Annotated in this window: 44 protein-coding genes, 1 tRNA gene and 13 pseudogenes (1 of these 58 running past the window's edge); 32 read left to right on the top strand and 26 right to left on the bottom strand. The window is 39.3% G+C overall.

Annotation, left to right across the window (positions count from 1 at the left end):
• Nucleotides 1-229 precede the first annotated feature (229 nt).
• On the bottom strand, nucleotides 230-469 hold the full coding sequence (locus WG932_RS16395; protein WP_014019116.1) for a hypothetical protein: 240 nt from the start codon (nucleotides 467-469) through the stop codon (nucleotides 230-232).
• 365 nt (nucleotides 470-834) lie between these two features.
• Entirely contained in the window at nucleotides 835-2067 is a 1233-nt protein-coding gene (lysA, locus tag WG932_RS16390; RefSeq protein WP_014019115.1) for a diaminopimelate decarboxylase, read from the bottom strand.
• Nucleotides 2068-2262: 195 nt separating this feature from the next.
• Between lysA and WG932_RS16385 the strand changes: the two genes are divergently transcribed.
• From WG932_RS16385 to fumC, 5 genes are all read left to right on the top strand, one after another.
• Nucleotides 2263-3978, top strand: coding sequence for a sensor histidine kinase (locus WG932_RS16385; RefSeq protein ID WP_014019114.1), 1716 nt, complete (start codon nucleotides 2263-2265; stop codon nucleotides 3976-3978).
• Complete coding sequence (locus WG932_RS16380; protein WP_149392021.1) at nucleotides 3975-4664, top strand: response regulator transcription factor; 690 nt, start codon at nucleotides 3975-3977, stop codon at nucleotides 4662-4664. The genes WG932_RS16385 and WG932_RS16380 overlap by 4 nt, the downstream gene beginning before the upstream one ends.
• 75 nt (nucleotides 4665-4739) lie before the next feature.
• A complete protein-coding gene (locus WG932_RS16375) occupies nucleotides 4740-5120 on the top strand; it encodes a RidA family protein (RefSeq protein ID WP_014019112.1) in 381 nt (126 codons plus the stop codon).
• A 28-nt stretch (nucleotides 5121-5148) separates the two neighbouring features.
• Nucleotides 5149-5484 carry a hypothetical protein gene (locus WG932_RS16370; protein ID WP_483084716.1) on the top strand — a complete coding sequence of 112 codons (336 nt, stop codon included), beginning with the start codon at nucleotides 5149-5151 and terminating at the stop codon, nucleotides 5482-5484.
• Nucleotides 5485-5754: 270 nt separating this feature from the next.
• A complete protein-coding gene (gene fumC / locus WG932_RS16365) occupies nucleotides 5755-7155 on the top strand; it encodes a class II fumarate hydratase (protein WP_014019110.1) in 1401 nt (466 codons plus the stop codon).
• A gap of 186 nt (nucleotides 7156-7341) precedes the next feature.
• On the opposite strand, the gene gcvP is transcribed toward fumC, so the two are convergent.
• Nucleotides 7342-10224 (bottom strand): aminomethyl-transferring glycine dehydrogenase, encoded by a 2883-nt coding sequence (gene gcvP, locus WG932_RS16360; RefSeq protein WP_041934567.1) that lies wholly within the window; start codon nucleotides 10222-10224, stop codon nucleotides 7342-7344.
• Between the two features lie 175 nt (nucleotides 10225-10399).
• On the opposite strand from gcvP, the gene WG932_RS16355 reads away from it, so the two are divergent.
• The 3 genes from WG932_RS16355 to WG932_RS16345 all read left to right on the top strand — a co-directional run bounded on the left by WG932_RS16355 (nucleotide 10400) and on the right by WG932_RS16345 (nucleotide 13247).
• Nucleotides 10400-11899, top strand: coding sequence for a M28 family peptidase (locus WG932_RS16355; protein WP_014019108.1), 1500 nt, complete (start codon nucleotides 10400-10402; stop codon nucleotides 11897-11899).
• Nucleotides 11900-12066: 167 nt separating this feature from the next.
• Nucleotides 12067-12654: a hypothetical protein gene (locus WG932_RS16350; RefSeq protein WP_014019107.1), complete on the top strand. Its 588-nt coding sequence runs from the start codon at nucleotides 12067-12069 to the stop codon at nucleotides 12652-12654.
• Nucleotides 12655-12791: 137 nt separating this feature from the next.
• Nucleotides 12792-13247, top strand: coding sequence for a DinB family protein (locus WG932_RS16345; RefSeq protein ID WP_014019106.1), 456 nt, complete (start codon nucleotides 12792-12794; stop codon nucleotides 13245-13247).
• Nucleotides 13248-13338: 91 nt separating this feature from the next.
• Here WG932_RS16345 and WG932_RS16340 read toward each other — a convergent pair whose 3' ends face one another.
• Complete coding sequence (locus WG932_RS16340; protein WP_483084715.1) at nucleotides 13339-14079, bottom strand: sugar phosphate isomerase/epimerase family protein; 741 nt, start codon at nucleotides 14077-14079, stop codon at nucleotides 13339-13341.
• Nucleotides 14080-14087: 8 nt separating this feature from the next.
• The gene (locus tag WG932_RS16335; RefSeq protein WP_483084714.1) at nucleotides 14088-14294 is read right to left on the bottom strand and encodes a hypothetical protein; all 207 of its coding nucleotides are present in this window, start codon (nucleotides 14292-14294) and stop codon (nucleotides 14088-14090) included.
• Nucleotides 14295-14471: 177 nt separating this feature from the next.
• Here WG932_RS16335 and WG932_RS16330 point away from each other — a divergent pair.
• Nucleotides 14472-15327, top strand: a pseudogene (locus WG932_RS16330) (alpha/beta hydrolase).
• A 50-nt stretch (nucleotides 15328-15377) separates the two neighbouring features.
• Here the strand turns inward: WG932_RS16330 and WG932_RS16325 are convergent.
• Nucleotides 15378-16732: pseudogene (locus WG932_RS16325) on the bottom strand (DEAD/DEAH box helicase).
• Nucleotides 16733-16801: 69 nt separating this feature from the next.
• On the opposite strand from WG932_RS16325, the pseudogene WG932_RS16320 reads away from it, so the two are divergent.
• The 5 genes and pseudogenes from WG932_RS16320 to WG932_RS16300 all read left to right on the top strand — a co-directional run bounded on the left by WG932_RS16320 (nucleotide 16802) and on the right by WG932_RS16300 (nucleotide 23270).
• Nucleotides 16802-18143, top strand: a pseudogene (locus WG932_RS16320) (dihydroorotase).
• A gap of 78 nt (nucleotides 18144-18221) precedes the next feature.
• Nucleotides 18222-18297, top strand: a tRNA-His gene (locus tag WG932_RS16315).
• A 560-nt stretch (nucleotides 18298-18857) separates the two neighbouring features.
• Nucleotides 18858-20773, top strand: a pseudogene (locus tag WG932_RS16310) (amylo-alpha-1,6-glucosidase).
• An 11-nt stretch (nucleotides 20774-20784) separates the two neighbouring features.
• Nucleotides 20785-22064: pseudogene (locus WG932_RS16305) on the top strand (glycosyltransferase family 4 protein).
• 3 nt (nucleotides 22065-22067) lie between these two features.
• Nucleotides 22068-23270, top strand: a complete 1203-nt coding sequence (locus tag WG932_RS16300; RefSeq protein ID WP_014019098.1) for a glycoside hydrolase family 57 protein — start codon at nucleotides 22068-22070, stop codon at nucleotides 23268-23270.
• 57 nt (nucleotides 23271-23327) lie between these two features.
• On the opposite strand, the gene WG932_RS16295 is transcribed toward WG932_RS16300, so the two are convergent.
• The 6 genes from WG932_RS16295 to WG932_RS16270 form a co-directional block, all read right to left on the bottom strand.
• Entirely contained in the window at nucleotides 23328-23465 is a 138-nt protein-coding gene (locus tag WG932_RS16295) for a hypothetical protein (protein ID WP_483084713.1), read from the bottom strand.
• Between the two features lie 17 nt (nucleotides 23466-23482).
• On the bottom strand, nucleotides 23483-24376 hold the full coding sequence (locus tag WG932_RS16290; protein ID WP_483084712.1) for a hypothetical protein: 894 nt from the start codon (nucleotides 24374-24376) through the stop codon (nucleotides 23483-23485).
• A gap of 131 nt (nucleotides 24377-24507) precedes the next feature.
• Complete coding sequence (locus tag WG932_RS16285; protein ID WP_483084711.1) at nucleotides 24508-25188, bottom strand: hypothetical protein; 681 nt, start codon at nucleotides 25186-25188, stop codon at nucleotides 24508-24510.
• 114 nt (nucleotides 25189-25302) lie between these two features.
• A complete protein-coding gene (locus WG932_RS16280) occupies nucleotides 25303-26082 on the bottom strand; it encodes a hypothetical protein (protein ID WP_483084710.1) in 780 nt (259 codons plus the stop codon).
• Nucleotides 26034-26357: an AAA family ATPase gene (locus WG932_RS16275; RefSeq protein ID WP_483084709.1), complete on the bottom strand. Its 324-nt coding sequence runs from the start codon at nucleotides 26355-26357 to the stop codon at nucleotides 26034-26036. Before WG932_RS16275 ends, WG932_RS16280 begins: the two co-directional genes overlap by 49 nt.
• Entirely contained in the window at nucleotides 26354-27589 is a 1236-nt protein-coding gene (locus tag WG932_RS16270; protein ID WP_483084708.1) for a metallophosphoesterase family protein, read from the bottom strand. The genes WG932_RS16275 and WG932_RS16270 overlap by 4 nt, the downstream gene beginning before the upstream one ends.
• A gap of 493 nt (nucleotides 27590-28082) precedes the next feature.
• Between WG932_RS16270 and WG932_RS16265 the strand changes: the two genes are divergently transcribed.
• The 6 genes and pseudogenes from WG932_RS16265 to WG932_RS16240 all read left to right on the top strand — a co-directional run bounded on the left by WG932_RS16265 (nucleotide 28083) and on the right by WG932_RS16240 (nucleotide 32930).
• Nucleotides 28083-28544 carry a septal ring lytic transglycosylase RlpA family protein gene (locus WG932_RS16265; protein WP_483084707.1) on the top strand — a complete coding sequence of 154 codons (462 nt, stop codon included), beginning with the start codon at nucleotides 28083-28085 and terminating at the stop codon, nucleotides 28542-28544.
• Between the two features lie 234 nt (nucleotides 28545-28778).
• Nucleotides 28779-29559: pseudogene (rsmA, locus tag WG932_RS16260) on the top strand (16S rRNA (adenine(1518)-N(6)/adenine(1519)-N(6))-dimethyltransferase RsmA).
• Nucleotides 29547-30911, top strand: a pseudogene (gene mgtE / locus WG932_RS16255) (magnesium transporter). The pseudogenes rsmA and mgtE overlap by 13 nt, the downstream one beginning before the upstream one ends.
• 7 nt (nucleotides 30912-30918) lie before the next feature.
• Nucleotides 30919-31850, top strand: a pseudogene (locus tag WG932_RS16250) (2-hydroxyacid dehydrogenase).
• 140 nt (nucleotides 31851-31990) lie between these two features.
• Nucleotides 31991-32464 carry a transcription elongation factor GreA gene (gene greA / locus WG932_RS16245; protein ID WP_014019090.1) on the top strand — a complete coding sequence of 158 codons (474 nt, stop codon included), beginning with the start codon at nucleotides 31991-31993 and terminating at the stop codon, nucleotides 32462-32464.
• Between the two features lie 62 nt (nucleotides 32465-32526).
• Nucleotides 32527-32930 (top strand): annotated as a pseudogene (locus WG932_RS16240) (HIT family protein).
• A gap of 261 nt (nucleotides 32931-33191) precedes the next feature.
• Here the strand turns inward: WG932_RS16240 and WG932_RS16235 are convergent.
• Nucleotides 33192-33407, bottom strand: a complete 216-nt coding sequence (locus WG932_RS16235; RefSeq protein ID WP_483084706.1) for a hypothetical protein — start codon at nucleotides 33405-33407, stop codon at nucleotides 33192-33194.
• Between the two features lie 718 nt (nucleotides 33408-34125).
• Between WG932_RS16235 and WG932_RS16230 the strand changes: the two genes are divergently transcribed.
• From WG932_RS16230 to hemL, 4 genes are all read left to right on the top strand, one after another.
• Nucleotides 34126-34596, top strand: a complete 471-nt coding sequence (locus WG932_RS16230; RefSeq protein WP_483084705.1) for a hypothetical protein — start codon at nucleotides 34126-34128, stop codon at nucleotides 34594-34596.
• Nucleotides 34597-35520: 924 nt separating this feature from the next.
• Nucleotides 35521-37050, top strand: coding sequence for a glutamine-hydrolyzing GMP synthase (guaA, locus tag WG932_RS16225; RefSeq protein ID WP_149392006.1), 1530 nt, complete (start codon nucleotides 35521-35523; stop codon nucleotides 37048-37050).
• 150 nt (nucleotides 37051-37200) lie between these two features.
• Entirely contained in the window at nucleotides 37201-38859 is a 1659-nt protein-coding gene (locus WG932_RS16220) for an ABC transporter substrate-binding protein (protein ID WP_483084704.1), read from the top strand.
• A gap of 6 nt (nucleotides 38860-38865) precedes the next feature.
• Nucleotides 38866-40152, top strand: coding sequence for a glutamate-1-semialdehyde 2,1-aminomutase (hemL, locus tag WG932_RS16215; protein ID WP_483084703.1), 1287 nt, complete (start codon nucleotides 38866-38868; stop codon nucleotides 40150-40152).
• Nucleotides 40153-40236: 84 nt separating this feature from the next.
• Here hemL and WG932_RS16210 read toward each other — a convergent pair whose 3' ends face one another.
• The 4 genes and pseudogenes from WG932_RS16210 to WG932_RS16195 all read right to left on the bottom strand — a co-directional run bounded on the left by WG932_RS16210 (nucleotide 40237) and on the right by WG932_RS16195 (nucleotide 43340).
• Complete coding sequence (locus WG932_RS16210) at nucleotides 40237-40989, bottom strand: tetratricopeptide repeat protein (protein WP_483084702.1); 753 nt, start codon at nucleotides 40987-40989, stop codon at nucleotides 40237-40239.
• Nucleotides 40990-41003: 14 nt separating this feature from the next.
• The gene (locus WG932_RS16205; RefSeq protein ID WP_483084701.1) at nucleotides 41004-42227 is read right to left on the bottom strand and encodes a tetratricopeptide repeat protein; all 1224 of its coding nucleotides are present in this window, start codon (nucleotides 42225-42227) and stop codon (nucleotides 41004-41006) included.
• A gap of 47 nt (nucleotides 42228-42274) precedes the next feature.
• Nucleotides 42275-43086: pseudogene (locus tag WG932_RS16200) on the bottom strand (DUF5107 domain-containing protein).
• Between the two features lie 47 nt (nucleotides 43087-43133).
• The gene (locus WG932_RS16195) at nucleotides 43134-43340 is read right to left on the bottom strand and encodes a hypothetical protein (RefSeq protein ID WP_483084700.1); all 207 of its coding nucleotides are present in this window, start codon (nucleotides 43338-43340) and stop codon (nucleotides 43134-43136) included.
• 538 nt (nucleotides 43341-43878) lie between these two features.
• On the opposite strand from WG932_RS16195, the gene WG932_RS16190 reads away from it, so the two are divergent.
• Nucleotides 43879-44229, top strand: coding sequence for a Spx/MgsR family RNA polymerase-binding regulatory protein (locus WG932_RS16190; RefSeq protein ID WP_483084699.1), 351 nt, complete (start codon nucleotides 43879-43881; stop codon nucleotides 44227-44229).
• 32 nt (nucleotides 44230-44261) lie between these two features.
• Here the strand turns inward: WG932_RS16190 and WG932_RS16185 are convergent, their stop codons facing one another.
• The 3 genes from WG932_RS16185 to WG932_RS16175 form a co-directional block, all read right to left on the bottom strand.
• Nucleotides 44262-45290 (bottom strand): metallophosphoesterase family protein, encoded by a 1029-nt coding sequence (locus tag WG932_RS16185; RefSeq protein WP_483084698.1) that lies wholly within the window; start codon nucleotides 45288-45290, stop codon nucleotides 44262-44264.
• A gap of 12 nt (nucleotides 45291-45302) precedes the next feature.
• Entirely contained in the window at nucleotides 45303-46556 is a 1254-nt protein-coding gene (locus WG932_RS16180) for an amidohydrolase/deacetylase family metallohydrolase (RefSeq protein WP_483084697.1), read from the bottom strand.
• 160 nt (nucleotides 46557-46716) lie between these two features.
• Entirely contained in the window at nucleotides 46717-47868 is a 1152-nt protein-coding gene (locus WG932_RS16175; protein ID WP_483084696.1) for a 2-isopropylmalate synthase, read from the bottom strand.
• Between the two features lie 139 nt (nucleotides 47869-48007).
• On the opposite strand from WG932_RS16175, the gene WG932_RS16170 reads away from it, so the two are divergent.
• A complete protein-coding gene (locus WG932_RS16170) occupies nucleotides 48008-49591 on the top strand; it encodes a hypothetical protein (protein WP_014019079.1) in 1584 nt (527 codons plus the stop codon).
• 57 nt (nucleotides 49592-49648) lie between these two features.
• Here the strand turns inward: WG932_RS16170 and rpmF are convergent, their stop codons facing one another.
• From rpmF to WG932_RS16140, 6 genes and pseudogenes are all read right to left on the bottom strand, one after another.
• Complete coding sequence (rpmF, locus tag WG932_RS16165) at nucleotides 49649-49840, bottom strand: 50S ribosomal protein L32 (protein WP_014019078.1); 192 nt, start codon at nucleotides 49838-49840, stop codon at nucleotides 49649-49651.
• Between the two features lie 18 nt (nucleotides 49841-49858).
• Nucleotides 49859-50416 carry a YceD family protein gene (locus WG932_RS16160; RefSeq protein ID WP_149392000.1) on the bottom strand — a complete coding sequence of 186 codons (558 nt, stop codon included), beginning with the start codon at nucleotides 50414-50416 and terminating at the stop codon, nucleotides 49859-49861.
• 69 nt (nucleotides 50417-50485) lie between these two features.
• Nucleotides 50486-51504, bottom strand: a pseudogene (gene pdxA / locus WG932_RS16155) (4-hydroxythreonine-4-phosphate dehydrogenase PdxA).
• Nucleotides 51505-51679: 175 nt separating this feature from the next.
• Entirely contained in the window at nucleotides 51680-52192 is a 513-nt protein-coding gene (locus WG932_RS16150; protein WP_483084695.1) for a LysM peptidoglycan-binding domain-containing protein, read from the bottom strand.
• Nucleotides 52189-52599 (bottom strand): LysM peptidoglycan-binding domain-containing protein, encoded by a 411-nt coding sequence (locus WG932_RS16145; protein ID WP_483084694.1) that lies wholly within the window; start codon nucleotides 52597-52599, stop codon nucleotides 52189-52191. Before WG932_RS16145 ends, WG932_RS16150 begins: the two co-directional genes overlap by 4 nt.
• Nucleotides 52596-52862 (bottom strand): LysM peptidoglycan-binding domain-containing protein, encoded by a 267-nt coding sequence (locus WG932_RS16140; protein WP_483084693.1) that lies wholly within the window; start codon nucleotides 52860-52862, stop codon nucleotides 52596-52598. The genes WG932_RS16145 and WG932_RS16140 overlap by 4 nt, the downstream gene beginning before the upstream one ends.
• Nucleotides 52863-53008: 146 nt before the next feature.
• On the opposite strand from WG932_RS16140, the pseudogene WG932_RS16135 reads away from it, so the two are divergent.
• From WG932_RS16135 to WG932_RS16110, 6 genes and pseudogenes are all read left to right on the top strand, one after another.
• Nucleotides 53009-54375 (top strand): annotated as a pseudogene (locus WG932_RS16135) (NfeD family protein).
• 287 nt (nucleotides 54376-54662) lie between these two features.
• A pseudogene (locus tag WG932_RS16130) lies at nucleotides 54663-55198 on the top strand (lysophospholipid acyltransferase family protein).
• Between the two features lie 17 nt (nucleotides 55199-55215).
• Complete coding sequence (gatC, locus tag WG932_RS16125; protein WP_014019072.1) at nucleotides 55216-55503, top strand: Asp-tRNA(Asn)/Glu-tRNA(Gln) amidotransferase subunit GatC; 288 nt, start codon at nucleotides 55216-55218, stop codon at nucleotides 55501-55503.
• Entirely contained in the window at nucleotides 55503-55982 is a 480-nt protein-coding gene (locus WG932_RS16120) for a hypothetical protein (protein ID WP_483084692.1), read from the top strand. Before gatC ends, WG932_RS16120 begins: the two co-directional genes overlap by 1 nt.
• A gap of 17 nt (nucleotides 55983-55999) precedes the next feature.
• Nucleotides 56000-57397 (top strand): tetratricopeptide repeat protein, encoded by a 1398-nt coding sequence (locus WG932_RS16115; RefSeq protein WP_483084691.1) that lies wholly within the window; start codon nucleotides 56000-56002, stop codon nucleotides 57395-57397.
• A protein-coding gene (locus WG932_RS16110; RefSeq protein WP_483084690.1) for a hypothetical protein crosses the window boundary here: on the top strand, nucleotides 57370-57671 show its start. 598 nt of this gene lie beyond the right edge of the window; only the first 302 of its 900 coding nucleotides appear in the window; the start codon lies at nucleotides 57370-57372; the stop codon falls past the right edge of the window. Before WG932_RS16115 ends, WG932_RS16110 begins: the two co-directional genes overlap by 28 nt.

Here is a 57671-nt window from a genome sequence, read left to right as displayed (position 1 = left end):
TGACTTAACCTTCGCTAAACCAAAAGCTGAATTGTACAGAAATAGATGCTATGGATTTAACCTCACCGATAGTTCATTCTTATAATGTGATCTTGCTGTTTACAGATCTAAGCTACAAAAAGAAGCCTTATTAAATAGATAAATAATTTTGCTGTATTTGCATGAAAAAAAGAAGTTTAAAAATTTCTTTCAGGTTGAAAATTAATTACAATCAACCCTCAACCTTCAATTACAAATCGATCGCCTGATCAGTATCAAGTAATTCGATATAGTCACTGAAATATTTGTTAAAAGTTGCAATCAAATGGCTTAAATCACCATTCTGCATTTCTTGATGGATTTTGACAGTATCCATTCCCAATGCTTCACTTAAGGTTTCCGCATATTCAAGAAGGTCTTCTCCAATTCCTCCATTGTTTCTTTGATCCAAATGGACCTGCATAATTGCCTTTGTTTTGGACGCCATCATCGTATAATAGTTAAATAGTAAAAATTTTTTTTCTGTTAATATTTCACTCGGTAAATAAGTAAAATATTGTTTCAGATAATGTAATTTGCTTTACGGAAGTCATTTTTTGTAATTCAATTTTTGAAATATTATTTTATGTTATTGAAATACAGTTTAATGAAATCCTTAATTGCTGTTATATTTCTATAAATAATAGAATTAAATTGGAATATACAAATCACAATTAAAAATAATTTCTTAGATGAAATTGGGGAATTAACGGAGTTTTATTTGGTGGATTGAAAAATGAATTTTCCATCAGGAATTTTGGAAAAAGTAACAAAAAGGCTAAAATTAAAAAGGGGCAATTTTTTTGCCCCTTTTTATTAAAAATCGATTGAAATTTGATTTTTTAGTATATCCTCCATGCTTTCTCGCTTTCGAATCAAATAATCTTTCTCATTTAGGATCAATACTTCAGCAGGTCTAAACCTTGAATTGTAATTTGAAGACATGCTATATCCATATGCTCCTGCATTTTTAATTGCGATAATGTCTCCTTCTTTAACTTCTTTAATTTTTCTATCTGCAGCTATAGTGTCTGTTTCACAGATATAACCCACTATGGTGTAGACTCTTTCAGGGCCATCAAGTTTGGATATGTTCACCACACTGTGGTAAGCATCGTACATCATTGGCCTCAGTAAATGATTGAGTCCGGAGTTCACACCTACAAAGGTGGTGGCCGGAGTAGGTTTAACGACATTGGCTTTGGTAAGTAAATAGCCGCATTCGCTTACCAAAAACTTACCCGGTTCAAACCATATTTCCAATTCCCTACCATATTCTTTACAGAATTTTTTAAATGCGGCAGAAACTTTCTTTCCTACATCCTGAATGTCTGTGGTGATGTCGCCATTTTTATAGGCAACTTTAAACCCACCTCCAAAGTCCAGAAAAGCCAAATCTTTAAATTCTCTGGCAGCATCAAATAGGATTTCTGCGCCTTGCAAGAACACTTCAGCATCAAGAATATCTGATCCGGTATGGACATGAAGACCTACTACGTTCAAATCATAGGCTTGAACTACCTTAATGACATGTTTTAATTGTAAGATGGAGATACCAAATTTACTATCAATATGGCCCACAGAGATTTTTGCATTTCCACCGGCTAAAATATGAGGATTTAAACGGATACAAATGGGAACATCGTTACCATATTCCGTTCCAAAATGCTCAAGCATAGGAATGCTATCAATGTTTACCATAACTCCATAAGCTACAGCCTCCTTGATTTCCTCAAAATCAACACAATTGGGTGTATACATGATCTCTTCCGGGGAAAAGCCTACGTGCAAGCAAAGCTTTACCTCTTCTATGGAGACGGCATCTACCCCGGTTCCTGCTTTCTTCATCAGCTTTAAAATGTTGATATTAGAAAGCGCCTTGGTAGCATATTTAATTTTCATCTTAACATCAGCAAAAGCTTTTTTTAAAGATTCTACCTGATGAAGGATTTTCTCCCCGTCATAAACATATACAGGGCTACCGTATTTTTCGGCAATATTTAGTAAGGGAATTCCCCCTATGCAATATTGTTGGTTTTTGATTTCCATTGCTTGTGATTTAGCCTGCAAAGATAGATAAAGGATGTTAAAGTTAAAATGTAAAAGAGATAAGTCCTGCTAAAACGGAATCTTGATTGATTAATTTGGGTTATTAAATAATACCAAATTGGATTTTGCTAAGGTTTTACCTGTTAAAAAAGTTAAGGAAGTGATTTAGAGGAGGTAATCATTTAGATTTGTAATATGTCAAAAACGAGTATCAAAATCATTGTTTTCTTGATGTCCCTAGCAAGTTTAGGATTGATAGGGTTTCAGTTCTATTGGGTGGGGAATGTGCTTAAAATCAATGAAGAACGTTTTGAACAAAATGTTTATCAAGCACTCTCTTCAACTTCCGACCGTATAGAAAAAGGGGAAGCAAGTGATATATTGTTGAGTTCTCTCGCCAGAGATACAATTTTTCAAAAGGCTTTACTGCAACCCATTGAGCCAATACAGTTGCAAGTAAGAAGGCGAAAAGTGGCCGTAAACAGGCCTTCTGTACTGGATTCACTTTTTGATCAACCTATACCTCAAATATCCCCTACCTTTAGAAAATTAATTGCCTCAAAAGAGGGGGAGCCCAAAACTTTTAGCCAAATAGAAAAATATTTTTACATGTCCCCTTCGGTGGCATCCAGTCTTTTTACTCCTGATGAATTAGCAATTTTGCTTGCTGAAAAAGAACGCTATCTGCAATTTCTAAGCGAGAGAGACCGGAAAATGAGCAAAAGGCAATATGCCAATAGCAGGCAAAATTTTATCATTGAAGAGTTAAATGTTTCACGAAATGTGGCCGAAAGCATTGTACAGGCCAATATGAAAATAGAATTAGTAGAAGTCGTAATTCATCAATTATTGGCTCAAGGAAATCAACATGTGCTCGATAGACTAGATACCACAATGGTAAGAAAAGAAGTCAGGGATCAATTAATCAATAGGAATATTGATCAACCATTTGAGTTAGGTATCGTTGGTAATAGAAATGAAATCGTTGGTATTGGCCATGTAAGCGATTTGGAATTTTTGAAAAATCAGGGAATTAAAGCGGAATTATTTCCGAGTGACCTATTGGGCGTAGAGAATTATTTGGTCATTCATTTTCCTGAAAAACAAAATTACCTGATGCAACAAGTGTTTTTGCCATTGGGCAGTTCTTTGGTATTTATGTGTATCATCATTATTTGTTTTGTGTATGCCATAAAGGTAATTATCCGACAGAAAAAGGTCTCTGAAATAAAGAATGACTTTATTAATAATATGACACATGAGTTTAAAACACCAATATCCACAGTAAGTTTGGCTGTAGAAGCCCTGCAGGATCCGGATTTATTTGGAGAGCAAGCTTTGCGCAAAAGGTATTTGAACATCATAAAGGATGAAAATATAAGGCTGGGAAAGCAAGTTGAACAAGTATTGCAAGCTGCTGCCTTAGAAAAAAATGATTTTAATCTTAAAATTGAAAAAGTTGATTTAAAAGAATTTATTGAAGCCACCAAAAAGCATTTTGAATTGCTTGTGGAAAATAGAGGAGGAACACTTACAACTGAATATTCCCTCTTGACAGGGCAATTGGAAGTGGATGTTTTTCACCTGAACAATATCTTAAACAATTTGCTTGACAATGCCAATAAATATTCGAAAGATGCTCCCAAAATTAAAATTACTGTTGTTGAGACTGAAACAAACTTTACCTTGTCGATAAGTGACAAAGGAATTGGCATCAGTAAGGAAGCGCAGAAAAAAATATTTGACAAATTTTATCGTGTGCCAACAGGTAATTTGCATGATGTCAAAGGTTTTGGATTAGGGCTTTCTTATGTTAAAACCATGGTAGAAGCACATAAAGGAACGATACGGTTAGATAGCGATCCCGGGATGGGAAGCGTGTTTACTATAAACTTACCCAAAAATAAATGAGCAAGATCAAAATTTTATTGGTAGAAGATGACCCCAACTTGGGAGATATATTGAAGGAATATTTAGGCGTGAAAGGCTTTGAAGTAATTTTATGCAGAGATGGAGAAGAGGGGTGGAATAAATACAAGAAAGATTACTATCAGTTGTGTCTGCTAGATGTAATGATGCCGGTCAAGGACGGTTTCACCTTGGGTAAAGAAATAAGAAAGGTAGAAGAAAATATTCCCATAATATACCTGACAGCAAAAAACATGAAAGAGGATGTTATTAAGGGTTTTAGGATTGGGGCAGACGACTACATCACCAAGCCGTTTAGCATGGAAGAACTCCTGATGAGAATCAATGCCATTTTGAGAAGAACCAATAGTCAGGGCGAAAAGGCAGCCTTGAAATCCTATGTATTTGGCAACTTTACCCTTCATTATGACAAACAACAGCTGGAAGGACCCGAAGGAACAAATAAGCTGACTTCCAAAGAAAATGAGCTGCTTCGTTTATTGGCTTCTTCATTGAATGAAAATGTGAGCCGATCTTTTGCATTAAAGCAAATTTGGGGGGATGACAGTTATTTTAATGCCAGAAGCATGGATGTATACCTTAGTAAGATCAGGAAATTGCTCAAAAATGATGGCTCCGTTCAAATCATTACCCTCCATGGAGAAGGGTTTAAGTTGGTAGTCAATTAGTGGCTTTTTTTAAGTTAATTGATTATTTAAGCGATTAAAGTTTAATTTGTATTCCAATCATTAACTTAAGAAATTATGTCCAAAGAAATTATCAATTCTCCGGATGCTCCTGCTCCGATAGGTCCTTATAGTCAAGCTGTAAAAGCCAATGGTATGCTGTTTGTTTCTGGACAAATTGCCCTTGATGCAGATTCCGGTGAATTGCTTAATGCCAATATTACTGAAGAGACCCATGCAGTTATGAAAAATCTGGATGCCATTCTCAGCGCCTCTGGACTAACCTTCTCCAATGTGGTGAAATGTAGTATTTTTGTCAAAAATATGGCTGATTTTTCCACCATTAATGAAGCCTATGGACAATATTTTAAAACCAATCCACCCGCAAGGGAAACTGTAGAGGTAAGCCGCTTACCAAAAGATGTTCAGGTGGAGATTTCTTGTATAGCGGTTTTGTAAAACTTTTTGGGATTAAGCATTTTAGGGTATGGTGAGACTGGTTCCTACCTATAGTGAGACTTTTGTAAGCACCTTGAGAAGTAAGGAAGTGATGGCGAGGATAGCTTTGATAACCAGACCTGTAGACTTTCTTGATGAAACAAAATACCTACCTCCCGGTAAAACCATATTTTTTAATGGCAATATTGGGGAAAACAGTTTTAGGATTTCAAAAATAATTGATAGAGCAGATAGTTTTTTGCCTTTGATAAAAGGAGAAATTGCTCCACTCCCAAAAGGCTGCTTGGTCTCCTTGAATTATTGCTTTTTTCCGGGAGCTTCTTCTTTTTCTTGGGATTTTGGGCCATTGTTTCCTTTGGTCTAACAGTATTGTTTTTATCCGTAGTTCAGGATTGGAAATTGGCATTGATTTGTTTTTTAGTGGGGCTGGGAAATTACGGCTTTACATGGGTATATTTCAAGAAAAAGTAAAAGAAAGCCAATCCTTATTTCATGAACTAATGAAGCTTTAAATCCTGACCATTTAAATAAGCACCGGCAATCAAGATTTTGTCTCTCCTTTATGGATTGTGGCCGCCCTGTCGTATTTTAGCGGATCAATCAGTCAATTTATAAACTTTCAATAAATATTATAATGGAATACAGGATAGAGAAAGATACCATGGGGCCGGTTGAGGTTCCTGCAGATAAATTTTGGGGCGCACAAACCCAAAGGTCTGTGAATAACTTTAAAATTGGTGGCCCAAAACACCAGATGCCCTTGGAGATTGTGCATGCTTTTGCTATTTTAAAAAAATCTGCCGCACAGGCCAATGCTGAACTTGGTGTGTTGGATCAGGCAAAAGCCGATATTATTAGCCAAACCTGTGATGAAATTCTTGAAGGTAAACTGGACGACCAATTTCCTTTAGTGGTTTGGCAAACCGGATCCGGTACCCAGTCCAATATGAACGTCAATGAGGTGGTTGCCTATCGATCTCACGTACTTTTGGGTGGAAATTTGCAAGATGAGAAAAAGAAAATTCACCCAAATGATGATGTGAATAAATCTCAGTCATCCAATGATACCTTTCCTACTGCGATGCACATTGCGGCTTACAAAATGGTGGTAGGCACAACACTTCCGGGTGTGGAAAAACTTAGAGATACCCTTAAGGCCAAGTCTGAGGCGTTTATGGAGGTGGTCAAAATTGGGAGAACTCACTTTATGGATGCCACTCCACTTACACTCGGACAAGAATTTTCAGGCTATGTTGCTCAGCTAGACCATGCCATAAAAGCTATCAAAAATACCCTGCCACATCTTTCTGAATTGGCTTTGGGAGGTACTGCTGTAGGTACTGGATTGAATACACCTAATGGTTATGCTGAATTGGTGGCAGAGAAAATTGCCCATTATTCAGGCAATCCTTTCGTGACCGCTCCTAATAAATTTGAATCCTTGGCAGCACATGATGCCATTGTAGAGACCCATGGTGCTCTGAAACAATTAGCTGTCAGCCTAATGAAAATCGCCAATGATGTTAGGATGTTGTCTTCCGGTCCTCGATCCGGCATAGGTGAAATCTTGATTCCTGAAAATGAACCCGGCTCTTCTATCATGCCCGGAAAAGTAAACCCTACACAAGTTGAAGCTATGACAATGGTTTGTGCCCAAGTTATTGGCAATGATACAGCGGTGTCTGTGGGCGGAATGAGCGGTCAGTTTGAGCTGAATGTGTTCAAACCAATGATGGTAAATAATTTACTTAACTCAGCAAGACTATTGGGAGATGCTTGTGTTTCATTTACAGATAATTGTGTGGTAGGTGTTGAGCCAAACGTTCCTTTTATCAAAAGACACCTTGAAAATAGCTTGATGTTGGTTACAGCACTTAACCCACATATTGGCTATGAAAATGCAGCAAAAATTGCAAAAAAAGCCCATAAAGAGGGTACAAGCTTGCGGGAAGCCGCCCTTGATCTTGGTTTATTGACCAATGAGCAGTTTGACGAATGGGTACGTCCTGAAGACATGACAGGAAGTTTAAAATAATCCCCTTTGTTTTAAATAGTAAGCCCCAACTTCAATAGTAAGTTGGGGCTTTTTAATTATGCTTGTTTGAACCGAAATATGAAACGGGTAACCGAAAACCTGCTAAATTATTTCAAAAAGAGCTTGGCTTTCTTTTAAGTTACAATATTCAATACGAATCCTATTACATAATCCGGATTTATTGTTTTATTCGTTTTCAAAATCAGAAGTAGGAATACAGCTACACATTAGGTTCCGGTCTCCATAGGCAGCATCTATTCTGCCCACCGCCGGCCAAAATTTATTCTCCTTAACAAAAGGGAGCGGATAAGCAGCTTTTTCCCTGCTGTATGGCATGTCCCAGCTGTCTGAAATAATACTTGAGGCTGTGTGAGGTGCATTTTTCAATACATTTACCAGCTTATCAGCTTTTCCTTCTTCTATTTCTCTGATCTCTTGACGAATAGCAATCATGGCTTCGCAGAATCGATCCAATTCATCCTTGGATTCTGACTCAGTAGGCTCTACCATAAGCGTACCGGGTACCGGGAATGAAACGGTAGGTGCATGAAAACCATAATCCATAAGTCGTTTTGCAATGTCTTCCACTTCCACGCCGTAGGCCTTGAATTCCCTGCAATCCAAAATCATTTCATGAGCGGCACGACCATTGGCTCCGGTATAAAGAATTGGGAAATCTGCACCTAAACGTGTTTTGATATAATTGGCATTTAAAATTGCAATTTTCGTAGCTTTCGATAAGCCTTCCTCCCCCATCATGGCGATGTATGCATAAGGAATAGGTAATATACTTGAGCTACCAAAAGGTGCTGCAGATATTGGCGTAATGGCAGCGGTACCTCCGGTTTTAACATAAGGATTTCCCGGAAGAAAAGGTACCAAATGTTTGGCTACACAAATTGGGCCCATTCCCGGTCCACCTCCTCCATGAGGTATGCAGAAAGTCTTGTGAAGGTTTAGGTGGCAAACATCTGCTCCGATCAAGCCCGGACTGGTCAGTCCCACCTGTGCATTCATATTGGCTCCATCCATATATACTTGTCCACCGTATTCATGTACAAGGTCACAGATTTCTTTAATCGCTTCTTCAAAAACCCCGTGGGTTGAAGGATAAGTGACCATAAGGGCAGACAATTGGTCTTTATAGGTAGCTGCTTTTTCTTTGAAAGCATCCACATCAATATTCCCTTTTTCATCACAAGGCACAATCACCACTTTCATTCCCGCCATAACTGCAGAGGCCGGGTTGGTTCCATGAGCTGAAGAAGGGATAAGTACAACATTTCTAAAGTCTTCATTTCTGCTTTGATGGTATGCGCGGATCACCATTAAACCTGCATACTCACCTTGTGCACCTGAATTGGGTTGCAAGGAGGTGTCAGAAAAGCCGGTGATTTCACTTAGCCAATTCCGAAGATCTTGAAACATTTCATAATAACCTGCCGCTTGATCTTGGGGTGCAAATGGGTGCAACTGACCAATTTCCGGCCAAGTGATGGGAATCATTTCAGTGGTGGCATTGAGTTTCATGGTGCAGGAACCCAATGAAATCATGGAATGAACCAAAGATAAATCCTTGTTTTCAAGTTTTTTCAAGTAGCGTAACATTTCATGTTCAGAGTGGTATTTTTGAAATACCTCATGCTCGAGAAATTTGGATTTTCGCTCTAATTCAGATGGAATGGTCGCATCAATCTGACTTGGAATTTCAGGGACCTCAGGTTGCAGCTTATTGGTGGATTTGGCAAATACTTCAAAGATTTCCACTACATCTTGTCTGGTTTTGGCTTGATCGAAACTTAAAAGAATATGCCCTTCATCGTACCTGAAATTTAACTTTTTAGACACCGCAAATGCACGGATTTTTTCTTTCTGTACTTGATCCACCTTGATCCGGATGGTGTCAAAATAAGCTTTATTAACCTGTTCAAAACCTATTTCACTAAGCCATTTAGCAGTCATGACGGCCAATCCATGCGTCCGTGAAGCAATGGCTTTCAGACCCTTTGGGCCATGATAAACAGCATACATTCCGGCCATGACGGCTAGCAAGACCTGTGCCGTGCATATATTGGAGGTGGCCCTTTCTCTCTTGATATGTTGCTCCCTGGTTTGCAGTGCCATTCGGTAAGCATTTTTTCCTGATTTGTCCACAGACACCCCAATGATTCTTCCGGGGATCTGTCTTTTAAAGGATTCTTTTGTTGCAAAAAACGCGGCGTGAGGGCCTCCAAATCCCATAGGGACACCAAATCGTTGTGTACTGCCTATAACTACATCCGCTCCCATTTCCCCTGGGGGCTTTAGCAAAGTAAGGCTCAATAAATCGGTACTAAAAGCGGTGCTGACATGACCTTCCTTTGCAGCATTAACCAAGGATTCATAATTGATAATTTCTCCATCCGAATTGGGGTATTGTATTAGTATCCCAAATAATTCCGGATCGCTCAGGTCAAGGTCAGATAAAGGGCCGATTTTTAAAGTGATACCAATAGGTGTAGCTCTTGTTTTTAAAATCTCTTTGGTTTGCTCAAAAACCTTTTCGTCTACATAAAATGTGGTGGCTTTTTTCTTGCTTCTTGCTTTGGCTGCATATAGCATGGTCATGGCCTCCGCTGCGGCTGTCCCTTCATCCAATAAAGATGCATTGGCTAACTCCATTCCTGTAAGCTCGCTAACCATGGTTTGAAAATTAATTAAGGCTTCCAATCTTCCTTGCGCTATTTCGGCCTGATAGGGAGTATATGCGGTGTACCAGCCCGGGTTTTCAAGAATATTTCTTTGAATAACTCCGGGGACTAAGGTGTCATAATAACCTAAGCCAATATAAGATTTAAAAATTTGGTTTTTGCCAATGGTAGCTTTGAAAGATTTAAGAAATAGATTTTCAGAAAGTGGTTTCGGCAGTTGTAATGGCTGCTTTAGTCGGATAGTGCTAGGGATGGTTTCGTCAATTAGGGTATCCAAGGAATCTACTCCTATGGTATTTAGCATTTCCTGAAGCTCATTTTCAGAGGGTGAAATATGTCTATTTCTAAATTTTTCGGATGAGGCGAGATTGATTTTCATAAAAAGATAAAATATGATTAATTTTGGCGCGGCCAATAGATCTTAAATCGATCCGTAAAGTTAAAAATATTAGCTGATTTAGGTCTTTTATTTATGCTTAAATTACTTCATATAAACCAGTTAAAATGGGAGATATTGGCAAAATCTACCTTAGCTATAAACTTAATTAACCAATATGAAAAATAAATCAACTTTAGTTGCAATATTTATTTTTGTAGTTTTTTCAAATCCAATTTTTGGACAGGAGGATCTTTCATTAAAATATGCATCAACCATTCAGGCAAGTGATTTAAAAAAGCACTTGACTTATTTAGCTTCGGACGAGCTTAGAGGCCGGGATACGGGGTCTGAAGGACAAAAAATGGCAGCAGATTACCTAATAGATTTTTACAAAACAAATAACCTTAAAGGGCCTGTGAATGGGAGCTATCTACAGCCTTTTCAATTGTCAAGCGTAAGCTGGAAAGAAGTTTCTTTAAAAATAGGTAAAAGCAAGTTGGTGTTAAATGAGGATTTTGTATTTGTAGGAGATGCAGATATGAAGAGAAATAAAAAGACTGATTTGGTGTTTTTAGGTTTAGCCTCAGATGAAAACCTTTCAAAAGTAGAGGTTGAAGGAAAACTGGTTGGATTATGGGCCATCGGAAATAGTGTTGGGCAAGCCGTTGAAAAAGTGATGGATGCAGGTGCCGCAGGTGCCTTGATTGTAACCATGGAAGGGCAAGCCAATTTTGATAGGATGGCCAATCGATACAAAAGCTTGTCTGGTAAAGGCAGGATGGGCTTTGATAAACCAACAGAACAAAAACCGGTATTTATGGTAAGCTCTATCAAAATGGCAGAGCTTTTTGAATCTCCTGTGGATTTGCTCAAAGAAGCGGCCAAGAATGATCCATCAGTAATCTCTTCTCAGAAGGCCGTGTTTAAGGTGGTGAAACAGAAAGATTTTATTGACACAGAAAATGTAATGGCCTTTCTAGAAGGAACAGATAAAAAGGAAGAGGTGTTGGTGATTTCATCTCATTACGATCATATCGGGGTCAGTAGCACAGGTGAAATTAATAATGGTGCAGATGATGATGGATCAGGAACTGTTTCTGTAATGGAAATTGCAGAGGCATTTGCTCAGGCTGCAAGAGATGGATATAATCCAAGACGTAGTATACTTTTCTTAAATGTGACAGGGGAAGAAAAAGGTTTGCTTGGCTCTGAGTATTATTCCGAAAATCCTATTTTCCCTCTTGAGAATACGGTAAACAATATCAATATCGACATGGTGGGAAGGATTGATTATGAATACCAGGATGCAGAGAATCAAGACTATGTTTATGTGATAGGTTCCGAAATGCTGTCTTCCCAATTGAAGGTCATCAATGAATACAATAATATCACCTATACCAATCTAATATTAGATTATAGGTATGATGCAGAGGATGATCCAAATAGGTTTTACTACAGGTCCGATCATTACAATTTTGCCAAGCACAATATACCAGTTATCTTCTTTTTTAACGGAGTTCATGATGATTACCATAAACCTACTGATACGGTGGATAAAATTGAATTTGATTTGATGGAGAAAAGAGCGAAATTGATTTTCCATACAGCTTGGGATTTGGCCAACCGTGAAAATAGAACTCCTGTGGACGGTACAAACAATCGGACCGATAGGTAATTTTACTGTCAAAAGTTAAATATTAAAGGGCTAAGGTAAAACTACTTTAGCCCTTTTTAGCTTATTATAATGTAGCTTCTTTTTAGATTTCTCCGCAATCGCTTATGGGACTCAAAAACTTTGATTATATTCATAAACTCTAAGTGATATCAATCCTAACAATGATCATGAAAAAAATAGTCTTCAGTCTCTTCGTTTTATTTTTCGCAAGTCAGGTAAAAGCTCAAACAATTCCGGATAAAGCCGCGCAGATTAAGGCTGCTGTTCTGGCTGCACCTCAAGATTTCAGGAAAGGAGCAAAGGTTTATGGTTATGATGCGAACGGCGAGTGGACGGTGCTTAGAGAAGGAAGTAATGAAATGATTTGTATTGCGGATAATCCCAATGCTGAAGGGTTTAGTGCTTCTTGTTATCATAAGGACTTGGAGCCATTTATGGAAAGAGGGAGAGCATTGAAAAAGGAAGGTAAAAACTTCAAACAAATATTTGATACTCGCGAGAAGGAGGCCAAAAGTGGCAGTCTAAAAATGCCTAGTGAGCCTGCTTCCCTCTATGTATTGTCCGCAGATAAAGCTGATTTTGATCCCATGAAAGGTAAAGTGGACAATAGCTATCTCCGCTATGTGGTATATATCCCATGGGCCACCATGGAAAGTACGGGTTTGTCCACCAAACCTGATTTTCCCGGTATGCCATGGATAATGGATCCGGGTACACATAGAGCTCATATCATGATTAGTCCTCCCAAAGATTAGTTGACCATTGTCAGTTGATTGGGCCTACCGGGAGGAGTCCTGAGCTAATTCCTTATTCGATAAGTTATGTCAAAATCAGTCTTGTTTTGGGAAGAATAAGCCTTTTGATTGACCGAAAAAAATATTTGATTCTTTGAATGAAAGCTACCTTTAAAACTTGGAAAACAAGTAGAAACCTTTTCCTTACATTGCTTGAAAGTTATAAGCTCGAACAGTTAAACCATATACCTCAAGGGTTTAATAACAACCTGATTTGGAATATAGGACATGTCATTGTAGCCCAGCAAGGGCTTGTATACAAGGGATCAGGATTGCCCGCCCAAATATCGGATGAGATGTTTGGAAAGTATGGCATAGGGACCAAACCTGAAACCCCGGTGTCAGCTGATGAATATAAAGAATTGAAATCGCTTTTAATGGATTTAATCCCACAAACAGAATCCGACTATTTCAATGGGAAGTTTGTTTCTTACCATGAGAGAACCACCAAAACGGGTTTTCACTTAAGCTCTGTGGAAGATGCAATTGTATTCAATAATTTTCATGAAGGACTACATATGGGGTATGTGATGAGTATTCGGAAATTTATTTAGAATAGGCTCAATCTACCCTTATCTTGCTTCTATTCGGGTTATTAAATAGCCGGTCAGGTATCAATTATGTTCAAATTGTAATCAATAAATTTTACAAGTTTACCAAGGCAAGGACCTTGTTGATGGCCTCTTTGTTTGTTTGGAGGGCTGCTTCATTTCCCATGTCATTGAGAATTTGATTAAATGGCTCGGTTCTAATGGGACCATCATATCCAATGGCCACCAAGCCTTCCATGAAAGCCTTGAGATTGATAACGCCTGTAGCCAAAGGGAGCTCTCGCTTTAAATCCACCTGAGCTTCTCTGCTAAAACCCTTTCTTGCGTCATTAATATCCACTACCACTATGTCCTCTGCTTTAAGTTTGAGAATATCTTCTTTATTGTCATTTGCAGTATACCAATGAAACGAATCCAAAACAAAGCCTACATTACTATGGCCGGTGGCTGCTATGAGTTCCTGCCCTTCTTTCATGGTGGATATAAAAGGGTACTTATTTTGTATGAGCAAGGGTCTTGTCCCAAGGTACTCCAGCCCAAGCCTAATGCCATAATCTTTCATTACCCGAGCACACTCCCCTAGTCGGTAGGCATGTTGCTTCATGTTCTCATTGTAAGTAAGGGAATTATGAGAAGAAATAATCCATGTATTAATGCGGGTGGCCCCAAGTTTTTCCATTGTCTTACAAAAGGATTCTAATTTTCTAAAGTCTTCAAGAAAATTGCGATTGTCTTCTCTGAATGCTACGGGCAGATTGGTGGAGCCAAAACCTATTCCACTTGCCTTCATTTTGTCCTTTAGGTCTGCTATTTGAGCCGGAGAATAATCCTGCATGACTTCTTCTACAAAAGGGGGATGGTTTCATACCCATAAGCAATGGCATAATCTAGTGTTTGTGCAAGATTTGCCTTTACTCCAATAATACCAGGATTTAGGGCAATTTTAAATTTTCTCACCGCTTTTGTTGTTGCATTCAAGCGTTGGGTTCCAATGGTTCCTGCTGCCAATAGGGCTAGGGATGAGTTACTTAGAAATTTTCTCCTTTCCATAATTGTTTGTAGATAGTTGCCTTGATTGTTAGGTTAAAATAATGAAAATACCATTGGGTTGTTGAATAGCTACTTAATAATTCAGCCAATTTTTTTGTTGCTATATTTAGTCATTATAATAATAAATTAATTAGAATAATTCTTTACTTTCCCTAGCCAAAATAAACCAATAAATAAATGAAAATTTTACGAATATTATTGCCTTTGTTTTTTCTTTCGTTTTCAAGCTTATTGGCCCAAGAAAGCCGGGTGTTTGATGCATTAACAGTAGACAGTAAAATCCTTGGTATGGAGAGAAAGTTTGCTTTGTACCTGCCTCCGGGTTATGAGTATTCCCAAAGATCCTATCCTGTGCTTTATTTGTTGCATGGTGCAGGTGACGACCAAACCGGCTGGGTTCAATTTGGGGAAGTGCAACGAATTGCCGACAATGCCTTTGAGGATGGTACGGCCACACCAATGATTATTGTAATGCCGGACGCCAATACAGGTAATAGGGGCTATTTTAATGATATAAAAAATGAATGGAGGTATGAAGATTTCTTTTTTGAAGAATTAATGCCCTATGTGGAGTCTCAGTACAGAATCAAGCGCGAAAAAATATAGGGCGATTTCAGGTCTTTCTATGGGAGGTGGAGGAACCTATTTCTATGCCATGCATCGGCCGGAATTGTTTTCATCGGCTTGTCCACTTAGTGCCTCGTTAAGGAATACCGCGTATGATGATTTTCTAAAAAGATTTGAGAGCGAAGTCAAGGATAAAGACCAATTGAGAGCATATTATGACAAACATCAGGCCTTAAGACAATTGGAAGTTAATGATATTGAAAAGATTAAGTCGGTAAAATGGTTTTTTGATTGTGGAGACGATGATTTTTTGTATGAAGGAAATAGTCTCGTTCATATTGCCATGAAGAAAATGGAGATCCCGCATGAATTTAGGATTCGTGATGGTGCCCATAATTGGACGTATTGGAGAGAATCACTCCCGAATGTCCTCGCCTTTGTTTCAGATACTTTTCATCAAAAGTAATTGAAAAACATCCCAATTAGCAAAGCAAACAAATAGGTGAGCTTGCTCGCCTATTTGTTCTTGTGGCTTGCTTTTTTCTTCATTTGATTTCTGTTTCGTTTGGCCTTGCTGTTTTTGTTGCCGCGCTTTTCTTCTTTCTCTTTATAAGGTTTCGAGTACCCCTTTTTTATTGAAATGCCCCCTTAAATTCAGGGTCATCGCCTCTTTTTTGTTTGTCGATCTCCCTTTCATAAGCCTGTTTTTCTTCAAAAGGTGTTTTATGTTGGGTGATTTCTTCAGGGATTTCTTGCTCGGGGACAAGCATTCGGATGATGGATTCTATTTTTTCGAAATGAAAAGCTTCGGCAGGGTTAATAAATGTAGCTGCTTTTCCTTCATTTTCGGCCCTACCTGTTCGGCCGATCCGGTGTACATAGTCCTCGTAAATTAAGGGTACATCAAAATTGATTACATGACTAACCAAACTTACATCTAAGCCTCTGGCCGCTACATCTGTAGCCACCAGGATTTTTACCTCTCCTTTTTTGAAATCATCCATGCTGTTGATCCTTGTGTTTTGACCTTTGTTGGCATGAATTACCCGAATACTTCCGGATTGATTTTTTTGAAGGTATTGATGGACGGTGTCGGCATTTTTACGCGACTTGGTAAAGATTATCCCTCTTTCAAAACCATCCTCGTTGACAAGTCTTAGCAATAGGTCTAACTTTGTTCTGATATTGGGAACAAAATATTTTACTTGAGCTATGGTTTCGGCGGTAGTCGCTTGAGGGGCAACTTCTACACGCTCGGGAAATTCAAGGAATTCATAAGAAAGATTTTCTACTCGTTGGCTGAAGGTGGCGGAAAACAAGAGGTTTTGCCGCTTGACAGGGATCACTTCCAAGATGTTTTTTATTTGCGGAAGGAAGCCCATGTCCAACATTTTGTCAGCTTCATCCAATACCATGGTTTTAATATCTCTGGTGTAAATTTCACCCTTGTGGTAGAGGTCTATGAACCTTCCGGGAGTTGCAATGATAATGTCCACTCCTTCTTGTAGCTTTTCAATCTGTGGTTTTGGCCCCAAGCCACCATAGAGGCAAACATACCTTAAGTCTGTATATTTACCGAAACCTACAACAGCCTCTTCAATCTGCATTACCAGTTCTCTTGTGGGAGCCATAATTAAAGCACGAGGGTGCTGGCCTTGTGCGTATTTTACTTTGTACAATAAGGGCAAGACATAGGCCGCAGTTTTGCCCGTACCTGTTTGGGCGATGCCCAGTATGTCGTGACCGGCCAAAGCCAAAGGGATGGCTTTTTCCTGTATAGGCGTAGGTTTTTCATAACCAATTTCCTTCACAGCATTTAAAAGTTGGTTATTCAGTTTAAAATTTTCGAAAGATGATAGCTGATCGGACATGATTTTATAAATTTAGGAAAATATTAAGAGGTGTTTCGACCCAAGCACCTACCATATAAAACAAATGCTATGAAAAGAATACTAATCCGTGATGCAAATATAGTAAATGAAGGTAAGATTATACGTGGAGATGTGTATATAAAGGAGGGCTTGATATATTCGGTGGGTGGAGATTTGTCAGGAAAAGATGCGGATATAGTGATAGATGCCAAAGGCAAATACCTATTACCAGGTTTAATTGATGATCAGGTTCACTTTAGGGAGCCGGGATTGACACATAAGGCTGAAATTTATACAGAAAGTAAAACAGCAGTGGCAGGGGTGTGACCAGCTTTATGGAAATGCCAAATACCATCCCTCAAAGCACCACCCATGAACTATTGGAGGAGAAATATGCAATTGGAGCGGCTAAGTCCTTAGCAAATTACTCTTTTTATTTAGGAGCAACCAATGACAATATTGAGACCATCAAAAGTGTAGATGTTAAAAATGTTTGTGGAGTGAAGGTTTTTCAAGGGTCCTCCACCGGTAATATGTTGGTAGATAATCCGGACAGTTTGGAGGCCATATTCAGAGAGTGTCCGATTTTGATCGCTACCCATAGTGAGAATGACAACATCATCAAGGCAAACTTAGAAAGATTTAAGCAAGAGTATGGAGAGGATATTCCGGCTAAATTTCACCCTAAAATCAGATCAGAGGAAGCCTGTTATGATGCTTCCAAAATTGTAGTAGAAATGGCGCGTACCCATGGTACAAAATTGCATGTATTGCATATCAGTACCGGGAAAGAAGTGGGTTTATTTGACAATACGTTGCCTCTTGCTGAAAAAAGGATTACTGCAGAGGCTTGCATACATCATTTATGGTTTTCTGAAGAGGATTATAACAAAAAAGGAAATTGGATCAAATGGAACCCGGCCATCAAAACTTCAAATGACAGGGATACCATATTAAAAGGGGTATTAGAAGGCAATATCGATGTAATAGCTACTGATCATGCGCCACACACTATTGGAGAAAAAGAGCAGCCCTATCTTAAAGCTCCTTCAGGAGGGCCTCTATTGCAGCATGGTTTGGTGGCCTTACTTGAAATGTACCATAATGGAAAAATTAGTTTGGAGCAAATCGTTCAGAAAACGAGCCACAATGTTGCCATACTTTTTGAAATTGAAAGCAGGGGCTTTTTAAGAGAGGGATATTATGCAGACCTAGTATTGGTAGATTTGGACAATTCTTGGGAAGTAGAAAGGGAAAATGTGCTTTCTAAATGTGGTTGGTCTCCTTTCGAAGGTCAAAAGTTTAGGTCAAAAGTTACCCATACGATAGTTTCAGGCCATTTGGCTTATGAGAATGGGGTCTTTAATGAAGAAAAAAGGGTGAAAGACTTAAATTTTCAAGAAATATCTAGCTTGGTATTGCGTGACTGAAAAAAGCATATTACCTTTGCAATCCCATCTGATAAAAGAATCAGAAAATGAAATAAAATGGTGATTGTAGCTCAGCTGGTTAGAGCGCTGGTTTGTGGATCCAGAGGTCGCCGGTTCGAACCCGGTCCTTCACCCAAGCCCTCCCTTTGATTAGGGAGGGTTGTTTTTTTATTACTGCATCCTACAATGGGTTGGTATTTTAACCCAGAAAATTTGAGGTTATTGCAAGTAAATGGGGCAGTCTCTTTTCTCGTCTTTAGAATGGTTAAAGAGCAATACACTAAGCTTGTTTTATAGTCTGCTTTTGTTGGTTACCCATGCAGAAGGTATTCATGTTTATGGCATGTTATTTGATTAGCGATTGTTGTAGAATTCATTTAATTTCAGAAGATCATGTTTAAGTTACTTCAACCTTCAAAAAATTTTCCTCAAATAAAATATGTAAATTTAAATCATGTGCAGATGTATATGATGAAATTTGAGGAATCCATTAAGAATCTAGAGAAAATTCAAAAAGAAGCTACTTGAGTAGCAATGAAAATATAATATTCCAAAAGAACTCTAATAGAGTTCTTTTTTTGTCAAAAAACAGCTTTATCTTAATCATTTAGCTTAATTGCTTTAGTTTTTATCTTAAATATTTTTCTTTACGAAGTATTAAAGTATTTTTATAAAAACCTCAAACATTTGATTAAATGAGCTATATACACTTTGATAAGACTCAACTCATTAACCTCAACTACTCTTTAGAAAAAGAGATCATCCGATCAAACCCTTTGGGTTGTTATACGAGTACAACCATTATTGGCTGCAATACCAGAAAATACCATGGGCTATTGGTTGCTCCACAGCCTCAAATAGATGGTCAACTTCACGTGTTGCTATCTAACGTACATGAAAGCATCGTACAAAAAGATGCTGTCTTTAATTTGGGAATTAATAAATATCCGGGTACCTATTCACCACGGGGACATAAATACCTTGAAGATTTTGATTCTGAACCCATTCCAAAACTTACCTATAGGGTAGGAGGGGTGATTTTTGAAAAAGAAATTATCTTAGATTCTACAGCCGACCGGGTTATGATAAGGTATACCTTGGCAGATGCTGTTATTCCTACCCAAATAAGAATTAATCCATTTCTGGCTTTTCGTGGCTACCACGGATTATCTAAAGCCAATACTTATGTTAATAAAAAAATAAAAAAGATAGAAAATGGCGTACAGGTTCAGCTTTACGAGGCTTATGACCCATTGTCATTACAGGTTTCAATGGACAACGATTTTGTACCTGTGCCGGATTGGTTTTATAATATAGAATACTCAAAAGAAATAGAACGAGGATATGATTATCAGGAAGACCTATATGTACCGGGGTATTTCGAGTTTGAGATGGAAAAAGGTGATGAAGTAATTTTTTCTGCCGGACTGAAAGTAGCCAATACAGCTGAGCTTCACGATAATTTAAAAAGGAAATTGAAAGAAGAATACCAAGGGATAATTTTGAAAATTGCTTGAAAAATTCTGCCGGCCAATTTATAAGTAAACGTGATGGAGAAACACGTGTGATAGCGGGATACCCTTGGTTCGGCTGGTGGGGTAGAGATACTTTTATAGCGCTGCCGGGGCTTACTTTGACCATGGAAGACAATCAGACCTTTTTAGATGTTATGGATTCCATGACCAAAGATTTAAAAGGAGCGATGTTTCCAAATGTAGGAAGTGGAGTTTCTACAAATATGAACTCTATTGATGCTCCACTTTGGTTCTTCTGGTCTTTGCAACAATATATTATTTTTACTGGAGATAAACAGACAATACTGTCGAAATACATAGATAAATGCAAGGGGATTATAGATGGCTTTAAGGCAGGGACAGATTTTAAAATTCATGTTCAAGAAGATGGACTTATCAGTGGAGGCGTGGAAGGCGTTGGGTTGACATGGATGGATGCCGTAACCAAAGAAGGGCCGGTGACACCACGAATTGGATGTCCTGTAGAAATCAATGCCCTATGGTACAATGCACTTCGGTTCTATCATGAGATGACCGGGGATGAGGAGGTTCGTAAATTAGCAGATCAGGTGGAGGTGAGCTTTGTAGATCGTTTTTGGTCAGAGAAGAAGGGGTACTTAGCGGATGTGGTCACTTATGAAGAAAAGGATTGGTCCATAAGACCAAACATGGTATTTGCCACTTCATTACCCTATAGTCCCCTTAGTAATGAACAAAAAGACTGCGTGTTGGAGGTGGTAAAGACCAACTTGTTTACGAATAGGGGCTTACGAACCCTAGCGCCCAGTGACCCGCGATACAAGGGCTATTATAAAGGAGACCAAACTGAAAGAGACAATGCCTACCATCAAGGTACTGCATGGCCATGGTTATTGGGGCATTTTGCTGAAGGTTATTTAAAATTGCACGGCAAGCAAGGAAAGAAGTTGGTAGAGTCCATGATTGATAGTTTTGATGAAGTGATGACTCAATATGGAATAGGGACAATTGCGGAAATTTATGAAGGTGACCCTCCCCACAGACCTAAAGGGGCAATATCCCAGGCTTGGAGTGTAGGTGAATTGTTAAGGATGAAATATTTAATCAACAACATGTAAAGGGACAATATATGAAAGTATTAATGTTTGGTTGGGAATTTCCTCCTCATATTTCTGGTGGTTTAGGTACTGCCTGTTATGGTTTAGTCAAAGGGATGGACCACCACAAACAAGACCTGATTTTTGTTGTTCCCAAACTCTGGGGTGATGAAGATCCATTGGCTGAATTTGTGAACGCGAGTGAAATAGAAATTGATTATAGGGAACGTCGATTTCGAGACATTTGGAAAAGCCTTACCTACCTTGAGGTGAGTTCTTTCCTTATACCCTACCTTAGCCCTGAGGAATATCATAACCATACCGAACGACTGCTTAAAGATCAGGATGAGCTTGAATCCAGCGTGCTGGCCAATAAGTTTAGTTTTAGTGGTAAATATGGTAAAGACTTGATTTTGGAGGTGTCGCGCTATGCGCTGGTTGCTGCTCAGATTGCCAAAAATAAAAAGTTTGACTTGATTCATGCACATGATTGGCTTTCCTTTCCCGCTGGAATTGCCGCCAAACAGATTAGTGGGAAACCCATGATAGCGCATGTTCATGCAACTGAATTTGACCGTTCAGGGCAAACCGTAAATCAAAGGGTTTACGATATAGAAAAAGCCGGAATGGAGGCAGCGGATAAAATTATCGCCGTAAGCCAACTCACCAAAAACACGATAGTGACCAAATATGGAATCCCTGAAGAAAAAGTAACTGTGGTTCATAATGCTGTTTTGGATACAAGCATCATCAAGTCACATGTAGAGAAAAAGTGCCGGAAAAAATTGTCACTTTTTTAGGTAGGATAACCTTTCAGAAAGGTCCTGAGTATTTCGTGGAAGCTGCGGCAAAAGTGATAAAAAAAGATGAAAATGTCAGGTTCGTAATGGCAGGGTCCGGAGATCTTCTCAATCGAATGATCCAAAGGGTTGCCGAACTAAGGATAGGAACAAAATTTCATTTTACAGGATTCCTCAAAGGGGATGATGTAGACAAAATGTTTGCCCTAAGCGATGTGTATGTTATGCCTTCCGTTTCAGAGCCATTTGGAATATCCCCACTAGAGGCTGTAAGGCACAGTACTCCGGTGATTATATCCAAACAGTCCGGCGTTGCAGAAGTCCTGCAAAATGCAGTGAAGGTGGATTTCTGGGATGTCGATGCAATGGCTGATTCCATTTTTGCATTGTTGCATTACAATGGGATATCCAAAATGTTTAAAGAAATGGGAAGAGAAGAATTAAAAAGGCTCAAATGGGAGCACGTTGCCGAAAAAGTAATAGGTATTTATAAGCAAACCGTTAATCAATAGGATATGAGAACCATTTGTTTTTATTTTCAAGTACACCAACCCTTTAGATTAAAACCTTATCGCTTTTTTGAGATTGGGGATGATCATGATTATTGGGATGACTACTCGAACAGAAACATCATGAATAAGGTAGCTAAAAAGTGCTACTTGCCAATGAACCAACTATTGTTGGAATTAATCAGGAAATATGATGGGAAGTTCAAGGTGTGCTTTTCACTATCAGGTACGGTTCTCGACCAAATGGAGGCCTATGCCCCGGAAGTACTACACAGTTTTCAAGAACTGGTGGCTACAGGTCATGTAGAATTACTCAATGAAACTTATGGACATTCACTTTGCGCTCTCAAAAGTGAGACTGAGTTTAAGGATATGGTAAGCCTGCACCAGGAAAAGATTCAACATCACTTCAACGGCTATAAACCCAAGGTATTTAGAAATACAGAGTTGATTTACTCTGATGAAATAGGGGCGATGGTCGCAAAAATGGGTTTTGATGGAATCCTATCTGAAGGTGCCAAACATATACTGGGTTGGAAAAGCCCCAATTTTGTATATGTTAATTCAATTGAACCCAAACTGAAAGTATTACTCAAAAATTTTAGGCTTAGTGATGATATAGCCTTTAGATTTGGTGAAAAAACCTGGACGGATTATCCCCTCACCACAGATAAGTTTATCGGCTGGCTCAATCAAGTGCCCCAAGAAGATGAGGTGATCAATCTATTTATGGATTATGAGACATTTGGTGAACACCAATGGAAGGAGACAGGCATTTTTGAATTTATGAAAGATCTTCCGGGGGCAATTTTTCAACAAACCAACTTTAGCTTTTCTACACCCTCTGAGGTGATAGCCAATGCATCTCCTGTAGGACAAATCAATGTGCCTACTCCGATTTCTTGGGCGGATGAGGAGCGTGATCTTACCGCTTGGTTGGGGAATGACCTTCAAGACGAAGCATTTGACAGACTCTTTGAATTGGAGAATATGGTAAAACGCTGTGATGACCCTGAGATTTATAAAGATTGGAGGTATTTACAAACCAGCGATCATTTTTATTATATGTGTACTAAGTTTTTCTCCGATGGCGACATACATGCTTATTTTAGCCCCTATGAAAGTCCCTATGAAGCCTTTATCAATTACATGAATGTACTTAGTGACTTTATCCTACGATTGAAACAAGCTGAAAAAGCTAAGGCCTAATTGACTTCGAGAAGAATTTAGTATAGTTAGCATCCCTGTGAATCAGGGATGCTTTTTTTATTGATAGCTGTATTTTACTTGACTTCCTTTTTCAGGGTCTAATTCTATAGTGGCGAAAACACCGATTTCTTGTTGCAATTCTTCTACATGACTTATTATACCTACAATTCTGTTTTCATGCCTTAGGGCCTTCAAGGTTTCAAAAACTATTCTTAGGGACTTCCTGTCCAAAGCTCCAAAGCCCTCATCCAAAAAGAAAAACTTTGATCCGCTTGATTGAGTGATTTTACCTTTTCTGCCAAAGCCAGCGCTAAACATAAGGATGCCTGAAAGGTTTGGCCTCCGGATAAAGTTTTGAGTAACCTTTTTCGTCCATCATTTAAATAATCTATCACCCAAAAAGTATTGTTGTCATCAATTTCCAGTCTTAGGCTGTTTTTTGTCAATTGTGTAAATCGCTTATTGGCCGTGTTACACAATTCTTTAAGGTATATGCTGCTGACATATTTCACAAAGCCACTGCCTTTAAACAACTGTTCCAATTCTTTTAAATTGGAAGCCCTGTTTTCCATGGTATCCAATATCTTTAGTAAACCTTTCTTTGTCTCAAGCTTCTCCCTAATGTCTGAAACATCTCGGTCTATGTTTATTTTCTGTTTTTGCACCTGCTCCAATTCCTCTTTCTTCTTTGCGTGATTTTCTTCAACTTCGTCAAAGTAATTCTGGTCAAAGGTTTTGATGCCTTCTTCAGCTTCTAGAGTTGCCAAGTGGGATTGAACTACGGAACAGTCTTGCTCATATTCCCGTATTTCTTGATCAAGCTTGTCTTCATCCAACTTGCTGTTGAATAGTTTTTCCAACTGAGCCTGATCTGTTTGTCCATACTGGGTTTTCAAAGCATCGAATTCATTTTTTAACTTTTCCAGTTTGATAGATGCTTCCTCTTTGCTTTTGCTGAAATTCTCCAGATTTGCCAAATTGGTTGCAGCATCTTGGCGCTTTTCCTTCAGTACTTTTTGTTTCCCATCCAATAAATTGGCCGTGTCTTCAATGTCCTTTCGAACACTGGCTATCATTTGCTGGATGGTCTCAGTAGAAGAATCCATGTATTTTTCACAGAAAGCCTTGTCACTGATTTCATCTTCCTTTGCTTGTAAGGTGCTGGCATGGGCAATAGCCTGCTGTTCTTCCTTTCTCAGTTCTTGATGGGCACCATCTATTCGAGTCCGCAGAATGTCTATTTTTTTCTATAATCCCGAGCACTGTTGTGAAGTTGATCTTCTTTTTTAATTTGATCCGTAAGGACTGAGAGCCTTTCATTGATATCTTCCAGAGTATGTATACCTAAAGTGCTTAACTCATTTTTGAGGGTGTTGAATTGATGGTTTAAGTCCTGCAGTTCTCCTGTTTTGTCGGATATTAGTTTAGTTTGATTGGTCTTTTGAAGCTCCTGATCATAAAGCCTCCGGGAAAGGAGTTGGATTTTTTCCAGATTCTGTCTAGTTTCCTCAATTTGTTGATTATAGCCGTTTACCTTCTCTTCGGTGTGATCTGAAGTAAGGGGGAAGGGTGTTCTACAGCCCCACAGAGTGGGCAAGGTTCTCCTTCTTTTAAACTGTGGATATGGGCCTGTAAAGCTTTTTTCAATATACTTTGCTTTATCCGCTTCTATAGATTTGATGTTTTCTTTTTCCCAAGCATCCCAAAGTTCCAAGCTCGTGAATTGGGAAGGAATCATGCCTAGAATTTTGTTTTCTTCTTTCTGAATGGAATCATTTTCTAATTTTAATTTGGCAATGGCCTCTTCCAGTTTTTTGATGCTTAAGGAGAGGCTTTTCCAATCCTTTAAGTCGCCGGTAAGTCTTGCCATCAGTGTACTATTGGGCTGGTTTCTACTTTCTTCAAGCTCCTTTTCCAATAATTCAAGTTGATTCTCTAAGGCTTTTTGTTGGCCTAAGCCTTCTTCTATGGCGGGTTTAATTTGGGAAATTTTTTTGAGCGGCGTCTAGTTTTCTTTGGATGATTTGAATAGCTATAACCTTTTCCAAGTCCCGGATTTTGGCTTCACGTTCAGGGCGTTTATCGACTTTTTTCTCAGTTCTCCTTCTTGTTGTTCCAGTTTTGCGATTTGTTCAATATAAGTTTCCTTAAACCTGTTGCAATCAGCAAATCCTACGCTGGCTTTTTCTAGTTCTAACTGCTCATCTTTTATCTGATTCCAAACCGGTTTCAAATAACTGTTGGCCTGAATAAATGCTTTCAGTTCCTTTTTCTTCGTTTCAATTTCTTTCGTTCGACTTTGAAGAACCTCCCACTGCTTCTGGAAGGCCAGCAGTTGACTGTGCTTTTGCTTTTGCGCTTGAAGGGATTGGAATTGCAAATTGGTCTTTTCAAGGCTTTCTGTAGCAGCATTCACAGTTTTTGCTAATTCTTGTTTCGCTTTTTCCTTTTCTTTTAAAAGCTCTGCAGAAATATCGCCTAAGCCTTCCAATTGTGTTTCCAACCGGATCAATTCACCCCTAACCACTTTTAAGAGACTACCGGTTTTGGCTGATAGATCAAAGCGTGCCAAGCCAAACAACTCCTTCATCATTTCAGCTCTAGGTCCCGGGGTTAGGTCTATAAATTCCCTGAATTTACCTTGTGGAATGATCACGGTTTGCTTAAAATGCTCCTTTTTCATGCCTATTATGGCTTCCGCATTTTGATTCAGTGGCGTGGTTACATCACCTTCCTTAAGATAAAAAGTATGCTCTGCAGGTCTTATCTCATCAAACCTTTTGCTGTTCCGCTTGACTGCATACCTTGCCAAGTAAATCTGACTGTTGTTTTTCCCGGCCTTAAATTCGAAATTGATAAGTAATTGTTGGCTTTGCAGGTTGACCATGCTGTTTTTCTCCCCCTGTCAGACAGCCTCTCAGTGCTGCCATACAGAGCCAAAAGTATGGCCTCCAAAATGGAGGATTTTCCACTGCCTACAGCACCGAATATGCCAAAAATTCCCGCTGCAGTAAGTTTTTCAAAATCTATGGTTTGTTCTTCCTTGTAGGAGTAAAGGCCTTGAACGGAAAGCTTTAAAGGAATCATATTTTATCGTCTTGGCTAAGGATTTCATTGAATACTGACAACAGGGCCTCATTGGGAAGTTGCCCTTTTTCACTCTGATAATACATTTTAAATAAACTTGTCATGTCTTTTTCTAAATCTTTAACTTGAAGCTGTTGGTCTTGATCAATGCCGAGGTTTTTAATTTGGGGAATAATGTTGATGATCCCGTCATGCGCTTGCAAAAGACTTTTTCTAGTGGCGGCATCAATGGCATCATCAGTTTCGTAAGTTAATTCCACAAAACAATAAGGGTTGTTTTCCAGCCATTCCAGGGCGGAAGGCAAGTCACTGAATTTTTTTCTTTCCAGTTTCCTGCCTTGCTTTAAGCCAATAGGTTGATAATTAATGGGTTCATTGGGAATGCCGGTAATGAGGACCACCTGTTTCTCCTGGCCGGCTTCACTGAATGAATAAGCCAAAGGAGAGCTGGAATAAACAACCGGAAAGGGACTTTTGCTAGCGGCATGGTAGCGGTGCAAGTGGCCCAATGCTGCATACTGGATTTGTGAAGGGATATTTGACGTATACAAAGCCTGTGTTCCTCCCACATGCAAAATGGGTCGTTCACTTTCAGGTTCTTTTTCCGGAGTGGTTCCTTCTTTGACAAAGAAGAAATGACCTAGGAATACATTCAAACCGGAGTTGTCACAGAATTGATCAGCCAAGTTCTTCCATTTTTCTTCCAGTACTTTACGCAATTCGTTTTCTCTATCCCCTTCTCCTAAATAGGTTCGCAAAGAAACCTCATTGGCATAAGGAGCCAATATTATTCGTACCGGAAAATCCAAATGAGGGAGCTGCAATGAAATAAAGCCTTTGTCAGAGGCCACCACTTCAATACCACTGTCAAGTTTACCTGTGGGAATAATGCTGTCATATCGGCTGTAAAAAAATATGCCCATCTCCCTGGCCAAGGGGTCCGGCGCTTCTATAAATTGGCTGCTGTCATGGTTACCAGAGATGGCAACAACCGGTCTTTGCCCATTTTTGGAAAGCTTTCGAAGTGTCTTGTATAGCAATTCGATCGCTTCGTGGCTGGGGTTAAATCCATCAAATATATCTCCTGCAAGTAAAACCAAATCAACATCTTCGGAATTGGCAATGTCGATTATTTCCTCGAGGACAAGCTTTTGTTCTTCCAATCGGGAAGCTTCCTGAAGCCTTTTTCCTAAATGCCAATCGGCTGTATGTAAAATTTTAATTTGCTTCATTGTCGACAATAATATGGTTAACCTATTGGGGTTTAAATGGATCAAATGGTTTTCAATAGTTGAAGTAGGTTTGTCTAATACTGGTAATGAAACTAAACATTTTGCCTCTGTTCCATAGTTGAAAAGCTGCAGTTTGGCTCATTTTATTTCCTTTAATTTACTCCCTATTCTTTCGTTTTCAAGGTATTAATGCTCTTCTGTTGCTTACTGATATTTTAAGAATACCGAAAATTCAATACATAACCTATAGATAAATTTACGTTAAAGACAGAGTAGGACAAGGACATTTATGTAATTTTGAAGGAATTTTCACTTGAAGAGACTATTGTCGCTTGTATTATGGGATTAAAATGGGTCAAAATAAAAGGCGTTTGGCCGAATAGGTAAAAAACCCAATTCCTAATCCTAGTGGAACAATTGTTGTGAGTAAAAACGTTATGAAAAGAATTTTGGCTATATGCCTTGTGCTTGTCATTGGCTTCGAAAGCATTTCATGGGCACAATCTCCCTTTACTTACCCAGACTCCTGTTGGTCATTCAAGAAGGAATTGCCAGTTATTATGGTGTTCGATTTCATAATCGTCGGACAGCGAATGGAGAAGTTTACAATATGCGGGAATTTACCGCGGCCCACAAGCACTTGCCTTTTGGAACTTTGGTGAAGGTGACCAATCAAAAGAACGGTTTGCAAGCCATTGTAAGAATAAATGATCGCTTGCCGCAAAATTCCAAGCGAATAATCGACCTTTCCAAAGGGGTAGCCCAGCATTTAGAAATGGTAAATGATGGGATTGTTGCTGTGAAACTTTCGCTATTAAGTGCTTCGGCTGTAGAATGGTTGAGAGACCAATACAATACTGTGCCCCAAGATATTCGCCTGAGGAGTTATTATCCTGAAATAAGCGTTAAGAAAGATGAGCAAGAACTTACTAAAATTAAAAAGAAAGTATTTTGACTGAGCTTAGCCCTACGGAGATACTGTTATAGCCTTTGTAATTATGGAAAGGAAAAGGTAAAATAATACCACATCCAATTGGGTAGCTTAAGCTAGCGTATATGATTTAAATTGGATAGAAATGTTGAGGTAAAAGGCTTTTTATATTTTTTAATGCTGTTCAGTTTATGTTATGGTCGTTGCATTATATTGTTTACTTTTGGTGACTTAAAATCCCTTTAAATTAGCATTGTTATGAGTAAAGTGAGAGCTAAAAAGCATTTAGGCCAACATTTTCTAAAAGACTTAGGTGTGGCAGAGAAGATAGCCGGAGCACTTACTGGGCATAGGGGTACCAATGTAGTGTTAGAAATTGGACCGGGGATGGGCGTGCTAACTGATTTTTGTTGGAGAAAAATGGGATTTACATCTGATAGAAATAGACAAAGAATCTATCCATTATCTTGAGAAAAAATATAAGCCGGATTCACTTACCATCATTGAAGGGGACTTCTTGAATTATTATTTCAAGGATAAATTAGCGGGACCTCATGCGATTATTGGCAATTTTCCTTACAATATTTCCAGTCAAATATTTTTTAAAGTATTGGAAAAGAGAGAACTGGTGACAGAAGTGGTAGGAATGTTGCAGAAAGAGGTGGCGGAAAGGATGACTGCGAAAAAAGGAAACAAGACCTATGGTATTTTAAGTGTTTTGTTACAAGCTTACTATGATGTGGAATATTTATTTACAGTGCCACCGGAAGTATTTGACCCTCCTCCCAAAGTGAACAGCGGTGTGATCCGCATCAGCCGAAACAATGTAGAGAAGTTGGATTGTGATGAAAAGCTGTTTTTCAGACTTGTCAAACAGGCTTTTAGTACCAGAAGGAAAACCCTAAGAAATGCATTGAAACCAATGGGCCTTTCAGATGAATTTAAAGCATTACCAATATTAGATTCAAGGGCCGAGCAACTGGGAGTAGATGAATTTGTTCTTTTAACCCAACAACTAGAAACATCTTGGAAGAATTAAACTCATTTGAGCTATCCAAGGAATACCTGGAGGCGCTCAGGGAAAATATAGAAAGTGAAAATGTAGCCTTTATTCAGGAGTCCATGTTGGACATCAATAAAGCAGATGTTGCTGCGATATTGGATGAGTTGGACATGATGGAGGCCCTATTTGTCTTAAGGGCTTTGGATCCTGATTTTTCTGCGGACATTCTCAATGAGCTGGATGAGGACCCTCAATACAAAGTAATTAAGGCCATGCCCCCTGAGGAATTGGCGACTTTGATAGATCATATGGACTCAGATGATGCGGTGGATATACTCAATCAACTGGTTGTCAATGATCGGGAAGCGGTGATTAGCCATCTAGCCGTCAAAGAAAAGTCCTTGTACATCATTGAGTTACTTCGGTATGACGAGGACAGTGCCGGTGGTTTGATGGCCAAGGAGATCATAAAGGCCAACCTTAACTGGACGGTGGTACAGACCATCGATGAGATTAGGAGACAGGCAGAAAACGTCGAAAAGATCTTCAGCATTTATGTGGTGGACAATAAAGAGCAGTTACTCGGTAGGGTTGCCCTTAAAAAGTTGATTTTAGCCTCTTCAAATACCAAGGTGGCAGATTTGTATGAAGAAAACATCATATCTGTTCCCACCTATATGGAAGGCGAAGAGGTGGCTGAAATCATGAGAAAATATGATTTAGAGGCTGTCCCTGTGGTGAATGTGAAAAACAAACTGGTAGGACGAATTACTGTAGATGATATTCTTGACTTGATAAGAGACCAAGCAGAAGAAGATATTCAGGCCATGACAGGTTTCTCAGACGATGTGGAGGAATCCGACTCTGTGTACCGACTGTCAAGAGCAAGATTACCTTGGCTATTGATTGGAATGGTTGGCGGACTATTAGGGGCAGGATTTATCGGCTTCTTTGAAGAAGGGCTAAATGCAGTGACAGCTTTGGCATTTTTATCCCACTTATTACTGCCACAGGTGGTAATGTGGGTATTCAATCCTCTACTTTAATCGTTCAGAGCTTGGCCAATCGTTCCGTCTTTGAAGATAGTCTCACAAAACGTTTGCTAAAGGTGTTTTTAGTGGCCGTGTTGAATGGACTGGTTTTGGCCTTATTTGTGATGGGAACGGTGGTTTTTATATGATAAGGAGGTTAAGTTTGGCTTGGTCGTGAGTATTGCCTTGTTCAGTGTGGTTTTACTTGCCTCATTTATGGGAACCCTCACACCGATAATTCTAGATAAGTTGGGGATAAATCCAGCCATGGCATCCGGGCCTTTTATTACCACGGCCAATGACCTGATGGGTTTAGCCGTTTACTTTATGGTTGCTACTTTATTGTTGAATCTTTAATACATACATGAAAATTTTAATCATTGACCTCATGCATGAGAGCATAGTGCCCCTATTGGAAGAAAAAGGGCATGAGGTGCATTATAGACCGGAGATCGATAGGGAAGGTATTCTTCAAATTATTTCTGACTACCAAGGGCTGGTAATCAGGTCCAAAACGCCTATTGACCGGGGCTTATTGAAAAAAGGGGCGCAATTAAAATTTGTTGCCAGGGCAGGGGCAGGTTTGGATAATATTGACCTGGACTATTTGGAGCAAAATTCCATAGCTCTCTATTCAGCTCCTGAAGGCAATCGAGATGCGGTGGCAGAGCATGCTCTTGGTATGCTCCTGGCTTTGTTTAATCACTATATACAGTCAGATCAACAGGTAAGGAAAGGTGTTTGGGACAGAGAGGGGAATAGAGGTGTGGAGCTGTGTGGTAAAACTGTAGGGATATTTGGCTATGGCAATATGGGGGCGGCTTTTGCTCAGCGACTCAAGGGCTTTGGTGTGAAAATACTTGCCTATGATAAATACAAAAAGGGCTTCGGCGATGAAAATGTACAGGAATGCAGCTTTGAAACCATTCAAGCGCAAGCGGATGTATTGAGTATTCATGTGCCTTTGACCGAAGAGACCAGGGCTTTTTTTCACCTGAGGTGATTCAAGGTTTCAAGAAGCCTTTTTATTTGATCAATACAGCCCGTGGTGAGGTTATCTCTGTCAAGACATTGATACAGGAACTTCGGAGTGGAAAAATAAAAGGAGCTGCTTTGGATGTATTGGAAAAGGAAAAGCTCAAAAGCTTGACACCAATGGAGCGCGCCTCTTTTGAGGAGCTGACCACATTCAAGCAAGTCCTTTTTTCGCCGCATGTAGCAGGGTGGACCAATGAGTCTTACCGGAAGATAAATGAGGTTTTAGTAGCTAAAATTGCCGGTCAATGGAAGGGTTAGTGTCTTAATAAAAGATAGTTAAATTGTAAAATATGAATTCTTATTTTATCTTTGCGTATAGAAAATAATGGAAGCATATGGAAACGGTCTCAAGGTTGAGGCCGTTATTTTATTTAATAAGAGGCTAACAATTAATAAATATGGGAAGCATACAGTATTATACAGAAGAAGGATTGCGGAAGCTCAAAGATGAGCTTCAGTTCCTAAAGACCAAGGGCAGAACAGACATTGCCAAGCAAATTGCGGAAGCCAGAGATAAGGGTGATTTGAGTGAAAATGCAGAATATGATGCAGCCAAAGATGCTCAGGGGCATTTGGAATTGAAGATTGCCAAACTGGAAAACGTCATTGGTAATGCCAGGGTATTGGACAACTCCAAAATGGATACGTCTAAGGTAGGTATTCTATGCACTGTAAAAATAAAAAATGTAAAAAATGGCATGACAGTTTCCTATACTTTGGTTTCTGAGGAAGAAGCTGATCTTAAACAAAACAAGATTTCCTCAGCATCTCCCTTTGGTAAAGGCCTTTTGGGAAAGAAAGTCGGAGATATTGCTCAAATCCAAGCCCCTGCCGGTTTGGTAGAATTTGAAGTGCTTGAAATAAGCATATAATTTTTTAATCCCGGTTGCGATGCATCGGGATTTTTTGTGATCAATCATTAACTTCCTTACTTATGCCTTCTATTTTCACAAAGATTATCAACCGAGAAATACCGGCACATATCGTTGCTGAGGATGAGCAACATATTGCTTTTTAGACATCATGCCCTTGGTAAAAGGCCACGTATTGGTGGTGCCCAAGGAAGAAGTAGATTACATCTATGACCTGGATGATGAATTGTATTCTAGTCTTCACCTTTTTGCCAAGAAAGTCGCCAAAGCCCAAGAGTCAGTCATCAAATGTACCCGAATAGGTGTGGCTGTCATCGGCTTGGAGGTACCTCATGTACATATCCATTTGGTACCGCTAAGAAGCATGGATGATATCAATTTCAGCAGGCCAAAGCTACAATTGGAGCCTTCAGAAATGGAAGAAATTGCCTCAAAAATTAAGCAAGCTTTCGATCAAGCGAATTAAAACCTTCCCCTTTCCCTTCGGCTCCGCTCAGGGTCCGGTTATCTTAATACCAACCTTTTTGAATTCGCTTATTGGGCTGACTCAACATTAAATTAGTAATGCAATAAGCTATTCTGAAAAATCAAAATCCCCTTCAACAAAGGGGGACAAAGGGGATTTTACCGCAAACTGTATATCGGTCGTAAATAATAAATAGAAGAACCTATCCCTTTCCCGGCGGTTGATCGAAGCCGAAGTAATAGGGTGATGCAAACGTAAAAGCTACTCCTTCGGCTCTGTAGTTCTTTCACCTTTTACTTCTCCGTGAATCACTTGTAGCTGTTCAACACCTTCAGTGTTGAGTGTAGGGGTGTTTGCCTTTCCCGTGGGTTGCCACCCACGGTTATTATAGTTCAGACCCTTCAGGTCTGTTTTTTTAGAAAAGTGGATTGTTTTATTACCATATACCTTCCAACCGGATCGTCCTTGCGAAGCCATTCGGTCAAAAAGGTAAACAACCTTCCGTCGGCTGAGCGGAGCCGAAGTCCGGTTATCTTAATACCAACCTTTTTGGATTCGCTTATTGGACTTACTCAATATTAAATTAGTAATTCAATAAGCTAATTTGAATACTCAAAATCCTCTTTATAATAAAGGGTGAGAAATGGGGTGGTGTGAAATGTAAATCTAAAGTTGTATTTAAATAATTATCGGTAAACTTTATTTAGGACAAGTATTCATCACAGATAAATCCCGAATTGCTCAAATATTTCGCCCCTGCAGGGCTTAGGTTGCAATATTGATTTTCCACACAGGGCTTCACCCTGTGCTATTATATCTGACCCTTTCAGGGGCGGGATTGATTGGTTGGAGTTGCTGTTTAACCTCATTGAATTTTTAGTTGAAAATGAACTTATAATCGGGATATTTTTTTGATTTTGCCCTGAAAGGGCATAGTGACTTAGCACAGGGTGTCAGCCCTGTGGCAATAGGTAAATATTTAAACCCTGTGCCCTGGATGGGTGGCAATCTCAGTTTGTCCTTTTCAGGATCCGGATAATTTCGGCTAAGATTCAAATTATTGAGAGATAAAAAAATAAATCCATCTTTTTCATATTAACTATTTAGTAAATTTCATACTAACTTATTTGTATTTTAAAACCTAAAAAAGTAATTTGAATAGAATTGATTATGTTTTATCCTAAATAACCATCTTATGATTGCGAAAAATGCAGTTTCTATTCAATTTCCGGAAGCCGATCTTCAGGCCGTAAAAGAAGCTTTGGCCACCTTGAAAACCATCCTTGGTCCACAGCTGATTGCACTTAGTCCATCCGAGCGTCAAACAGTTCCCAAAATGAGTGATGGCACCCTTCCCTTTGTGGAAAAGGTAATGGATTATGCCCAATCAGACAATCAGTTTTTACCTCCTTACGTTGATTTGCAAGAATTGGAGAAAGACTGGTTGGCTGTAAAAGAGCTGATGCCGCTGCTAAGAGATTTGCAGCAATTGGAAAGCAATCTAAACGATACCCTGATGATGGCAGGCTCAGAGGCCTATGTGGGAGCGCTCAGCTATTACAATTCCGTGAAGTATGGTGCCAAAGTAAATGCTGCCGATGCCAAGGTGATTTATGAAGACCTGAAACAAAGATTTGATAAATCAGCTAAGAGGGTAACCAATTGAACTGAAACCTAAAAATGAAAAGTTGCTTATGTCACCTACAACAAGTTGATAGGTACAGTCGGGATGTACTATTCATCAAAATTGTCCTCCGGGGTTTATGAGGTAGTGGTAGTAGAAATTAAGTCTATTTTCTAGTTTTTCAGACGCAACAACATTACTAAATTTTACGGTATAATGCTCAAATATGTAATTGTTCTATTTTTTAGGCAATAATTTTAATTTTAAATAGTGAGTGTTCAAAATATCCTTATATTTAAAAATTAAGCAACAATAAACCCTAAAATGCCTCAATTTAAACTTGATTCTTTTTCAAGTGAAAAGTTCAATATTAATAATTTGGAGTCCCCCGAATTATTAAAAGATAGTGTGTTGTGGGATGAATTCAGAAAAGGTAGTATTTGAATAATAATCGGTAAACTTTATTTAGGATAAGTATCCATTACTTATAAATCCCGAATTGCTCAAATATTTCGCCCCTGCAGGGCTTAGGTTGCAATATTGATTTTCCACACAGGGCTTCACCCTGTGCTATTATATCTGACCCTTTCAGGGGCGGGATTGATTGGTTGGAGTTGCTGTTTAACCTCATTGAATTTTTAGTTGAAAATGAACTTATAATCGGGATATTTTTTGATTTTGCCCTGAAAGGGCATAGTGACTTAGCACAGGGTGTCAGCCCTGTGGCAATAGGTAAATATTTAAACCCTGTGCCCTGGATGGGTGGCAATCTCAGTTTTCACTTTGACCTATCCTGAAAAAAACACAAATAAATGTGTGAAATGAAAAGAAAGAGTAAACCTAATCTAGGACGTGGCACTTGTTTTTTTGCCTTTCTGCATTTTTCGCAGACCATAGGCCCCAAATATTATTTTGGAAATTTATCTTTTTATTTCGGGAATTGGCAAGGGCTGATTAAATTTGCACATGGCAGAACAGATTTTAATCCTAGACTTTGGTTCTCAATACACGCAGCTTATCGCCAGACGTGTTAGAGAACTGGATGTATATTGTGAAATTCACCCGTACAATAAAATTCCACCCATCACTTCCGATATTAAGGGAGTTATCCTTTCCGGGAGCCCTTGTTCTGTAAAGGACAGTGATGCCCCTGATCTCGATTTGACCCCTTTGAGAGGGAAACTTCCCCTATTGGGCGTTTGCTATGGTGCCCAGTTGATGGCACAGAAGTTTGGCGGAGAGGTAAAGCCCTCAGATACCAGGGAATATGGCAGGGCCAGGCTTTCATATTTAGATACCCATTCGCCTTTATTAAAAGAGATGACGCATGATTCTCAGGTGTGGATGTCGCATGGTGATACGATCAAAGAGCTACCGGAAGGTTTCGATATTATAGCTAGTACACAGAATGTAAAGGTAGCAGCCTATCAGGTTCAAGGAGAGGAGACCTTTGGTATTCAATTTCATCCGGAGGTAACCCATTCTGAAGAGGGGAAAAACCTCTTAAGAAATTTTGTGGTTCAGATTTGTGATTGTGCTCAGGATTGGACATCCGATGTGTTTATAGATGCTACAGTAGCTTCATTGAAAGAAAGTATAGGAAAGGATCGTGTAGTGATGGGCTTGTCCGGGGGTGTAGATTCATCCGTGGCAGCTACCCTTATTCATAGGGCCATAGGTGATCAACTTACCTGTGTCTTTGTTGACAACGGTTTGTTAAGAAAGAATGAGTTTGAAGAAGTCCTGGATTCCTACAAAGGTATGGGACTTAATGTCATTGGTGTGGATGCCAAGCAGAAGTTTTATGATGCTTTGGCAGGCATATCAGACCCTGAAGGAAAAAGAAAAGCCATCGGAAAAACCTTTATCGAGGTTTTTGATGATGAAGCCCATAAAATCAAGGATGTAAAATGGCTGGGACAAGGCACCATTTATCCGGATGTGATCGAATCCGTTTCTGTTAATGGTCCTTCAGCGACCATTAAATCTCACCATAATGTAGGTGGATTGCCTGATTTTATGAAACTTAAAGTAGTGGAGCCACTGAACACACTTTTTAAAGATGGCGTAAGGGAAGTAGGTAAAGCTTTGGGAATAGCAGATACGATCATTGGAAGGCATCCTTTTCCGGGCCCCGGGTTAGGGATCAGGATATTGGGTGATATCACAGCCGAGAAAGTGCAAACCCTTCAAGAGGTCGATCATATATTTATCCAAGGTCTAAAGGATGCAGATTTATACGATGATGTATGGCAAGCAGGATCTATGCTACTACCGGTTCAGTCGGTAGGGGTTATGGGTGACGAAAGGACATATGAAAGAGTGGTGGCGCTTAGGGCGGTGTCTTCCGTAGATGGGATGACAGCGGATTGGGTGCATTTACCTTACGATTTCTTAGGAAAGGTATCCAATGATATCATCAATAAAGTCAAAGGAGTAAATAGGGTGGTGTACGACATCAGTTCCAAGCCGCCTGCAACCATTGAGTGGGAATAAAGAAAACATAAAAAGCCTGATATCTTCATCAGGCTTTTTTATGTAAATGCCCTTAAGGAAAATTTAATTTCGTAATTTTGAATGGTTGACTGGTTTTTGTGAAAAAAGGTACGAAGTTTGAAACTACACCATTAAAGCGTTCTTCACCAAATGAAAATATTACTATACTTTCTAATTCTAATCCTGCCTGTAATGCCTGCATTTTCTCAGGAAGGCTTTGAGCAGTTTGAGCAGGCAAAAAAACAAATTCAGCAAGGTAATCAATCGGAGGCCATGGAGTTGCTACGGCCTTATCTTGACAAAGAAAAATTTGCTTCCCTTTCTGATTATGCAAGGTTTCATTTTGCCAGGGCAGCCTATGAAAACAGGCAGTTTGAGCTAGCAAAAGAGGCTTTGAACTCCTTGTTAGATACTCGTGGGTTTGCAAAAAAGGACGATGTACGTTACTTATTGGCTTTGTGTTATTTCCAGCAGTCTACACCCAATGGTGCTTTGCGGTTGATCAAAGAAATCTCAGACGAAGATTTAAAAGAAGAAGCTTATCGTGCCACTTATAATTTTCTTAAAGTAAGTGCCTCAAGTTCACTTGCTGTTCAATATGGCCTTTTTCCCGAAAATGATGGCTTGGTAATGGCCCTTAAGCAAAGACTGGAGACACAAGGATCAATGTCGACAAACGAAAGAAAGCTTTACGATCAAATAAAAAACAGGTCTTTTTCTAAAGGGGATGGAAATACTTTTCTAGCAGAGAAGGATGATGTTTTAGATATCGCAATAGTGTTACCATTCAATTATGAAGGCAGGTCAGGTGCACAATTTTTGAAAGCCAATAATTTTGTTTTGCAGCTTCACCAAGGTATTAAATTGGCTTTGGAACAAGCCCAATCCAATGGCGTAAAATTAAACTTTAAGACTTTTGACACTGAAAGAAATGATGCGAAGGTAAGAGGTATACTCGAAGATCCATTTTTGCAAAAGGCTGATATTGTTATCGGTCCGCTATACCCTGAAGAGACAGCACTTGTAGCTAATTATGCAGCAAAAAATAAAATACCTCAAATAAATCCCCTTTCCAATATTGATGACAATATCAATGGCTACGAGTACGCCTATTTATTTAGACCATCCATAAAGGCCATAAGTCAAAAAGTATTGAACTACTGCAGAAAATTTGAGGGCAGGAGGGTCGCCTTGGCCTATTCAGGAACCAGTAGGGATGAGTTGTTGGCAGGGAGCTTTGCAGAAATGGCCAGAAAGAGTGGGCTTCAAATAGTAAGAAATCAAAAGGTTTCGACCAGAGACATGCATGAGTTTTTCGAAAGTCTGGACTTGAGTGCAAATGGCAATCCTGAGGCTGATATTATGGTAGTATTTTCTGATGACCCCAATATTGCTTCACCAACCTTTGGACTTGTAGAGTCTTTAGGTGCAGGGATGCCTGTGGTGGTGATGGAGAGCTGGTTGTATTTTGACTTTGCCAATTATGACATGATGGAAGCGCAAAACTTTCATTTTATAGGTAACAATACGGTTGACTTTAACAATGAGCTCTTGGATGATTTTAGAGAGAATTACTTAAATGTTTACAAGGATTACCCAACTTCCTTTGCCTACATGGGCTATGAGTTGGCAGATTTTGTAACAAAGGTCATCAATGATGAAGAAGGGTTTGATTTTCAGAAAAACCTTGACCGAAGCAATTTTATTGAAGGAAATTTGACCTTTGGTTTTGATTTTTCAGGAGTGAAATTTAATAATTACGTCCCCATTTTAAGTTTGGTGGATGGCGTTTTGACTATTGAAGATTAATTGAAAATGAATACAAGTAAAAGCAAGCAACTTTTTGAGAAAGCGAAAGAATTTATTCCGGGTGGAGTAAACTCACCTGTCAGGGCTTTTAAAGCTGTTGGAGGAGATCCATTGTTTATTTCTCATGCAGAAGGTGCCTATATCTATGATGTAGATGGCAATGAGTATATCGAAGCCATTAACAGTTGGGGGCCAATGGTGCTAGGACATAACCACCCTTTGGTGCGTGAGGCCGTAATCAAAGCCATGGAAAAAGGGACTTCCTTTGGAGCACCTACAGGCATGGAAGTAGAAATAGCGGAACTGATTACCAAAATGGTTCCTTCCGTAGAGAAAGTAAGGATGGTAAATAGTGGTACTGAAGCCACCATGTCCGCAGTAAGACTTGCAAGAGGGTTTACCGGAAAAGATAAATTTTTAAAATTTGAAGGGAACTACCATGGTCATGGAGATAGCTTCCTGATTTCAGCAGGCTCAGGGGCCATTACAATGGGTAACCCCGATTCCCCCGGAGTTACTTCAGGAACAGCCAAAGACACCCTTTTAGCTCCTTTCAATGACTTGGAGAAAGTCAAAGAAGTTGTGGAGGCGAATAAAGGTGAAATTGCAGCCATTATATTGGAACCGGTTGCGGGAAATATGGGCTGTGTATTGCCTGAACCGGGCTTTTTGGAAGGTTTAAGGGAAATTTGTGATGCGGAAGAAATCGTGCTGATTTTTGATGAGGTAATGACCGGGTTTAGGTTGTCTCCCGGAGGTGCCCAACAGTATTTAGGGGTTACACCTGATCTCACCACTATGGGTAAAATTATTGGTGGTGGAATGCCGGTAGGAGCATATGGCGGAAAAGCCGAAATTATGGATTTTGTCTCTCCTTCAGGACCTGTTTACCAGGCAGGAACACTTTCAGGAAATCCCATTGCCATGTCAGCAGGACTTACTATGCTTAAATACCTGGATGAAAACCCTAATGTATATACTCAGTTAGAAAAAACAGGCGAAACCTTGGTGACCGGCCTTAAAGATAGTCTTAAACGTGTGGGGCTTCCTTATACCATCAATAATTTGGGAAGCATGTACACGCTTTTCTTTACAGACCAAAAAGTAAAGAACTTTGCAGATGCCCAAACTTGTGACACCGGTATATTCGGGAAGTATTTTAGAGGAATGCTTGAAAAAGGTATTTATCTGGCTCCTTCTCAATTTGAAAGTTTGTTCCTCTCAACTGCACTCGAGGACACCCACTTGAATAAAATTCTTGAGGCTAATGAAAAAACCTTAAAGAGTCTATAAATAAGTTTAGTTGGGCTTAGCAATAAAAAAGGGCTTTTGGTTTTCCAAAAGCCCTTTTTGTTTAGGTATGGGTTGCTAAAGAGATTAAAAGGCTTCAATAATACGTTTAACTATTCCTTTATCGTTCTCAAGATCCGATGGAGCCGATTCGCTACTTTCAGCGTAATCTATAAGTTGTTCAATTTTTACTACTGAAGCTGCTTTGCCTTCTTTTTTGATTTTTTCCATCAACTCAGCTGCAGCTGCTTTTTGACTGTTGTTTTTCATGGCCAATAATACAAGTGCCTGCTCTTGGCTATTGATGTTGACCTTGTCTGCCTGTGCAATCACAGCCTCTAGGTAATCACGGGATTTACTTTGCTCATTTTTTGCTTTATATACCATTGCCGACAGGTAATCTTGTAAAATTTCTTTGGGGGTATAGGGTTTACCTACCCCCAGATTTTCAGGCCAAAGCCTGGATTTTTCAATTTTGGTCAATGCAGCATTCCATCTTTTGGCTTTGATGTCCTGCAATGTTGCATTAAGGTAAACGCTTTCATAAAGTGTTCTTCCTCCACCTGCACCTTCATGTGGTAAAACTTCAATTTTATCCAGTAATTTCATCGCGGTTTTGTATTGACCGGCCTGGTTCAGCAATTGAATGTATTCCATTTCCAAAACATAATTTCCCGGAAAAGCTTTTACTGCTTCTTTTACCAATGATAGTGCCTTCTGGTTTTCTCCGTTGTTGTCAAAATGCTTGGTGAGTTGAAACCAGGTTCTCCATTGGGATTGATCCATGGACAGGGCTTTTTCCAGGTCTTCCTGTTTCTTTTTATCCTCTTGCTGATCCAATAATAAAGCCCTGCTTAGATAAAAGTAGCTTCATCCGCTGATTGTCCAATTGCTTCAATCAACTGATGTCCCTCTTCTTCTTGTCCCAAAGCCATTAGGTTAAGGGCAAGGTAATAATCCACCTTCCAAGAAGAAATTTCAGACTTTGCCCACTTAAGCATAGGTAATGTTTCTTTCCGGAATGGCAGTACAAATGCTGAGGGCTGAGTGATCATCTGATTCAATTGTTCATCCTTTTGGGCAGGGTCCAGATAGGCCAACCACAAATTCACCAGTGGGTGTTTGGGGCTGTTTTCTAGCAGTTGAATCGCGATTTCTTTTTGCTTGTACTTATTGTACACAGCAGCCAATTCCAAATAGCTTTGAAAAGGCATTTCATTTTTTATCATTGCTTTGAACTTTTCCAGAGAAGATTGAGACTTGTCAAGTAGGTAGTGCTCAAAGCGAATGAAATGGTTGAGCGGATCTATTTCCCAAAGCTGATCCAGGGTTTTTAATGCCTGTGCTTTTTCTCCTTTTAGCCTTTGGCTGACGGCCAAAACCTGTAGGGCCATGATATTGCTTGTGTTGTTCTGAAGGGCTTTGTTGGCAAAATCTACAGCTTGATTGAGTTGCCCATCTGCCAAATATAACTCCGACATGATGGCATAAGCTGAAGATCGGAACTCCATAGATCGTGCGGCCCAACCGAAAGCTTCAAGGGCCTGATTGGTTTGTCCCAACGCATTGTAAATGCTTCCGGCAACAAAGTTTGCCTGATGGTCAAAATAGTCGGTAGCCAATGCTTTGTAAATATTGTCTAATGCTTCCTCATACGCTGTGTAGCGCAAAAGTAGTTCGGCATAATCTATCCTTGCCTGTAGATGTCCGGGTTCGTTTTCAAGCAATTGCTCGTAGGCAAGCCTTGCTTCTTTATAATTGCGGCTATAATAGTACTGCCGGGCTTCAAAGTACAGTTCTTGGTTTTCAGATAGTTGTGGTGCCTTGGTTTTATCAAACGGGCGAGACAGTTTCATCTCGTCTTTATCGGTCCATTTATACAGCTGCTCACCTGCGAAAATTACCTCCAGTTCTTTGACCGGCTGATCATATTTTATTTCATGGTTGATTGCCTCCATCGGCATGGCCTGAACAGCCACTGTTTGTTCCTGCTTTCCATTGATAAAGATTTCCAGTTCACCATCCACCTTTTGGAATGGATTGAACCCTAAGCTGATCAAGTTATCGGATTGTTTCACATGTACTACACCAGTTTTTGAAACATCACTTATGCCACCAATATCTTTTACCGGAAACCAGTAATTGGACCATTGATCAAGTGTATAGGGGCAAAACCTGCCTTAGTAAGTGGTGTTTCTACGCTTTTTGATGGTGAAAATTGATTCAACATCCTTCCGGCCTGAAACTCCATGTATTGGCCATCGTTGTCCGTTAAAAGGTCTTCCCAAATGCCTCCATTTCTAGACAAGGCCCATAACCAAAGTTTTTTTCCCGGGCTGTCGTCGTAAGTAGAGAAATGTCCAAAACCAATTCCTTTATTGTGAAAATATCCGCCAAAATGATTTAAAAATGAGCCCGCAATGTGTTGGGACTTGGCTCCACCGAAATTATTGTTTTTGTAATGGTTAATGGCTATTCCATCTTGGATTGGCCAGTCTTTCACCTCTCCACTGTGTTGTAAGGCTATGTGGCCCGGGTAATAAAACTCTTGGTCGTTGGCAACATGAGCTGCAGCGGTCATCCAGTTGTAATAAGGCTGCCGTAATGGTTCAGGATTGTACCAGATGCCTTCAGTTTCAAAAAGGCTTTGTCCTTAGGTAGGTTGATTTTGACTCTCCACTGTGTTCTGGAAGGAAGGTCAATGGTGCCCACCACGCAGGTAATGCTGCCGTCTTCATTCTCATAATACATATAGTCTACAGGGCTTGCGGTGGCCGGAGAATGACCGATGATGCCAAAATTAAACTCTATGCCACCTGATGTCCAAGGGCCTCGCATGGCAATATTCCTGAATTTGACTACTTCATTTTCATAGATAAAATCTTCACCGGTAGATTTTTCTATGGCACCCCAAATCCGCCCACCGATTTGAGGCATGACAGTGATTTTTAGATAATCATTTTCCATGGTGATAAGGTCCCATTTTATTTTTCGGGTTTGGTACTATAACCTTCAAAATTAAAATAAGGGTAAATATTTGGTCTGTAAGCCAGAGAGGGTACAGGGTTGGGGTCAGAAAACGGATAAGTCTCAAAAACGGTAGGTTGTTGAGAAATCTGCACTTCCTGTGCTAAACCAAGGTTTGCCGTGGTTAGCATTACTGTTAATAGAACTGCTATTTTTAAATTCATATAAATTAGGTGTTTGATTAGGGTAGTTTCATGGATTTTGGCTATAATATAAGCAATTAGCCTGATCTTAGTGGTAAGATGTTTTCAAGGTTTTGATGGTATAGGTGTTCTGTAATTGATCAGAATTAAGGGGCTTGCCAAAAATTCATGTTTAGGTACTAGGGTAAAATTTCGATATTCTAAGCTAGAAATCAATGAATTTTTGATGAGGGGTTTTTTGTGTATGTATAAAAAAAGAGGAGCGCTAGGCTCCTCTTATGTTGAATGGTAGTTAATACTAGTTGGCTTATTTGCATTCAACAATTTCATTGGTGATAATGTTTTAACGCAACAAATCAATTAATGATGTGTTTTTGGGCATGTTTTCTAAAATTTGTGCGTTTATGAATTGGATAAAATTATTAGATTCCGGAACTTTTTATGTCCGGATGCTTGTCTTAATTTGAGTTTTGCTTTTTTCATTTTTGCGGGAGAATTGCAATTAATGGACCGAAGTAATATCAGTAAAATCATAATGTCTAACCAAATTTCAAGTGAGATGGCAGTAAAAATATATGGAATTAAGAATTGTAATACGATGAAAAAAACTTTTACTTTTTTTGATACAATGGAAGAGGGATATGAGTTTAATGATTATAAAAAACAAAAGCCTGATCAGGCACTTTTGGAAAGTTTTATTGATAAGCTTGGCTTAGATACTGTCGTCAACCGAAGAGGTACTACCTATAGAAAGCTTGATGATGAGACAAAATTAGCTTTAGATAATGAGGATACTGCCATCCCCATCCTGCAAGAAAAAAGCAGTATGATAAAACGACCTATTTTGGTGTTTGAGGATGGTAGTATGCAGGCAGGATTTGATGAAGATTTGATACGTTCAAAATATTAATAGATGCCAAAGGGAGTGTTTAAAAGGCTTGCTTAAGAAAATTTAGACTCATCCTTTTTCTCCATAGGCAAGAAATCTACTTCCAGATAACCACCGGAGGCATTTGGGCTGGTAAGGAATTGAGGTATTCCCCTGGCCCAATCTATGGTTTGCTTGTGGATATGTCCTGCAAAAACCCCAAGAAGATTGTTGGTGTTGAATACTTCTTTGTGAAAGGCCATGGTGGTCTCACTATGACCATCTTCCGGCCAGCGTTGTCTCCTTTCAATTTTAAAGTTCCTGTCGTTCTTTGCATTGTAATCAGGATGTCCACATCCGTATCCCAAGGTTCTTCCGGGAGCGTAAAGCGGGATATGCATCATTAAAAGCATGGGTAGCCCTTTTTTGGCTTCTGATTTATAGAATTCCAGTTGTTCCGGTAGGATTTCGTAATAACTGTTGTCAATATTTACGAGATTAATCCCTTTAATTTCTGCTGAGTACATTAAGGGATTTCTGCCCTTGTAGAGTGGGAGTAACCGCTTATTGATCCAGGTTTCCCTCAATTCGTGAAGGCTTCCTTCCATACCTTCATAGTGCCAGTCGTGGTTGCCACTTGAATAGAAATAAGGAATACCTGTCTTTTCAAGGCGCTCAAATGCCCATTCAATTGCTGCCTCGGAAGGGAAACTGAACAAGTCACCGGTGAGGGTAATGGCATCGGCATTTACCTCTTTTGCTATTTTTAGCGTTGCTTCGAAAGCTTCTTCAGGATGGGTGGATTCTCCAGTAAGGAAATGGCGGGTTGTATTGTAGGCTTTTGCCATTCTCCCACTGTATTGTTGGTACTTTTCTCCTCTTTGGTCGTCCTTAAATAAATGCGTGTCGGTAACATGCATGATCTTGACTTTTTGGTCAAGATCATGTACGTTAAAGTTTATTTGATGCCCATTTACTCCGACAATAAACGGATGTTTTTTGAAATCAGCTTTAGGTTGTGCAGCGCTTAATTCTTCGTTTAAGCCCAAGGCTAATCCTGCAGATATTACCCCTGCATTTTGAAAGAAATGTCTTCTTTTCATAAAGTTAATGTTTTACTCATCCCACAAAGGAGCAGTAAGGCCATTCAGGTCCCATACCACTTTTCCTGCCTGCACGGTTAGTTCATTTTCTATCTTGTATTTGCCCATCATTTTGCCTACACCTGTTTTTTCAGTGAAACCAAAATTTCCTTCCAATACATTGAGGATAGCAATATCTGCAATAGCGCCCTCGCTCAAATGTCCTAATTCTGTATGGTTAATCACTTGAGCGGGAGCCCAGGTAGATGCCGCCACAATCTCTTGTAAATTCATTCCCATATTAAGGAATTTGGACATTACATTGGTCATGTTTTTCATCCCACTCATGATACTGCTCATGTGGCTATCCGTGCTTATGGTATTGGGTTTTATGCCTTGTTGCATCGAAGGGATAGCATGTTTAAAGGCAAAACTAGAGCCACCATGTCCTACATCGAAAATAATTCCTCTTTCTTGAGCAGCTTTAATGAAAGGCCTTAATCTACCGGCAGGATCCACTAAAGCTTGCCTTCCGAATCCACCACCACCATAAATATGGGTGTAAATATCTCCAGGTCTAAGTTTTTCCATAAAAAGAGTCTCTAGCGAAAGGGGTGGGTTAGCTCCTCCAAAATCAACCATGACCGGAATATCAGCCAACTCACCTGCTTGAACCAAACGGTCTATTTGTTGCCATTGATGTCCGGCATAGTGAGCTACTTTAAATCCCACAATGTGGTCTGGAAACTGCTTGGCCACCAATGCAGCCATTTTAGGATCCATGTCATCTAAATTTTGCTCGTAAAGTGCGCCTTTCATTCCGTGTCCAACGATGTTGAGCATAGCAAAAACCCTAGTTCTTACCCTGTCAATCACCTGTTCTTTGAATTGAATAAAGTTTCTCCATCCTGAACCTCCGGCGTCAACCACAGTAGTCACTCCATATGGCAAAGTAAATCCATCAGGATGAATGGCACTGTAGCCATTGCTGTATTGCCCTCTTTTGTCTAAGCCATAGAAATTGTGAGTGTGGATATCAATTAAGCCGGGACTAACAAACAAGCCGGTGGCATCGATTACTTGAGTGGCAAGGTCTTCTTCAATTGACTTTTGAACCAAGGCGATTTTATCACCTTTGATAGCGATGTCCAAGGGTTCATCAATATTGTTTTTGGCGTCAATTACATGGCCACCTTTGATTAATAGGTCGTATTGCTGCCCCATAACCTGTAAGGAACATATAGCCAGTAAGGCAATAGTAAAGGTGAGTTTTATAAAATTGTTCATTTTCAAAATAGTGGTGTTAGTTGTTATTCAATTTATGGGGATAATTTAGCCTTTCCCACCTTGAGTAACAAATTAAATTTGTTGATCGGTAGGAGGTATAAACAAAAGAAACGGAAAGTTTGCACCTTCCGTTTCTTTAAAATAAGCTTTATAAATCTTATTAAACCGCTTCTGCGATAATTTGATGAATGTCATCATCCAATATTTCCTTCTTCATATCAGCATGTTTAAGAAAGACATCGTAAACCTTGTCTAATTCAAGCTTTGTAAGTGAATGGCCTACTTTATGTGCCCTGTAAGCCAAAGCTGCCCTGCCGGACCTTGCTGTAAGCACAATCATGGATTCATCTACACCTACTTCTATAGGATCAATGATTTCGTAGGTTTCCCTGTTTTTAATGACACCGTCTTGATGGATACCGGAAGAATGGGCAAAAGCATTTGAGCCTACAATTGCTTTGTTCGGCTGTACCATCATCCCCATCTTTTCAGCTACAAGTCGGCTAATCGGATTAAGCAGTTTAGAATTTATATTGTTGGTAACATTAAGCCTAGGGTGCTGTTTCATGATCATGGCTACTTCCTCGAGGGAGGTGTTGCCGGCCCGCTCGCCAATTCCATTAACGGTACATTCTATCTGTCTTGCTCCATTAGTAATCGCTGCAATGGAGTTGGCAGTAGCCAATCCCAAGTCGTTGTGACAATGCGCTGAAATAATGACATTTTCAATACCTCTCACGTTATCAGCTAGGTATTTAATTTTTGCACCATATTCATCAGGTAAACAATACCCAGTGGTATCAGGAATGTTTAGCACGGTGGCACCTGCTTTAATGACAGCCTCACAAACTCTGGCAAGGTATTCATTGTCTGTCCTGCCTGCGTCCTCAGCATAAAATTCCACATCCTCTACAAAAGATTTAGCATAAGCCACTGCATCATAAGCTCTTTGTAAAATATTGTCTCTGTTGCTGTTGAACTTATGTTTGATGTGGTAATCAGAAGTTCCTATTCCAGTATGTATTCTTGGGCGCTTGGCATACTTCAATGCTTCAGCAGCCACCTCAATGTCTTTTTTTACTCCTCTGGATAGGCCACAAACAATTGGCTCCGTTATGTTTTTTGAAATTTCAATAACGGAATTAAAATCTCCAGGGCTAGAAATGGGAAATCCTGCTTCGATCACATTTACACCTAGAGCCTCCAGTTGTTGGGCAATTTCAATTTTTTGAGGGGTGTTTAATTTACATCCTGGTACTTGCTCCCCATCGCGAAGGGTTGTGTCAAAGATCAATACGTGATTCTCATCCATAGTTATAATATTTTTATAAAATCTAAAGTAGAACCTTACATTTAGCGAATAAATTCGATTAACTTTATATGTCCGACGTCTAATAAGATTAAAGTGATCATTAATAACAGAAAATCAGTTGGTTAAGTAAGATAAAATTATGATATCCAATAATAAAAAAGATTTTTTATTTGACTTAATAAATAGCTTGTCGCCCTCCGAGAAAAGGAATTTTAAACTCTTTGCAAAAAGATTAGCATCAAATGAAGGAGCCAAGTTTCTTAGGCTATTTGATGTATTGGATAAAATGGAGGTGTATAATGAGCGACAATTGCTGGAAAAAACACCAGTCAGCAAGAAGCAGTTGTCCAATATGAAGGCCCATTTGTACAAGCAGGTATTGACCTCTTTGAGGCTGTTGTATGCAGATCGGAATATTGAGCTGCAATTGAATGAGCAGATTGATTTTGGGAGAATTCTATACAACAAGGGGCTGTACATGCAGAGTTTGAAGACCTTGGATAAGGCCAAACAGGTGGCCAGTCTGTATGGTCTCAATACCATCATGCTGCGGGTGGTGGAGATGGAAAAGGTGATAGAGTCTCAACACATAACAAGGAGCATTGAAAATAGGGCTGATATACTCAGTCATGAAGCGGCTCATTTGTCCGAAAAAGTAGATCTCAAAAATCGATTTTCAAGCCTCTCACTGCAATTGTATGGGATATATTTGAAAACCGGTTATATTAAAGACAAGGAAGGGCGAGAGATGTTGGAGGGGTTTTATAAGGAAAACATGCCGGTGTATGATTTTCAGAATCTGGGTTTCTATGAGAAAATGTATTTGTTTCAAGCCCAGGTATGGTATTACCATATCATTCAAGATTTTCCTGTATGTTATCGTGCCGCCCAGCACTGGGTGGATCTCTTTGAGGCAGCTCCTCAAATGATAAAAGTAGCAACGGGTAGTTACCTAAAGGCATATCATTATTTACTAGATACCCTGTTTTATTTGGGGTATTATGAGCGATTTGCTCAGGTTTTGGAAGAGTTTAGACAAAGTTTGAAGCAAGAGGATTTTGTGTTTGATGGAAATAGTAAGGTGTTGTCATTCCTTTACCTTTATTCCAATCTTATTAATTTTTATTTTCTCAAAGGGAATTTCACCAAAGGAGTAGAGGAAATTGTGCCTGAATTGCTTAGGGATATTACTCCGGTTAAGCGAAAACTTGATGTACACCACCTTATGGTGTTGCACTATAAAATTGCCTGTCTCTATTTTGGTAGTGGGGACAATGAAAGAGCTATTATTTATTTAGAGCAAGTCATTCAAAATAGTCAAATTGGCTTAAGGGAAGATTTGCAATGTTTTGCCCATATCTTGAAACTGATTGCTAGTTATGAAGCTGGGATAGATGAAAAGCTAGATGGGCAAATCAGGAATGTATATCGGTTTTTGATTAAAATGGACGATTTACATCAGGTTCAAAAGGAGATGATGCATTTCATTAGAAATCTTAGTAGAATTTATGATCATGAGCTTAAAGGAGCCTTTATCGAATTAAGAGATAAGTTAATCGCTTATGAAAACCATCCTTTTGAGAAAAGGGCTTTTCTGTATTTGGATATTATTTCTTGGCTGGAGAGTAAGATTGAAAATAGACCTGTACAAGATATCATCCAGCAAAAATTCTCAGAGAAGATAAAGCGGGAAAAAAATAGAATAATAGACAATGGTCTATAAAAAAGCTGCCTGATCTTATCAAGAACAGGCAGCTTTGCAAGAATTTAAAGGGGTAGGTTATACGGTTACCTCTTTTTCCATGATTACCTGTCCTTTATAGTACAGCTTGCCATCTAGCCAAAAAGCTCTATGTGGTAAATGAAATTCACCAGTGGTAGGGCACTTAGCCAAACCAGGTGCATTTAATTTATAATGTGTCCTTCTTTTATCTCTTCTGGTTTTGGAAATTTTCCTTTTAGGATGTGCCATATCTATGTAATTTTTAGCTTAGTCTTTATTTTTTAAATTCTTTAAAGCTTTCCAAAATGGATTTTGGTCGTCTTTTATTTGTTCTTCTGATAAATTGTTCTCTCCTGCTTCATAAACGATCCAACCTTCACCTTCATCCTCATCATCTTCGTCTTCTTCTGTCAAATGATCAGGGTGAATTTTCTTTGCTGGAATACCTAGCAAGATAAATTCATAGATCAATTGCATCACGTTGATGCTTTGGGTGTCGGCTGTGATAAAAAAGATCTCATCATTGATCTCTTTTTCTTCTTGACCGTATTTATACAAAATCTTATGTGACAAGTCCAAAGGGTAATCAAAATCCTCAAGACTTCTGTCGCAAGTAATGTTAACCTTGCCATTAATGTGGAATACAACCTCTATAAGATTGATCCTTTTGTCAAGTTCTATGCTTGCCTTAACGGCAACATCATTTACTATTTCTCGACTGTTATCAAAATGATCCAGGAATTCAGAATCAATTTCGAAATTGAAATTGTGCTTCCCTTCCTTCAGCCGAATAATGTCAATATCGAATTTCCTTATGAATTTCATTTTCTGAATTAAGACCGCAAATTTAGAAAAATATTTCTGATTAATAAAATCTACCCCTTAATAATTTCATTAAGTAGCAGTTAAGTTTTCTTTTTCTTTGACCATATCGTGTGCCAAGAATATAGCAGACCGCATAGAACCTGGATTCGCATCGTTTTTCCCGGCGATATTATATGCCGTGCCATGGTCAGGACTTGTCCTGATTATTGGCAAGCCTGCAGTGAAATTTACTCCTGAATCAAAACATATGGTTTTGAAAGGGATTAAACCTTGGTCATGGTACATGGCCAGAACACCATCAAACTTCTTTTGATGAATCATTCCAAAGAAACCGTCAGAAGGATAAGGACCAAAAACCAACTCTCCCTCTTCTTTAAAACTTTTTACAACCGGTTGAATGGTTTCCAACTCTTCACTGCCTAGTAGCCCGTCCTCTCCCGCATGTGGATTCAAGCCAAGAACAGCAATTTTTGGCTTTATTACACCGAAATTCTCCTTGAGTGAGCGGATCATGATTTTTAATTTTGCTTTTATGGCAGGACCGGTCACTGCATTAGCTACTTCTCGCAAAGGGAGATGGCCGGTGACCAGGCCTATTCGCATGTCCTCTGAAACCATAAACATCATGCTTTCTTTGGCATCGAAAGCATTGGTTAAGTACTCCGTATGTCCCACGAAGGGGTTTCGGTGCTGTTAATATTGTTTTTATTTAGTGGCGCTGTAACCAAGGCGTCCAATTGACCGGATTTTAAATCTTCAATGGCGCGATCTATGGCCGCTAGGGCCATGCTGCCTGCATCTCTGGTTTCTACTCCCGGCATCACCTCAGGGGATTCCTGAACTACGTTGATTACATTGATCTTTCTGTGATGTACGTCATCTATACTTTTGACTTGAATAAAATTAAAATCATTCATGTCTAAGGCCTTCCTGTAATAGGTTAGCGCCTTGCCATGACCATAGATGACCGGAGTGATCATTTTCTGGAGTCGGTTGTCAAGTAACGCTTTCATGGTGACCTCTGCTCCAATTCCGTTGATGTCCCCTATGCTAATTCCGATTACGGGTTTATTCTTTTTTATATTCATGGCCTTTTCGTATATGGCTTAACGATTGCTTTTCGATAATGATTCAATCGCTTACTAAAATTAATGTTTCTTATCTCTACCTAAGGTGTTCTTGAACTTTTAATGCCAAGACTACCCCATTGAGTTTTCTGAAAAAGTAAATTTCATGGTTTACTTTAGTATAAACAAGTGGAATTTAATAAGAGACCTCAACCCTAAATCGAGAATTAACTGCTTTTAGTTGATCGAAAGCAGCTTTAGATAGCTTGATTAATAATTTGTTGTTGTCTCCTGTCTCCGGTAAAACGCCAACCACTCGAGCAAATATGGTTACATCATTTTCTTCATTTCTTATTCTCATGATGGTTCCCACCGGCGCACTTCTGTGAAGCACCAGGAACTTCTTATGATTTCCAGTACCTTCTATAACCTCGGCTTGACCGCTTTCACTTACATTTTTGAAAGCAGTGGAAGTGCTGACATTATTTGAAGGGCTTTCCACAGCTGTTTTAGAATTTGTGGGTTCGGATGTAGGTTTGTTGTTTCCGGGTAATTGGGTAACAGGAATGTTGGCATTGGTTTCTCTCCCTACTTTAAGTGTTTGACCAACCGAAAGATTGTTGGAAGACAGGCCGTTCCATTTAATTATGTCGGCTACATTTGCGTCATATTTTTTTGCGATGGCAAATAAGGTTTCCCCCTGTATCACTTTATGCGAAATCCAATTACCTGAAGTGGAGACGGAAGGTGAAGCAGGTGAAGTCGCAGGGGTTTCGACAGTTGGAGCAACAGGCTTCTCTTTTTTTTCTTCGGTTGTTTTTTCTTTGAAGCCGTGATTTCAGAGGCATCAGTAACTCCTTTATTTACAACCTCTGCGGTATCTTCCACCTTTTGAGGAGTTACAGGTTGCTGCTTTTGAGGTACTGGCTGTACCTTTTCCGTGGCTACCTCTTCTTTTCCACCTTCGATGATTAGGGCTTGGCCAACACTTAAATCTGTTCCTTTTAGACCATTTGATGCCATCAGTTGATCCATGCCAATGTTGTAGGATTTGGCGATTGAAAAGAGCGTTTCACCGGGAGTTACATGATGGACTTTTGCACCTTCAGGGATCATTTTTTCTCAATAAAAGGTACCCTAATTCGTTGACCGATTTTAAGCCCATCTTTTAAGGTGTCATTATTTTGGACAATGTCACTAACCGGAGTGTTGTACCGCCTTGAAATTCCAAATAAAGTTTCTTGTGGATCTACTTGGTGAATTATAAAGGATTTACCTCCTATCTTTTCTATTCCTACAGAATCAGATCCCACAAGTAATGCTCCTTTGGATGGTATAGCTAAGCCTATCATCCCTAAAATCAATATCCAGCACTTCATTTTACTATCGGTTTTTAACAATAAATTTCTAATAATCATGCAAATTTGATATTTATTTTATCAATTGCAACTCCATTTTATACCAATAGGGGCGTTGATCATTTTTATTGGTATATTCAAACAGAAATATTAAACCGGTATTCAAAATGAAACTCTTTTGTACCCTTGCCTTCTATGTCATCGTTAATTTAATTGTAAATCCATGCTTGCAAGCCAAGTCGGAGCAAAATACCGATTCTTTACAAACGGTATACGTGTTTGAGATGATGGATGATATTGACCCCAGGATGAACAGGAAAGTGAGGATGGCCATGGAAGATGCGGAGCGTAAAAATGCTGCCCTAATAATCGTTCACATGGATACTTATGGTGGAGCCGTAAATGACGCTGATGAAATTCGAACCCTGTTTTTGGAATCCGATATTCCTATTGTGTCTTTTATTGATAAAGATGCTGCCTCTGCCGGCGCTTTAATTTCCATTGCTTGTGATAGTATTTATATGGCCAAGGGAGGAAGTATTGGCGCTGCTACAGTGGTAATGGGTGATACCGGTGAAGCTGCCCCGGACAAATACCAGTCTTATATGCGTTCAATGATGAGAAGTACGGCTGAGGCAACAGGTAGGGATCCGAAAATTGCAGAAGCCATGGTAGACGAAGATTTGGAAGTGGAAGGGGTGTCAAAAGCCGGGGAAGTAATTACCTTTTCGGTTTCTGAAGCAATAGAAAATGGATTCTGTGAAGGGGAAGTCGGTTCTATTGAAGAGGTTGTAGCCAGATTTGGGTTTAAAGATTTTAAAATACACGAATATGAGCCCTCTCTTTCGGAGGATATCATCTCCATTTTCTTAAATCCGGCAGTAAGTGGCTTTCTGATTCTGGTTATTTTTGCAGGGATTTATTTTGAAATACAAACGCCGGGAATAGGCTTTCCCCTTGCAGCAAGTGCCATCGCTGTTGTCCTATATTTTATTCCCTATTATCTTACAGGACTTGCCAGTAATTGGGAAATGGTACTTTTTATAGTGGGAATTATATTGTTGGCGGTTGAAATTTTTGTTGTTCCGGGCTTTGGCGTCTTTGGTATTTTGGGGATCATATGCATATTGGGGGATTAACCATGGGCATGTTGCCAAACGAACAGTTTGACTTTACCTTTGTAAGCTCCGGTAAGCTGTTTTCTGCGCTATTAACTGTGATCCTTGCAGCAACGGTAGCGACGGTTTTGATTTTTACGCTTACGCCCAAAATCAATCAATGGGAAAGTTTTAGCAGAATATCCCTTGCGGATACCCAACAAAAATCGGAAGGTTATACTTCATCATTTTATAGTGCTGAACTGCTTGGGAAGGAGGGCTTTTCTTATACTCGTTTGATGCCAAGTGGAAAGGTGATTATTGAGGACGAACAATATGATGCTTATTCTAGGGGTGAATTTATCGACAAAGGTGAAAAAATTAAAGTGATTAGCACTGAGGGTACCTCGTTGAGAGTAAGGAAGGTAGAAGGTTGATCATTATTTATTGGGGAATAAAAAAAGTATGTAGGGGCAATGCCTCTTGATTTTTACTTAAATTCGGAAATAAAATCCTCTTTTTGCAAGAATGAAATTGATTAGAAGAATTTATTCTATCTATGGCAGCATTGGCTTTATTTCAGCGTTTTTGCTTTTACTGCCAGTATTTATTTATACGATCGAAATTTCCGGAAAAAAGGGCCAAGGGAGAAAAATGAATAGAATTTGGTCCAAATTGTTTTTCGGAATGCTTTTTTAAAGTTAAAATAGAGAATCGCTTTCATTTGAATAAAAGTGATCAATTTATCTTCGTTTCCAATCATTTTTCCTACTTGGATATACCTGTGTTAGGGCTTATTCCATTCGATCTGGTGTTTATTGGTAAAAGTTCGCTAGCCAAGGTTCCTCTTTTCGGATATATGTTCAAAAATTTACATATTGCTGTGGATAGAAACAGTATGAAGAGTAGGGGAGAGTCTATTTTAAAGGCAAGAATAGCCTTAGATGAGGGGGCTAGTGTGGTTTTTTTCCGGAAGGAGGAATTTCGAGTAAAGCACCACCGGCAATGGCTAAATTTAAAGATGGAGCGTTTAAATTGGCCTTGGACAAACAAATTCCAATTATTCCTGTCACTTTATCATACAATCACTTAATTTTGCCGGACGATGGGAAGTTTTTATTACGTTATAAGCCTGTTAAAGTAGTCATACATGAGCCTGTATCCGTTATGGGGTGTGGGCCAAACGATGTGAATCAGCTTAAATTGAAGTGTTTCAACATTATACAGGATCAATTGAATAAAGACAATGTCCAGGATTAAATTTAAATAGACAATTCATGAAATTAGATATCGATTCACTCAAAAAAATTGCACATTTAGCCAGACTTGAGTTTGATGAAACAAGTGCAAAAAAAATGACGGCCGACATGACTCAAATCCTTGATTGGGTTGAGAAATTAAATGAGTTGGATACCAGTGATGTGGAACCACTTATAACCATGTCTTCTGAAGAGAATGTCATGAGAAAAGATGTGGTAGGTGCTCATTTAGATCACGAGAAAGGCTTGAAAAATGCCCCCCAAAGAGATTCGGATTATTTCCGTGTCCCTAAAGTTATGGAGTAATGCGCCGGACGGTCTGGCAGAATGCCTTCTTCTTTATGTTTTCAGCTGTTCTGATAAGTGCAGGTTTAGGGATACTATGGGTAAACACTTTAGATACCATCGACCTGGTAACCTATTCAGAAAAAATCAATGTTCCATTAGAAAGTTTTCAGACTATCTCGGGAATGCTTGAATTTGAGGTTCAAAATTTCCTTTTACTTGATAAGTTTAATCCACTACCTCCTCAAGCTTTCCCAAAGCTGACCCAGGCGATGGGGATAGGTATTTGGTTGTTGCTGTTGTTTTTTATCGTCTTATTAACCTTACTGAAGCGCCAAGCATTTTTGATCGGGGCGGGCTTTTTGATATTGCTATTGAGCATAAGTGGGGTGAATAGTTTGAATATTGGAGGGATTGGTACCAATTATGCCTTGGCCATATGCTTGGTTTTTTTATTGGTGCCTGCATCTGTTATCCACCTTTTTTTAATGATGTTATAAATTTAGGTCTGAGGCTAGTGCTAATAATAGGACTTGGACTACTGGGATTGGCCGTATTGATTTACTTTTCTCAAGCGGTATCACCCACCTATTTATTTTCAGAGAATATATTTCTAATGGCCTTGGTAATGGCCGCAGCCTTTATTTTATACATTGGGCATTCATTTGTTTCCGGAGCCTACTTGATTTTGGCAAAGCTAAATCGGGATGTGGGAATTAAAATCGGTTGGCATTATGCCGTTATTTCTAGCTTGTATTTGGCCTTGGTGGCTTTGTTTTTCCTGGAAGTTACCGGTGATTGGAATAAATTGTACCTGCCATCGTTTCAGTTTTTGCTTGTCTTGGTAGGGATTGTTGGATATTTCGATTCGTATTATAAGACAAAGTATTTTCCTCAGACCTATAATGAAGGATGGGTCGGTAAGGCATTTTACCTTGGAGGTTTTGCCGTTTGTCTATTGGTCTTATTCAAGGCGGAGATTTCCGGAAATACACCCATGTTTGATTTTTTACACCATGTGTTTGCCTACAGTCAGTTGGGTTTCAGCGTGATGTTTGTTTTGTACATTTGGGTTAATTTTTCGGCAATAATAAATAGCGGCAATGCGATTGAAAAAATAATGTACAACCCTCCATTTTTTCCTTATTTTCACATGAGGTTAGGAGGAGCGATCGCATTTTTGATTTTGATGGTTTATGCTGCTGGAATCATAGGAATCCAATTTAGCACTTCATCTACACACCTCTCTGCAGATTATTATTACACCACTAAAAGGCCTATAGAAGCTTCCGTTCTTTACGAAAATGCCTTTGATAGGTACAGGGCAAACGACCATGCACTATATGCCTTGAGTAATATTTACCTTGATCAGAACCAACCAACTTTGGCACTTAAAACTTTAGAGCGAAGTTTTGAACATAATCCCCAGGTGAAGGATATATTGTTGTTAAGCCGATTATTAGAAAAGCGTTCCAGAACAAACGAAGCCGTTTATTGTCTGGAAGAAGGATTGAAACATTACCCAGGGAACCCATACCTGGCGAATAACCTGGCATTGGTATATCATGGAATGAATTTGCCTCAAAAAGCTTTAACCACTCTTGATAGGATGGATGGGTTTGAAGAGGTGGGGATTCAAAATAGGATAGGGATAAAAGTTACGCAAGGGCTTCCATTGGAAAAAAATGAGGAGTTTGTTTTGTCATTGAAGAATACCATTAATCTTTTAGCAGCAAAGAATAGTGGCTACGGGCTAGATGGGATAGATCTAGATCAGGCTTATAAGGAGGCAGATAATCCGCTTCTGAGAAGGTCGATGATTAGAAATTACCTTACCCGGTCTGAGAGAGGTTTTAACGACTCTTTTTTCAAGCAGAATTGGACTCTATGTTGGGGCAAGAAATCTCTTCACTAGGTGTAGAGCAAAATCTAAAGGAATCTGACCTTATTTTGAAATTTAAGTCCGGAAGGATCAATACTTTATTGACTTACTTAAATGGGATGGCCTTTCGGTTTAGTCAAGATGCCGGTTATTATCATGCTTTTGCAGGCTGGCTTCTTTCCGATCTCGGTGATTTTGAAAAAGCAGCTATCGAATGGAAGCAAGCTGCCCTAAAGGGGTACATTAAATTTACATCAGCTCATTTGCCCTTTTTGTACTTTGGAGGTATGGAAGAGGAAGCAGTTTT

The organism is Cyclobacterium sp. SOCE241, from assembly GCF_056867545.1.
Note: the sequence above shows the minus strand (reverse complement) of the source record. Positions and strands in the feature narration are given on the sequence as shown.

Bases quoted from the DNA above. Each gene is read 5' to 3' on its own strand.
- lysA (WP_014019115.1), bottom strand. From the start codon at position 2,067: ATGGAAATCAAAAACCAACAATATTGCATAGGGGGAATTCCCTTACTA.
- WG932_RS16220 (WP_483084704.1), top strand. From the start codon at position 37,201: ATGAAAATATTACTATACTTTCTAATTCTAATCCTGCCTGTAATGCCT.
- WG932_RS16160 (WP_149392000.1), bottom strand. From the start codon at position 50,416: ATGAAATTCATAAGGAAATTCGATATTGACATTATTCGGCTGAAGGAA.
- WG932_RS16170 (WP_014019079.1), top strand. From the start codon at position 48,008: ATGATATCCAATAATAAAAAAGATTTTTTATTTGACTTAATAAATAGC.
- WG932_RS16180 (WP_483084697.1), bottom strand. From the start codon at position 46,556: ATGAACAATTTTATAAAACTCACCTTTACTATTGCCTTACTGGCTATA.
- WG932_RS16385 (WP_014019114.1), top strand. From the start codon at position 2,263: ATGTCAAAAACGAGTATCAAAATCATTGTTTTCTTGATGTCCCTAGCA.
- WG932_RS16275 (WP_483084709.1), bottom strand. From the start codon at position 26,357: ATGATTCCTTTAAAGCTTTCCGTTCAAGGCCTTTACTCCTACAAGGAA.
- WG932_RS16270 (WP_483084708.1), bottom strand. From the start codon at position 27,589: ATGAAGCAAATTAAAATTTTACATACAGCCGATTGGCATTTAGGAAAA.
- rpmF (WP_014019078.1), bottom strand. From the start codon at position 49,840: ATGGCACATCCTAAAAGGAAAATTTCCAAAACCAGAAGAGATAAAAGA.
- WG932_RS16235 (WP_483084706.1), bottom strand. From the start codon at position 33,407: ATGGCTTCGCAAGGACGATCCGGTTGGAAGGTATATGGTAATAAAACA.
- WG932_RS16380 (WP_149392021.1), top strand. From the start codon at position 3,975: ATGAGCAAGATCAAAATTTTATTGGTAGAAGATGACCCCAACTTGGGA.
- WG932_RS16335 (WP_483084714.1), bottom strand. From the start codon at position 14,294: ATGGAAAGGAGAAAATTTCTAAGTAACTCATCCCTAGCCCTATTGGCA.
- WG932_RS16190 (WP_483084699.1), top strand. From the start codon at position 43,879: ATGGCAGTAAAAATATATGGAATTAAGAATTGTAATACGATGAAAAAA.
- WG932_RS16345 (WP_014019106.1), top strand. From the start codon at position 12,792: ATGAAAGCTACCTTTAAAACTTGGAAAACAAGTAGAAACCTTTTCCTT.
- WG932_RS16290 (WP_483084712.1), bottom strand. From the start codon at position 24,376: ATGGATTCTTCTACTGAGACCATCCAGCAAATGATAGCCAGTGTTCGA.
- WG932_RS16375 (WP_014019112.1), top strand. From the start codon at position 4,740: ATGTCCAAAGAAATTATCAATTCTCCGGATGCTCCTGCTCCGATAGGT.
- WG932_RS16265 (WP_483084707.1), top strand. From the start codon at position 28,083: ATGGGCACAATCTCCCTTTACTTACCCAGACTCCTGTTGGTCATTCAA.
- gcvP (WP_041934567.1), bottom strand. From the start codon at position 10,224: ATGAAAATCAATCTCGCCTCATCCGAAAAATTTAGAAATAGACATATT.
- WG932_RS16175 (WP_483084696.1), bottom strand. From the start codon at position 47,868: ATGGATGAGAATCACGTATTGATCTTTGACACAACCCTTCGCGATGGG.
- WG932_RS16340 (WP_483084715.1), bottom strand. From the start codon at position 14,079: ATGCAGGATTATTCTCCGGCTCAAATAGCAGACCTAAAGGACAAAATG.
- gatC (WP_014019072.1), top strand. From the start codon at position 55,216: ATGAAATTAGATATCGATTCACTCAAAAAAATTGCACATTTAGCCAGA.
- WG932_RS16300 (WP_014019098.1), top strand. From the start codon at position 22,068: ATGAGAACCATTTGTTTTTATTTTCAAGTACACCAACCCTTTAGATTA.
- WG932_RS16350 (WP_014019107.1), top strand. From the start codon at position 12,067: ATGAAAAAAATAGTCTTCAGTCTCTTCGTTTTATTTTTCGCAAGTCAG.
- fumC (WP_014019110.1), top strand. From the start codon at position 5,755: ATGGAATACAGGATAGAGAAAGATACCATGGGGCCGGTTGAGGTTCCT.
- WG932_RS16230 (WP_483084705.1), top strand. From the start codon at position 34,126: ATGATTGCGAAAAATGCAGTTTCTATTCAATTTCCGGAAGCCGATCTT.
- WG932_RS16120 (WP_483084692.1), top strand. From the start codon at position 55,503: ATGCGCCGGACGGTCTGGCAGAATGCCTTCTTCTTTATGTTTTCAGCT.
- WG932_RS16355 (WP_014019108.1), top strand. From the start codon at position 10,400: ATGAAAAATAAATCAACTTTAGTTGCAATATTTATTTTTGTAGTTTTT.
- greA (WP_014019090.1), top strand. From the start codon at position 31,991: ATGGGAAGCATACAGTATTATACAGAAGAAGGATTGCGGAAGCTCAAA.
- WG932_RS16195 (WP_483084700.1), bottom strand. From the start codon at position 43,340: ATGAATTTAAAAATAGCAGTTCTATTAACAGTAATGCTAACCACGGCA.
- hemL (WP_483084703.1), top strand. From the start codon at position 38,866: ATGAATACAAGTAAAAGCAAGCAACTTTTTGAGAAAGCGAAAGAATTT.
- WG932_RS16145 (WP_483084694.1), bottom strand. From the start codon at position 52,599: ATGATCCCTGAAGGTGCAAAAGTCCATCATGTAACTCCCGGTGAAACG.
- WG932_RS16395 (WP_014019116.1), bottom strand. From the start codon at position 469: ATGATGGCGTCCAAAACAAAGGCAATTATGCAGGTCCATTTGGATCAA.
- guaA (WP_149392006.1), top strand. From the start codon at position 35,521: ATGGCAGAACAGATTTTAATCCTAGACTTTGGTTCTCAATACACGCAG.
- WG932_RS16185 (WP_483084698.1), bottom strand. From the start codon at position 45,290: ATGAAAAGAAGACATTTCTTTCAAAATGCAGGGGTAATATCTGCAGGA.
- WG932_RS16140 (WP_483084693.1), bottom strand. From the start codon at position 52,862: ATGAAGTGCTGGATATTGATTTTAGGGATGATAGGCTTAGCTATACCA.
- WG932_RS16370 (WP_483084716.1), top strand. From the start codon at position 5,149: ATGGTGAGACTGGTTCCTACCTATAGTGAGACTTTTGTAAGCACCTTG.